A 55547-nucleotide genomic window follows, 5' to 3' on the forward strand; every position below is an offset into this window, starting at 1 on the left:
TCCCATGCAGCGCTCCGAATCCATGCGACGTTCCAAAGGCTATCGCCGGCTCATCCCGTCCATGAATGCCCTGCTGGTCTTCGAGGCTGCCGCTCGCCTTGGCAGCTTCACCCTGGCCGCCCAGGAACTCGGGGTGACCCAGGCCGCAGTCAGCAAGCAGATTCGCTTCTTGGAAGAACTGCTGGATACCCGCCTGTTCCACCGCCTGCACCGGGCCATCCAGCTCACCCCCGACGGCAGCGCGCTGTTTCTGGTCATGGGTGATTCCCTGCAGCGCATCGCGGCGACCTTCGACAAGATTCTCGACGGCCAGGCCGAGCAGGAAATCGTCCTGGCCTGTACCAGCGCCTTCTCCCATCTGCGGATCATGCCCCGCCTGCCGGCCTTGCAGGCACTGCTGCCCGATCTCCAGCTGCGCCTGGTCCCGCCGCTGCATCGCGAGGCCGATCTGGCCATCCGCTACGGCGATGGCAGCTGGGATGATGGCACGGCCACCCTGCTGTTCGACGAAGAGGTCTTTCCGGTCTGCGCCCCCGAGTGGCTGGTGAGCCATGCCGCGCCGCACTCCATCGCGGACCTCTACCAGAGTCCGCTGATCGACTCGGACGCCACGCTGGAAGGCTGGATGACCTGGAGCACCTGGTTCCGCGCCCTGGACCATACCCCACCACGGCTGCGCATCGGCCTGCGCTGTACCCACTATGCCGACACCATCCGGGCGGCGACCCAGGGCCTGGGGATCGCCCTGGGCTGGCAGCGTCTGGTCGCCCCACTGCTGGCGGACGGCCAACTGGTCCGGGTGACGGACTTCATCGTCAAGCCGCGCGATGCCTATTACCTGGTGGTGCCCCATGGTCGCCAGTCGGTGGTGGGCGAGCTGCTGCCGACCTGGCTACGCGACGAGCCAGGCGCCCATGGACCGCTCTAGAGCAAGGCTTTCATCGCATAACCCAGACTCATGCCAGCTTAACAATAAAGCGCGTTGACCCCTTCCAGGGGCGCTTCGATACTGCGGCCACCTACCCCCGGCCAACGTCTCCCCTGAGGTGCCCCATGGATAACGCCCCTGCCAGGAGCCATCGCGACCTGCTCGCCCAGCGCCAGCCGGGTCATGGTCTACCCGGCGAGCTGTATGGCCGGCAAGACGTCTTCGCCACGGACCTCGAAATCTTCTACAACCGGCACTGGATCGTGGTCGGCGTGACCGCGGACATCCCCGAGCCGGGCGATGTCTCCACCCTCGACATCGGCAAGGCCTCCATCATCCTGGTGCGCGACGACGACGAGAACATCCGGGCCTTTCGCAACGTCTGCCGGCACCGGGGCGCGCGGCTCAGGGAGGCGGGCAAGTCCACCGTGGGCATGCTGGTCTGCCCCTATCACCAGTGGACCTACGACCTCGACGGCCAACTGAAGCATGCCGCGCACATGGGCCAGGACTTCGACGCCAGCTGTCGCAGCCTCCTGCCGGTGGCGGTACGGGTAGTGGGTGCCCATATCCTGGTCTGCCTGAGCGAAGACCCACCCCAGGACATCGCTACGCTCGCGTCCGAGATGACGTCCCGCTTCGCACCCTACGCCCTGCAGCTCAGCAAGATCGCCCACGAGAGCGAGATCATCGAGAACGGCAACTGGAAGCTGGTGATCGAGAACAATCGCGAGTGTTATCACTGTGCTGCGGGCCATCCGGAATTGAACGCCTCCTTCCTGCCGGAAGACTTCGGCGTCTGCACCGACGGCATGAGTCCGGAATCGCTCCAGGCCCTGGCGGAGTATCAGGCGAAGAATGCCGCGGCCCGGCAGGACTGGGAAGACCAGGGCCATCTCTGCGCCGCCGTGGAGCACCTGGAAGAAGACAGCGTCACCCAGTTCCGCTCGCAGCGCCTGGTCATCGCCAACCACGGCGAATCCCAGACCCTGACCACCCGCGTGGCCTGTACCCGGCTGCTGGGCGACCTGCAGCGCCGCGACCTGGGCGATGTGCATTTCTGGACCCATAACTCCTGGACCCACGTGATGAGCGATCACGCCGTGGTCTCCTACCTCATCCCGCTCGGCCCGGACCAGACCCTGGTCAGGACCAAGTGGCTGGTCCATGCCGAGGCCGTGGAAGGCGTCGACTACGACCTCCAGACCCTGATCGAGGTCTGGCAGGCGACCAATCTGCAGGACGCCGGCCTCGTCGCCCTCACCCAGCGCGGCACCCAGGATCCCGCCTACGTGCCCGGCCCCTTCTCGACCTTCACCGAGACCTACGTCGAGCAATTCACCCGCTGGTACGCCGCCCGCCTCGCGGCCCACGGGGTGTGAGGAATGACCATGACCGCGCTCACCCCCTTGGCCACCGCGCAAGGCAGCCGCCTCAACGACGCCCGGACCTGGTCGGCGTTCGGCGCGGCCTGGAGCAGTGCCGAACAGAAGGCCCTCGAATGCTGCGCCATTCGGGTCGAGACCGCCGACGTCAAGACCTTCGTCTTTCGCTGTCCCGACTTCGTGGCCCTCGCCTTCGAGCCGGGTCAGTTCATCACCCTGTCGCTGACCATCGACGGCCAGCGGCTGTCGCGCTGCTACACCCTGTCCTCCACGCCGACCCGCCCCTTCAGCCTTGCCATCACCGTCAAGCGCGTACCCGGCGGGCCGGTGTCGAACTGGCTGCACGATCACCTGGAGGTTGGCAGCCGGCTGCAGGCTTCCGGCCCGGCAGGCATCTTTACCCCGGTCGGACATCCGGTGCGCAGGTTGCTCTATCTGTCCGCCGGCTCGGGGGTCACGCCGCTGATGGCCATGACGCGCGCCGCCTTCGACCTGGGTAGCGATCCGGACATCGCCTTCGTCCACAGTGCCCGTACCCCCCGGGACATCATCTTCCGCGACGAACTGGCGCACCTGCAGGCCACACAACCTGGCCTCAGGGTATTCGCCATCTGCGAGGCACCCGGCGCCGAAGCGGACTGGCAGGGCGCGCTCGGCCGTCTGGATCTACCCCTGCTGGAGCGACTGGTGCCGGACTTCCGCGAACGGGAGGTCTTTATCTGTGGCCCCCAGGGCTACATGGACGCCGTCCAGCGCACCCTGCAGGAAGGCGGCTTCGATCTTGCCCACTTTCACCAGGAGAGCTTCACGATCGGCAGTCCGGCGGCCCCCGCCGAAATCGCGCCTACCGCGGTCGGCGCGGCCCTGTTCACCGTCACCCTGGCCCGCTCGGGCAAGGTGTTCAGCATGGCGGGCGACCAGACAGTGCTCAGCGCCGCCAGGCGCGCGGGTGTCATCGTGCCCTCCTCCTGTGGGCAAGGCCTCTGTGGTACCTGCAAGACGGCCCTGCTCGAAGGCCAGGTGGAGATGCGGCATGCCGGTGGCATTCGCCAGCGCGAGATCGACCGCGGGTTGCGACTGCTGTGCTGCAGCAGGCCCACGTCCAATCTGGTGCTCGACCTCTAGCAGCTTCGGTCCCGTGAAGGCGCCCTACCGGACGCTCCTCGACGAGGCGTCTCTGCCGCCAGCCTTTGCTCAGCCGTGCGCTACGGCGCGCTGGGTCTGGGTCAGGACAGCCGTTCCTCGATTCGCGCGGACCACCGCCCAGCGTTTCGCTTCCGCGTAGAACTCCTGGGTGTCCGGACACCTCTCAACTGAAGCGTCAGCCCCGTGATCGATGGCGATCCCGCTGAAGGCCTTGAGAGATACCGAGCCCCATGAACGCCCCCCTACCCCACGCGTCTCGCCCCTATCGCGTCGGCCTGATCGCCGATACCCATGGCCTGCTTCGCCCCCAGGCGCTGGAAGCCCTGGCCGGCAGCGACTTCATCCTGCACGCCGGTGACATCGGCAAGCCCGACATCCTCGACGCCCTGCGCGAGCTGGCGCCGCTGGCGGTGGTCCGCGGCAACAACGACGACCTGCCCTGGGCCGACGACATCCCGGAGCGCGTCACCCTGACCCTGGCCGACGTCGACATCCATATGCTGCACATCCTGCCCGAGCTGGATCTGGCGGCCGCCGGTGCCAAGGTGCGGGTGGTGGTCAGCGGCCATTCGCACAAGCCGCTGATCGAAGAGCGGGCTGGCGTACTCTACATAAACCCCGGCAGCGCTGGCCCGCGGCGCTTTCGGCTGCCGATCAGCGTCGGCCGCCTGACCCTGGATGCCGGCCAGCTCCAGGCCGAGATCCTGGAACTCACCCCCTGAAGGAATCCCGATGAGCATCGATTACCACTTCTACGAACCCAGCCAGGGCCACGGCCTGCCCCATGATCCCTTCAACGCCATCATCGCGCCCCGTCCCATCGGCTGGATCTCCTCCCATAGCGAAAGCGGCGTTCTCAACCTGGCGCCCTACAGCTTCTTCAATGCCTTCAACTACAAGCCCCCGCTGATCGGCTTTTCCAGCCAGGGCTACAAGGACAGCGTGGCCAATATCGAGCGCACGGGCGAGTTCGTCTGGAACCTGGCCACCCGTGAACTGGCCGAGGAGATGAACACCAGCAGCGCCATGGTCGGACCCGAGGTGGACGAATTCGCTCTGGCCGGCCTCGAGCCTGCACCCTCCAGCGTCGTCAAGGTGCCGCGGGTCGCCCGGGCCCAGGTGGCCTTCGAGTGCAAGCTGAGCCAGGTCGTCCGCCTCAAGACCGCTTCCGGGGACGAACTGGATCAGTGGCTGGTGCTGGGTGAGGTGGTCGCCGCCCATATCGACAAGCGCCTGCTCAAGGATGGCATCTACCAGACCGCGGCTGCCCGCCCCATCGTGCGCGGCGGTGGCCCGGCCGACTATTTCGAGATCACCGAGGCCGCACTGTTCCGCATGCGTCGCCCCGACTGAGCGGTCGGCCCTGGAATGCAAAACGGCGCCCCAGGGCGCCGTTTTGCATTCCAGGCTCACTAGCCTGCGGCGCTGACGCGAAAATTCAGTCGCGGGAAATGCACCTGGAGCGCCCCCAGTTGCGCGTCGTGGCGACGGATCACCAGGGCTTCGCTGTCGGCATGCACCAGCTCGCCCACCACGGGATCCACCCCATAGTCGGTCGCCGCCACGCTCACCCGGTCACCCCAGGCGAAGCCTTCCACGGCAACGGCCTGGTCGCTCGGCAAGGCCAGCGGCTCCGCGGTCCTGGCGATCTCCAGCGCCTCGGCGGCGCCGAGTTCCTCATGGGTACCATGACCGAACCCCAGCACCCGGGCGAACCAGGCGGCGATCTCGGGACGCTCGTCGATCAGGGGCGCCAGTTGTGGTGTGCTCTTGAGAAACCAGAAGTTGTGCGCCAGGGCGATGTCGGCCAGCGAAGGCGCGCCAAACAGGAATTCGCCAGCGCTGCGCCCGAGCTGGGTTTCCAGCCGGGTCAGCAGGGTTGGCAGCTGTTGCCGGGCCTGCTCGGGTGTCAGACGACTCAGGCTGCCACCACTGAACAGCGCCTTGCGGTCATCCATGAAGGCCTGGGCCTGCTCCGGCGGCAGAGTTGCCAGGCGCGGCCCCATGATCTCCGGCTGGAACATCAGCGCCACCGCATGCTGGAACAGTACCGAATCCGCCCAGCCGGCAAAGGCGGCCACGACCGCTTCCTGACCCTCCGGAAAAAGCGCCGGTACCGCCTTCTCCGCCTCCAGCCGGCGGGCGATCAGCGCCGTGTCGCAATAGACATCGGCCCCCACCTGCAGCACCGGGGTCTTGCGATAGCCTCCGGTGAGCGCCACCAGCTCGGGCTTGGGCAGCATCCGCGGAATGATCACTGAACGCCAGGCCAGCCCCTTGAAACCCAGCAGCAGGCGCGCCTTCTCGGCGAAGGGCGATTGCCAATAGTGATGCAGAATCAGCTCGGACATGACAGCACTCCTGAATCAGCCACGGGCGAGGTGCCGGACAGGGCCAGCACCAGGGCTTCCTTGGCTCGTTTGGGTAGCTTCTTGATCTGGATTTCACGGCGCAGGGCGGTCGACTTGTCGCCGCAGGCTTCCACATAGACCAGCGCCTGGGCCGGGCTGGAAGCGAAGAAGCGGGCACCGCGGCCACTGCGGTGCTGGGCGAAACGGCGCTCGGGATCATCGCTGATGCCGCAATAGAGCGCCTGATTCTCGGCGCGCACCAGGTAGACATACCAGGTGCGCGCGGGTGGCAGGGGGTCATCGCTCACCGTCAGGCGAACCACTCCCGGGCGGTACGCCAGACGCACACGCCGACGAAGTAGATGCCGCTGGCGAACCAGAGGACCATTAGCCACAGCGGCTTGTCGGGATGCACGAACACCATCATGGCGCTGCTGAGCAGCCAGATGGAGGTCACGGCGATGTTCAAGGCCATCAGCTGACGCACGCGGAAGGGATGCAGGAACTTGACCCGGGTCAGGGTCAGGGCGGCCAGCACCAGCACCACCGCCATGCTGAACCAGGGCGCCAGGTCCAGCACGTAGAAATACAGCGCCACCACATTCCAGGCCGCGGGAAAGCCGACGAAATAGTTGTCGGCGCTCTTCATGTTCACATTGCAGAAACAGAACAGCGACGACAATAGGATGATGCCCACCGCCACCAGCTCGAAGTGCGGCGGCAAGGGAACGAAGCGATAGATGAAGATCGCCGGAATGAACACATAGGTCAGGTAGTCGACCACCAGGTCCAGCGCCGAGCCGTCGAAATGGGGCAGGACCCGCTTGACTTCGAACTTGCGCGCCAGGGTACCGTCGAGCCCGTCGACGAGCAGGGCGATGCCGAGCCACATCAGGCAACCCTTGGGTTGACCGTCGACCAGAGCGAGCAGCGCCAGGAGCGCGAGGATCACACCACTGGAGGTCACCGCATGGGCGCCCCAGGCCTTGGCTTTTGTCAGCATGAGCGGATGGGAAATGGAGTTCACGGGCGTCTCTCTATGATGACGGCTTCGACTGTCCAGCGCACCGCCTGTTCTGGCAATACGCTACGAAATCGACAATGAAGCCGGTGAACGGCAAGGCGGGCCTTGACCGCCGACCCCGGAAACCGGGCGCCAAACATCGAGGATACCGCGCCTTGCTGTCCTTTGCCCGCCTTCCCGCCGAACGCCCGTGACTGGGTTCGCAGGACGACCGGGGCGGAGCACGTCCGCCCCGGTCGCTTCCTAGTGCAGGATCTGGCCGAGGAAGAGCCGCGTGCGCTCGTTCTGCGGGTTGTCGAAGAACTGGTCCGGCGCGGCCTGTTCGACGATCTCGCCCTTGTCCATGAAGATCACCCGGTTGGCCACGGTGCGGGCAAAGCCCATCTCGTGGGTCACGCAGAGCATGGTCATGCCGTCCTGGGCCAGGCCGATCATGGTGTCCAGCACCTCCTTCACCATTTCCGGATCGAGCGCCGAGGTCGGCTCATCGAACAGCATGATGCGCGGCTGCATGCACAGCGCCCGGGCGATGGCCACGCGCTGCTGCTGGCCGCCGGACAGCTGGCCCGGAAACTTGTTGGCCTGCTCGGGAATGCGCACCCGCTGCAGGTAGTGCATGGCGATCTCTTCGGCCTGCTTCTTCGGCAGCTTGCGCACCCACATGGGCGCCAGGGTGCAGTTCTGCAACACGGTCAGGTGCGGGAAGAGGTTGAAGTGCTGGAACACCATGCCGACTTCGCTGCGAATGGTCTCGATCTGCTTGAGATCGTTGGTCAGCTCGGTACCGTCGACGATGATCTGGCCCTTCTGGTGCTCTTCCAGGCGATTGATGCAGCGGATGGTGGTGGACTTGCCCGAGCCGGACGGTCCGCACAGCACGATACGCTCGCCCTGGGTAACGGTCAGGTTGATGTCCTTGAGCACGTGGAACTGGCCGTACCACTTGTTCACGTCCTTCAGCTGGATCATGACCTTGCTGCTGTCGACCGGCTGCTTGTTGCTTACATTCATCTATTGACTCCTAACGCTTGTGGCCGGTGTTCAGCTTGCGCTCCAGACGGGCGGAGTAGCTGGACATGGCGAAACAGAAAATCCAGAAGACCAGGGCGGCGAACACATAGCCTTCGGTGGACAGACCAGGCCAGGCCGGGTCGGAGGTGGCGCGCTTGATACTGTTGAGCAGGTCGAACAGGCCGATGATGACCACCAGGCTCGAATCCTTGAACAGCGCGATGAAGGTGTTGACGATGCCCGGGATCACCAGCTTGAGCGCCTGCGGCAGGATCACCAGGCCGGTGGTCCGCCAGTAGCCCAGGCCCATGGCCGCAGCAGCTTCGTACTGCCCCTTGGGAATGGCCTGCATGCCACCTCGCACCACCTCGGCGATATAGGCCGCCTCGAAGATGATCACCATGACGATGGCGCGCAGCAGCTTGTCCAGGTTCATGCCATCGGGCAGGAACAGCGGCAGCATCACCGACGACAGGAACAGCACCGTGATCAGCGGGATCCCCCGCCAGAACTCGATCATGGTCACGCAGATGACCTTGATCGCCGGCAGCTTGGAGCGGCGCCCCAGGGCCAGCAGGATGCCCAGCGGCAAGGCGCCGACGATGCCTACCGCGGCGATCACCACGGTCAGCATCAGGCCGCCCCACTCGCTGGAGGGCACCACGCGCAGACCGAGACCGCCATACAGCAGCCAGAAGGCCACCAGCGGATAGATCACCAGCAGGGCCAGGCCGTAGCGGGCCTTGTGCTTGAAGCTGTCGAGAAACAGCGGAATCGCCCCGATCACGGCGATCACCACGGTCAGATCCACGCGCCAGCGCTGATCGCCAGGGTAGAAGCCGTACATGAACTGCCCGAAGCGCTCCTTGATGAACACCCAGCAGGCACCGCCTGGCACGCAATCGGCACGGGTGCTGCCGCTCCAGGTGGCATTGATGAAGGCCCAGTTCACCACCGGCGGCACGATCAGCCAGACGAGGTAGAGACCGAACAGGGTCAGGAGGGTATTGCCGATGCTGGAAAACAGGTTGCCCCGAATCCAGGCCAGGACACCGACGCTGGAAGGCGGCGGCGGCAGGTCCGGTTTGAAAGTATGGGTCTGGTTACTCATACGCGCTCCTTAACGCTCGATCAGCGCGATGCGCTTGTTGTACCAGTTCATCAGGATGCTGATGCTGATGCTGATGGCCAGGTAGACGCTCATGGTGATGGCCATGGTCTCGATGGCCTGACCGGTCTGGTTCAGAACGGTGCCGGCGAACAGCGCCACCATCTCCGGATAGCCGACGGCGGCACCCAGCGACGAGTTCTTCATCAGGTTCAGATACTGGTTGGTCAGCGGCGGAATGATCACCCGCAAGGCCTGGGGAATGATCACCAGCCGCAGGGTCAGCCCCGGACGCAGCCCCAGCGAACTGGCCGCCTCGGTCTGACCGTGGCTGACCGCCTGGATGCCGCCACGCACCGTCTCGCCGATGAAGGCCGCGGTGTAGACCGACAGGGCCAGCGCCAGGGACACCAGCTCGGGGATGATCACCCAGCCGCCGCGCAGGTTGAAGCCCTGCAGTTCCGGCACCTCCCAGTGCAACGGCCTGCCGAAGACCAGGGCCGCCAGCAGCGGGATCCCGATCAGCAGCGCCAGTACGGTCCACAGCACCGGGAAGCGCTGGCCCGTGGCATGCCGCCGTTTGCGCGCCCAGCGCACCACCACCACGCTGGCGACGATGGCGATCAGCAGCGCGATCAAGCCGGGCAGAAACCCGGCATCGGCGATCGGCGCGGGCATGTACAGACCGCGGTTGTTGACGAAGAAGGCTTCGCCCAGGCTCAGACTCTGGCGCGGACCTGGCAGGGGCGCGAGCACGGCGAAATAGAAGAAGAAGATCAGCAGCAGCGGGGGAATGTTGCGGAAGGTCTCGATGTAGACCGTGGCGACCTTGCGCAGCAGCCAGTTGTTCGACAGCCGGGCCACACCCACGGTGAAACCGATGATGGTCGCCAGGAAGATACCGATGACCGACACCAGCAGGGTGTTGAGCAGTCCGACCAGGAAGACCCGCCCGTAGGTGTCGCCTTCGCTGTAGGGAATCAGGTGCTGGGGAATGCCGAAGCCGGCGGTATTGTTCAGGAAGCCGAAGCCGGAGGTGATACCCCGGTTGGCGAGATTGGCCTGGGTGTTGGTGAACAGGAACCAGCCGAAGGCCACAACGGCGATCACGGCCACGATCTGGAACAACCAGGAGCGTGCCTGCGGATCGGTGAGCAGAGACCCACGGACCGGCGAGGACGGTTTGCTAACGTTTTGCATCTACTAGAAGCCTCATTAAATTCTCGCCCCACAGCGCGGGGAACGCTGCAGGGCGAGAATCTGCACATCCGGAAGGTGGTCGGCGACTAAGGCGCCGAGATCAACGGACCGGCGGGGCGTACTGCAGACCGCCTGCATTCCACAGGGCGTTGAGGCCACGCTTGATCTTCAGATCGCTGCCCATGCCGACGTTGCGCTCGAAGACTTCGCCGTAGTTGCCGACCTGCTTGACGATTTGCACCGCCCAGTCTTTCGGCAGCTTCAGATCCTTGCCGAATTCGCCATCGGCACCCAGCAGACGACGTACGTCAGGGTTCTTGGAGTCCTTGGCCTGGGCCTCGACGTTGGCGGAGGTCAGACCCAGCTCTTCGGCGTTGACCAGGGCGAACAGCGACCACTTGACCACGGTCAGCCAGTCCTCGTCACCACGACGGACGGCCGGTGCCAGGGGCTCCTTGGAGATCACCTCGGGCAGCACGACATAGTCGTCGGGCTTGGACAGCTTGTTGCGCTGGGCGTACAGCTGCGACTGGTCGGAGGTCAGGACGTCACAACGACCCGCTTCCAGCGACTTGGCGCTCTCGTCCGAGGTGCTGTAGGTGATGGGGGTGAACTTCATGCCGTTGGAACGGAAGTAGTCGGCCAGGTTGAGTTCGGTGGTGGTACCGGCCTGGATGCACACGGTGGCGCCGTCCAGTTCCTTGGCGCTCTTCACACCCAGCTTCTTGTTCACCAGGAAGCCCTGGCCGTCATAGTAGGTGACCCCGGCGAAGATCAGGCCCATGCCGCCATCGCGGGAGCTGGTCCAGGTGGTGTTGCGCGACAGCACGTCGATCTCGCCGGATTGCAGCGCGGTGAAGCGCTCCTTGGCGGTCAGGGGAGTGAAACGAACCTTGGTGGAGTCACCGAAGACCGCAGCGGCCACGGCGCGGCATACGTCGACGTCGATGCCCTTGTAGTCACCCTTGGAATCGGTGTAGGAGAAGCCCGGCAGGCCATCGCTGACGCCGCATTGCACGAAACCTTTGTTCTTCACCGCATCCAGGGTAGCGCCTGCGTGAGCCATGCCGGACAGGCCAAGAGCAGCGGCGGTGGTCAGAATTGCCAGGGTAGACTTCACCATCTTCATCGATAAGCTCCACTTTGTTTATGAATTACGTTCCAGTCGCACGGCAGCACGATGTCTCTCGCCTGATTGCCGTGGAACCCGCCCACCCGATCCCTGGGCGTCCTTCATCAAAGGAAGAAGGAGACGCACTGGAAGGCATGACGAAGCAGTGAGTCAGTGTTACCTGTTAGTGCACTACCTGGCCGCAGCCTAGATGAGGCAATTTGCGGACCAGTGAATGCGACAGATGCTCACTTGGCTCAAACCCGGCAATCGCGAGACTTCGAGCAAAAAGCCGGACAACTAAATTACGAAAATGCGACACGCATTTTGCGCACCATCTGTTACCACACCCATTTTTAGTGGCACCAAACTGGAGCAAAGCCTTGGAAAATTCGCCTCTTGTGCTGGAATCGCCCAGCGGAACCGCCGATAGCTGCGTCATTTGGTTGCATGGCCTGGGGGCAACCCAGCATGACTTCGAACCCGTTGCCGAATTGTTGCAGCGCAGCCTGAGCTCGACCCGTTTCGTCCTGCCCCAGGCACCGACCCAGGCGGTCACCATCAATGGCGGCTGGGCCATGCCCTCCTGGTACGACATCCTGGCCATGAATCCTGCCCGGGCCATCGACCGCGCCCAGCTGGAAACATCGGCCACCACGGTACGAGGCCTGATCGAGACCCAGCAGGCCCAGGGCATTCCCGCCGAACGCATCGTGCTGGCCGGTTTCTCCCAGGGTGGCGCCGTGGTGTTGCATACCGCCTACAACACCTCCTGCCCCACCCTGGGTGGGGTCATGGCGCTGTCGACCTACGCGCCCAGCTTCGAAGACGCCCAGGTCAATCGCGGTGGGGCGACCCCGGCGCTGTGCCTGCATGGCGACCAGGACGATGTGGTTCCCCTGGCCCTCGGGCGCGCCGCCTACGAGGCGCTGGTGGCCGCGGGCGTGGAAGCGCTCTGGCACAGTTATCCCATGCGCCACGAGGTGATTCCGGCGGAAATCCAGGATATCCGGGACTGGCTGCTGGCACGTCTCGGCGGAAAATAAAGCGCGAATCAGCGGACCGCTTCGTTTTTGGAAACCGGTCGACAATTTGCGGAATCTGGGGGCGAAGGGAGGCCTGGAAAGGGCAAAGCGAACGAACTTTGGGGTACCCATCCGGTCCAGTAGGGGTGCCTGAAGGTCGTGATGTGCATGGAGCAGCTATGGCCCGAGTTTTCCTTTCAGCCCCCGGGGTGATCCTTTGATGGCCGCCCCCTTGTCGGCCTGGCTGGCCGAAGTCCCGGTCGCTTCCCTGAAGGACCTGCGCCTGTTCAAGGGCGTGGAGACCCATCTGCTGGAAGCCCTGATCGCCCGCTCGGCCACCCGCAGCCTGGTCGCCGGTGAGTGCCTGCTCTCGCCCGCCATGATCAACCAGTACATGTACCTCGTGCTGGAAGGTCGCCTGCGGGTCCACCTGGGTTCGCCGGAAAATCCGCCCATCTATCTGCTCGGTCCGGGTGAGTGCTCGGGCGAAATCAGCTTCATGGACAGCGAGCGGCCCAGCGCCCATGTCATCGCCGAAGCCGATACCCTGGTGCTCTGCCTGCATCGCGACCTGGTGCTGGAGCTGATCGAACGCTCTTCCAAGGCCATGCACAACCTGCTCGGCATCCTCTGCGAGCGGATGCGTCGTGGCAATCAGCTCATCGTCGACACCGAACGCAACGCCAATGTCGACACCCTGACCGGCCTCTTCAACCGTCGGCGTCTCGAGCAGCTGTTCGAGCGCGAAAGCACCCGTTGCGCCTTCAACCGGCAGCCGCTGAGCCTGCTGATGCTGGATGTCGATCACTTCAAGCGCTACAACGATACCCATGGCCACCTGGCGGGCGACTATGCCCTGTGCCTGGTCGCCAACACCCTGCGCGACCAGCTGCGGCCCAAGGACAGCATGGCGCGCTATGGCGGTGAAGAGTTCGTCATCCTGCTGCCGGAAATCGATCGCGACGAAGCGATCGCCATCGCCGAGCGCCTGCGCCAGAGCCTGGCGGAGATCAAGGACTTCTATTCGCCCTGCGGCAGGCTGCCGGGGGTCACCGTCTCCATCGGCCTGGCGCAGATGCGCAAGGCCGACTCCCTGGATGAACTGGTCGGACGTGCGGACAAATCGCTCTACCAGGCCAAGGATGCCGGGCGCAATCGGATCAGTGGCTGACCGGATTGCGCCTGCGTTCGGCAGGTAGTTGTTGCCGGGCACGTCGGTTGCTTTACACTGCGGTCTCATTCCGCTTTCGATGATCGAGACCCTCCGTGCTCAAGGCACTCAAAAAATTTCTGGGCAAGGATCAGGAGGTCGCTCAGCCGACTCCCTCCCCTGCGCCCCAAGCTACCCCCAGCGTCGCTCCTGCAGCCCCCTCCTCTCCTGCACCCATCGCGCCCGAGCCTCAGGCCGAGCGTGTGCCACGCAAACCGCGCACCTCAGGCGAATCCCGTAGCCAGGAGCCGCGTGCCCAGGCCGAAAAACAGGAACCTCGCGCCCAGGCGGAAAAATCCGCCAAGCCGCGCCGCGAGCGCAGCCCGCGCAAGCCCAAGCCGGTCGACACCTGGAAACTGGAAGACTTCGCGGTCGAACCGCAGGAAGGCAAGACGCGCTTCCATGACTTCAAGCTGGATCCGCGGCTGATGCACGGCATCCATGACCTTGGCTTTCCCTACTGCACGCCGATCCAGGCGGAAGTACTGGGCTTCACCCTCAAGGGCAAGGACGCCATCGGCCGTGCCCAGACCGGCACCGGCAAGACCGCCGCCTTCCTGATCTCGACGATCACCCAGCTGCTGACCACGCCGCCGCCCAAGGAAAGATACATGGGCGAGCCACGGGCGCTGATCATCGCGCCGACCCGCGAACTGGTGGTGCAGATCGCCAACGACGCCCTGGACCTGGCCAAGTACACCGGGCTCAACGTCATGAGCTTTGTCGGCGGCATGGACTTCGACAAGCAGCTCAAGCAGCTTGAAGCGCGCTACTGCGACATTCTGGTCGCCACCCCGGGCCGTCTGCTGGACTTCAACCAGCGCGGCGAGGTGCACCTGGACATGGTCGAGGTCATGGTGCTGGACGAGGCCGACCGCATGCTGGACATGGGCTTCATCCCCCAGGTTCGCCAGATCATTCGCCAGACCCCGCCCAAGAGCGAACGCCAGACCCTGCTGTTCTCCGCCACCTTCACCGACGACGTGATGAATCTGGCGCGGCAGTGGACCACCGATCCGGCCATCGTCGAGATCGAGCCGGAAAACGTGGCCAGCGACACCGTCGAGCAGCACGTCTATGCCGTGTCCTCCAGCGACAAGTACCGCCTACTCTACAACCTGGTCGCCCAGAACAACTGGGAGCGGGTGATGGTGTTCGCCAACCGGCGTGACGAGGTGCGCCGCATCGAGGAGCGCCTGACCAAGGACGGCATCAGCGCCGCCCAGATGTCCGGCGATGTGCCTCAACACAAGCGCATCAAGACCCTGGAAGGCTTCCGTGCCGGCAAGATCCGCGTGCTGGTAGCCACCGACGTGGCCGGCCGCGGCATCCACGTCGACGGCATCAGCCACGTGATCAACTTCACCCTGCCGGAAGACCCGGACGACTACGTGCACCGCATCGGCCGTACCGGTCGTGCCGGCGCCACCGGCACCTCCATCAGCTTTGCCGGCGAGGACGACTCCTTCGCCCTGCCGCCCATTGAAGCCCTGCTGGGCCGCAAGATCGGTTGCGAGATGCCGCCAGCCGAGTTGCTCAAGCCGGTGCCGCGGCAGCGTTGAGGCAGACGCGTTGGAACGCCACTCTAAGCGGCCTATCAACGCGACCGCTTGCTGAACCTCTCTTATCGCGGCCATGGGCCGCTCCTACACCTGTATCGCGCCCCTGTAGGAGCGGCCCATGGCCGCGATAAGTGTTACCGGCGTGCACGCGCGGTGATTGCCAGCTGTTGGAAGTAATCCGTCGCAGGGTGGATGACGGCGTAACCTCATCCACCGCCAGCCTTGAGGCAGCAGGTGGAAAACGCTGACGCGGTTTTCCACCCTGCTCCGTTACCCCTTCGCCCAACGCTCCGCGGCATCCTGGTCGCTGGCGCGACCTTCCACCCAGCGCGGTCCCTCGGAGGTGTCTTCCTTCTTCCAGAAGGGGGCGCGGGTCTTGAGATAGTCCATCACGAAATTGCAGGCCTCGAAGGCCGCCTGGCGATGGGCGCTGGCGGTACCGACGAAGACGATGGGCTCGCCTGGCTCCAGTCGGCCGATGCGATGCAGGATATCGACCCTGAGCAGCGGCCAGCGCTGGTTCGCTTCTTCGACGATGCGCGCCAGGGCTTTTTCGGTCATGCCGGGAAAGTGCTCGAGAAACAACCCGCCGACGTCCCGGCCGTCGTTGAAGTCCCGCACGTAACCCGCGAAGCCCACCACGGCACCGATGCCGGTGTTGGCGGCATGCAGGCCATTGAGTTCCTGTCCGGGATCGAAGGCCTTGGCCTGCACACGGATCGTCATGCTCAACCTCCAGTCACGGTCGGAAAGAAGGCGACCTCGTCACCCTCGCGCAACGGCTCGGCCAGTCCGCAGAGCTCTTCGTTGCGCGCGCACATCAGACCGCGCTCGCCCAGGGTCTCGGCCCAGATCCCGCCGCGCTGGACCAGGTGTTCACGCAGGTCGCCAACGGTGGCCAGCCCAGGCTCCCAGGCCAGGCTGTCCTCGGCGAGGCCCAGCACTTCTCGATAGCGGGCGAAGAATTGCACGCGGATCATGCCGGTTGCTCCTCGGCGCGGAAGTGGCCACTCTTGCCACCGTTCTTTTCCAGCAGCCGCACCGCCTCGATGGTCATGCCGCGATCGACCGCCTTGCACATGTCGTAGAGGGTCAGGGCCGCGACACTGGCGGCGGTCAAAGCCTCCATCTCCACGCCGGTCTGACCGGATAGCTTGCAGGTGGCGGTGATCCGCACCCCATCGGGGGCTTCGGCGACTAGCTGGACCTTGACACCGGTCAGCATCAGCGGATGGCAGAGCGGGATGAGGTCGGCGGTCTTCTTGGCTGCCTGGATGCCGGCGATACGCGCCACGGCGAAGACGTCGCCCTTGGGATGGCCGCCGTTCTGGATCAGGTCGAGGGTTTCCGGACGCATGCGCACCCGGGCTTCGGCGGTGGCTTCACGGAAGGTCACCTGCTTGTCGGTGACATCGACCATGTTGGCACGGCCTTGGGAATCGAGATGGGTCAGCACGGCATGACTCCTGGAAAGGACCTGCCATTGTAGACCTGCGGCTGGGGATTTGATCCCCGCCCGTGACCAGACGGGGATCGTGGGCTGTGTCTGAAAAGTGCCTGCGCTCGGTCATGCTGCGTTAAAAATCCGTTCGGAATGCTCATTTACCACTCGTAAACTCCGCTTCCTCACGGATTCTTGCCTTGCCTGACTTTCGCTCGGCTACTTTTCAGACAAGCCCTGGCACTTACAGATGGGACTCTGCGTATTCGGCGAGGATGGACCGGGGTACGCCCTGCAGGGTGATGTGCACTCCGTGGTTGAAGCCCTTGAAGCGCTCGGACAGGTAGGTGAGGCCGGAGCTGGTGGCCGAGAGATAGGGCGTATCGATCTGCGCCAGGTTACCCAGACAGATCACCTTGGAGCCGCTGCCGGCACGGGTGATGATGGTCTTCATCTGGTGCGGGGTGAGGTTCTGGCATTCGTCGATGAGGATCAGACTCTGCTGGAAACTGCGGCCGCGGATGTAGTTCAGCGACTTGAACTGCAGCGGTACCTTGCTGAGGATGTAGTCCACGCTGCCGTGGGGGTTGTGGTCGTCCATGTGCAGGGCTTCGAGGTTGTCGGTGATGGCGCCCAGCCAGGGCTCCATCTTCTCGGCCTCGGTGCCGGGTAGGAAGCCGATGTCCTCGTCCAGACCCTGGACGCTGCGGGTGGCGATGATCCGCCGGTATCTCTTGGTGACCATGGTCTGCTCGATGGCCGCGGCCAGCGCCAGGATGGTCTTGCCCGAGCCTGCCGCACCGGTCAGGTTGACCAGATGAATGTCAGGCTCCAGCAGGGCGAACAGCGCCAGCGCCTGGTAGATGTCCCGCGGCTTCAGCCCCCAGGCCTCTTGGTGCATCAGGGGTTCCTGATGCATGTCGAGCAGGATGACCTCGCCGTCGCGCACCGCCTTGACCCAGCCGACGAAGCCCTGCTCGTCGAGCACGAAGTCATTGACGTTGAAGGGTGGCATCTCGGCCGACAGCTGTACCCGGTGCCAGACACGACCCAGCTCCTGCCGGCTTTCCACCTTGCTCACGTTATCCCAGAAGGATCCCGGCAGATTGTGATAACCCTGGGACAGCAGGGAGACGTCGTCGAGCAGCTGGTCGGTCTGGTAGTCCTCGGCGGCGATGCCGCAGCCACGCGCCTTGAGGCGCATGTTGATATCCTTGGTCACCAGCACGACCCGCTCCTGGGGATGCTGGGTGCGCAATTCGACGAGCTGGTTGATGATGCGGTTGTCGTTGATGTCGTCGGGCAGGCAGGCCATGGGGCCGGCGCGGCGGCCCATGAGAATGGACAGTCGCCCCTTGGCCTCGCCCTTGCCGCGGGGAATGGGTACGCCCCGCTCGACGTCCTCGGGCGAGGATTCGGCGAGCACGCTGTCGATCAGGCGGATCGCCTGCCGGCACTCGGCGGCAACGTTGTGCTTGCCGGTCTTGAGCTTGTCGAGTTCCTCCAGGACCGTCATGGGAATGGCAACGTGGTGCTCCTCGAAATTGAGCAGCGCGTTCGGGTCGTGGATCAGTACGTTGGTGTCGAGCACATAGAGGGTGGGCTGGGTGGGGCGGGAACGTCCGTGATCATCCATACTCGGTCACCTCGTAGAAACGCTTGACTCGCAAGCCTGTCGACGGAGCGCCAGACGACGCTCCGCTGCGAAAGGTGCCGTCGCTCCAGCAACGGGTTCACGGACCGGCCAACATGAGGGCACGGGACCCGGGAGATGCGACGGACACTTCGGTAATAACGCAAAAGACCTGAGGCACAAAAGCTTTTTTTGGCCGTACCCGATTTTTTTCGCGCGTCCCTGTTTCCTGCCGCCTGACCCGGCAACCTCGCCCCGGGAACGTGGTCAATACCTATTGATCCCATCGGCACGGCCCACTGGAGCCCGGCGGCGGAGACTTCTAGAATGGCGCCTCGCCAAGAGGAGCCAAGCCGATGCTGATGGTGATTTCACCCGCCAAGACGCTGGACTACAGCACACCGCCGAGCACGTCCCGCCATACCCTGCCGCAATACCTGGAGCATTCCCGCGAACTGATCGACGGGCTCCGCCAGCTCGCCCCGGCTGAGGTCGCCGCGCTCATGGGGGTGTCCGACAAGATCGCCACGCTCAATGTCGCCCGCTTCGGCAGCTGGACTTCGGATTTCACACCGGAGAATGCCAAGCAGGCGCTGCTGGCGTTCAAAGGCGACGTCTACACCGGCCTGGCCGCCGAGGATTTCGAGGAAGACGACTTCGACTTCGCCCAACGGCACCTGCGCATGCTGTCCGGACTCTATGGCCTGTTGCGTCCGCTGGATCTGATGCAGCCCTATCGCCTGGAGATGGGTACCAAGTTCGCCAATCCGCGCGGCAAGGACCTCTATGCCTTCTGGGGCGACCGTATCAGTGACTGGCTCAAGGCGGATCTTGCGGCCCAGGGTGACGACGTCCTGCTGAATTTGGCCTCGAACGAGTATTTCAGCGCGGTGCGCAGGGCGCGCCTGCAGGTCCGGATCGTAGATGTGGAGTTTCGCGATCTCAAGAATGGCGATTACAAGATCATCAGCTTCTACGCCAAGAAGGCACGGGGCCTGATGGCACGGCACGTGATCAAGCAACGCGTTTCCACGGTGGACGACCTGCGCGATTTCGATGACCAGGGTTATCACTACTCGACCGAGCGTTCCTCGGCAGACAAGCTGGTGTTTCTGCGCGATACACCGCCGAATTAGCCGAGCGAATCGACGGATGGCACAATTGCCCGCACGCTGGGCCATCGAACTGGCTAGAGGGTCACATTCGGTGCCCGCCATCCGTGAAAGACTGTCATCTCCCTCCAATAAAAAAGGTTTCAGCCCCGTGGCGGAGACGTTCCAGGCGCGAAAAGTTGCCGGACCTCTCAAAACCGCTGCCTTTCCGAAAAAAGGAAAATTCGCTGAGAACCACTTTCGTTTGATTCTGTCTTTGTCTGGTCCTTGCCCCGGGTCATGCTGGCCAATGGCAATCAGTCCGCACGTTCAATTTGTACCGGTCGACCTTTCGGCCGGTTGATCTTTCGAAGCATGGACGCTTCGTCCCGACCTCAGGGACAGCGGCCACAAATCAGCAGACGCTGAAGGAGTAACGCCCATGATTCCCGTCATCCTGTCCGGTGGTAGCGGCTCGCGACTCTGGCCCCTCTCGCGCAAGCTTTACCCCAAGCAGTTCCTGGCCCTGACCAGCGAACAGACCATGTTCCAGGAGACCATCAATCGCCTGGGCTGCGAGGGCAGCATCGATTGCCCCATCATCGTCTGCAACGCCGAACACCGTTACCTGGTGGAAGAGCAGCTCAAGGCCGTCGAGTGCAAGCCGCAGGCGCTGATCATGGAGCCCTTCGGTCGCAACACCGCGCCGGCCGTGGCCATCGCTGCCATGCAATTGGTCGCTGACGGCAAGGACGACCTGATGCTGGTGCTGCCCGCTGATCACGTGATCGAGGACGAAGCCGAATTCAAGGCGGCCCTGCAACAGGCCGCCGCCGCCGCCGAGCGTGGCGAGATGGTGCTGTTCGGCATTCCGGCCACCGCGCCCGAGACCGGTTACGGCTACATCAAGACCGGCTCCAACGACGGTCTGCCTCAGGGCGTGTCCCGCGTCGAGCGCTTCGTCGAGAAGCCCGATGCCGTCACCGCCACCGAATACGTGGCCTCCGGCGACTACTGCTGGAACAGCGGCATCTTCCTGTTCCGCGCCAGCCGTTTCCTGGAAGAGCTGAAGAAGCACGACACCGATATCTACGACACCTGCCTGCTGGCGCTGGAGCGCAGCAGCATCGACGGCATCAACATCAGCATCGACGCCGCCACCTTCGCCGTCTGCCCGGACAATTCCATCGACTACGCCGTGATGGAAAAGACCACCCGCGCCTGCGTGGTGCCCATGAGCGCCGGCTGGAACGATGTCGGTTCCTGGTCCGCGCTGTGGGACGTCCATGCCAAGGACAACAACGGCAACGTCATCAAGGGCGACGTCGTCCTGCATGACAGCCGCAACTGCCTGGTGCACGGCAACGGCAAGCTGGTGACCCTGGTCGGTCTGGAAAACGTGGTCGTGGTGGAAACCAAGGACGCGGTCATGATCGCCCACAAGGACAAGGTCCAGGACGTCAAGAAGCTGGTCAACGCCCTCGAGAAGCAGAACCGCAACGAGGTCAAGGCACACCAGGAAGTCTTCCGTCCCTGGGGTTCCTACGACTCCATCGACATGGGCCAGCGCTTCCAGGTCAAGCGCATCACCGTCAAGCCGGGCGCTCAGCTGTCGCTGCAGATGCACCACCACCGTGCCGAGCACTGGATCGTGGTCTCCGGTACCGCCGAGGTCACCTGTGACGACAAGGTCTTCCTGCTGACCGAGAACCAGTCCACCTACCTGCCGATGACCTCCGTGCACCGCCTGGCCAACCCCGGCAAGGTACCGCTGGAGCTGATCGAAGTGCAGTCCGGTGGCTACCTGGGCGAAGACGACATCGTCCGCTTCGAAGACATCTACGGCCGCGTCGACACCCAGGCCCTGGAAGTCGCCAAGGCCGGCAAGGCGCCCACGCGCTAAGCACTGCCAACAGGCACCAAACAGACACCGGCTCAGGCCGGTGTCTGTGTTTTCGGCAGCCGCTCGGCAAAACGGGTTAGGCTTGTCGTTTCCCTTTTCGCCATCGGATCCGCCGCATGACCGCTCCCACCCTGCTCCGCCTCGATCAACTGGACGAGGCGCTGGCCGCCTACGACGGCTTCATCCTCGACCTCTGGGGCGTGCTGATCGACGGCTACGAGACCTTTCCCGGTGCCCGCGCCTGGCTGGAGCGTCGCGCCGCCGAGGGCAAGCCGGTGTGGTTTCTCAGCAATGCCTCTCGCGATGCGGACGGCATGGTCGAAGAACTGGGCAAGTTGGGCGTGCCGCGCGAACTCTTTGCCGGCATCACCACCTCGGGTCAGTTGGCCATCGACGCCTTTCAGCAGGATCCGAAATTCCGCGCAGGCGGTATCTACCTCTCCGGTCCTGGCACCGGCCAGGCCGGCTGGCCCGCGGAGATCCGCGCGCGCTTCGTCGAGGATATCGACCAGGCGGCCATCATCCTCGGCGTCGGCAGCTTCCCCGAGGACGAGCTGGAAGCCCGCTTCGCGCCCCTGGCCGCCGCCCTGGACAAGCCCTTTCTCTGCGCCAATCCGGATCGCAACGTGGTGTCCGGGGGTCTACCCTTCTATGCGGCCGGCAAGCTGGCCGATCGCTTTGCCGCCCTGGGTGGCGAGGTCACCTGGTACGGCAAGCCCGATCCCTATGCCTTCCGCTGCGCAGCCGAGGAACTGGCCACCCGCGGTGCCCAGCGCCTGCTGTTCGTCGGGGATTCCCTGGTGACCGACGTGCCCGGCGCGGTGGCGGCGGACATCGACTGTCTGTGGCTGGCCGCCACCGGCATCCACCGCGAGGCCCTGGGCCTGGACTTCAATCAGGAGCCCACCCGCGAGGGTCTCGCCGCCCTGCTGGAGCAGCATCCCGCGTTGCCGCGTTTCGCGGCAGCCGGCCTGGCCTGACCCCTTTTTCCACACGCCGAGGTATCGATGAGCAAGAAGCACGTAGTGGTCTTCAACCGCCTGCCCGAACAGCTGGTGGAACGCCTGCGCGAACACTTCACCGTCGAGGTGATCCCCTTCAGTGCCAACCTCGATCTCTTCGCCGCTGCCGCAGCCAAGGCCCAGGGCCTGATCGGCGCCAGTCGCAAGCTGGGCGAGAAGGAGCTGGAAATGGCCACCACCCTGGAAGCCATCGCCAGCGTCTCGGTTGGCTACGACAGCTATGACGTGGACTACCTGACCGAGCGCGGCATCCTGCTCACCAACACCCCGGACGTGCTCACCGACACCACCGCCGACCTCGGTTTCACCCTGCTGGTGAGCGCCGCCCGGCGGGTGCCGGAGCTGGATGCCTTCGTCAAGGCCGGACACTGGCGCAAGGGCATCGGCGAAGAACACTTCGGCACCGACATCCATGGCCGTACGCTGGGCATCGTCGGCGCCGGTCGTATCGGAGCGGCCATCGCCAAGCGCGGCCACTTCGGCTTCGACATGCCGATTCTCTATACCGCCAACAGCGCCAAGCCCGAACTGGAAGAGCAGATGGGTGCCCAGCGCCGCGAGCTGGACGACCTGCTCGGGGAAGCCGACTTCGTCTGCCTGGTGGTACCGCTGTCGGCCGCTACCGAGGGCCTCATCGGCGCACGCGAACTGGAGCTGATGAAGTCCAGCGCCATCCTGATCAACCTGGCGCGTGGCCCGGTCATCGACGAGCCGGCGCTGATCGAGGCGCTGCGCCAGGGCCAGATCCGCGGCGCGGGTCTGGACGTCTATACCCGTGAACCGCTGGAGGCCTCGCCGCTGTTCGAACTGCCCAACGTGGTCACCCTGCCGCACATAGGTTCGGCCACCCACGAGACCCGCTATGCCATGGCCGAACGCGCGGTGGACAACCTCATCGCCGCGCTCGGCGATGAGCGCCCGACCGATCTGGTCAATCCGGCGGCCCTGGACCGCCGCTAGGCGCTGATCGCCCACCGTCGACCCAGGTGGTGTGCCGTCCGGCCGCTTAAAGGCTATACTGCCGCGCCGCTCTCGGGTCGGCCGCCCTGGCCGGTTGGGCCTTTCTCAGTGTGTCAGGCCACCCCTCCGATCGGGCTCCTTCGCGGCCCGGTCCGTGCGACCCGAATTGCGCGCCCGTCTCGCCACCGCCCGTGGCCGAGACGCAAGAAACCGCCAAGAGGAGCGCGTACATGACCGTGATCAAGCAGGATGACCTGATCCAGAGCGTTGCCGACGCCCTGCAGTTCATCTCCTATTACCACCCCGTCGACTTCATCCAGGCCATGCACGAGGCCTATCTGCGCGAAGAATCCGCCGCCGCGCGCGATTCCATCGCTCAGATCCTGATCAACTCGCGGATGTGCGCCACCGGCCATCGGCCGATCTGCCAGGACACCGGCATCGTCACCGTCTTCGCCAAGGTCGGCATGGACGTGCGTTGGGACGGCGCCACCCTGAGCCTGGACGAGATGATCAACGAGGGTGTCCGTCGCGCCTACAACCTGCCGGAAAACGTCCTGCGTGCCTCGATCCTGGCCGACCCGGCCGGTGCCCGCAAGAACACCAAGGACAACACCCCGGCGGTGATCCACTACCAGATCGTCCCCGGCAACACCGTGGAGATCGATGTCGCGGCCAAGGGCGGCGGCTCCGAGAACAAGTCGAAGATGGCCATGCTCAACCCGTCCGACTCCATCGTCGACTGGGTGCTCAAGACCGTGCCGACCATGGGCGCCGGCTGGTGCCCGCCGGGCATGCTGGGCATCGGCATCGGCGGCACCGCCGAAAAGGCCGCGGTACTGGCCAAGGAATCGCTGATGGACGAGATCGACATCCATGAGCTGAAGGCCCGCGGTCCGCAGAATCGCCTGGAAGAGCTGCGCCTGGAGATCTTCGACAAGGTCAACCAGCTGGGCATCGGTGCCCAGGGCCTGGGCGGCCTGACCACGGTGCTGGACGTCAAGATCAAGGACTACCCGACCCACGCCGCCTCCCTGCCGGTGTGCATGATCCCCAACTGCGCCGCTACCCGCCACGCCCACTTCGTGCTGGACGGCTCCGGCCCCGCCGCCCTGGAAGCGCCGCAGCTGGATGCCTATCCGGAAATCGTCTGGGAAGCCGGTCCGAGCGCCCGTCGCGTCGACCTCGACACCCTGACCCCGGAAGAGGTGCAGAGCTGGCAGCCGGGCGAGACCGTGCTGCTCAACGGCAAGATGCTCACCGGACGCGATGCGGCCCACAAGCGCATGGTCGACATGCTCAACAAGGGCGAGTCGCTGCCGGTGGACCTCAAGGGTCGCTTCATCTACTACGTCGGCCCGGTCGATCCGGTGGGCGACGAGGTGGTCGGCCCGGCCGGTCCCACCACGGCGACCCGCATGGACAAGTTCACCCGCCAGATCCTCGACCAAACCGGCCTGCTGGGCATGATCGGCAAGTCCGAGCGCGGCCCCATCGCCATCGAGGCGATCAAGGACCACAAGGCGGTGTACCTGATGGCCGTGGGCGGTGCCGCCTACCTGGTGGCCCAGGCCATCAAGGGCTCCCAGGTGCTGGCCTTCCCGGAACTGGGGATGGAAGCCATCTATGAGTTCGAGGTGAAGGACATGCCGGTGACCGTGGCCGTCGACACCCGTGGCGAGTCGGTGCACATCACCGGCCCGCAGGTGTGGCAGAAGAAGATCGCCGACAGCCTCGCCGTCGAGATCTAGATTCCGTCCCACGAAAAAGCCCAGCTCAGTGCTGGGCTTTTTTTCATTCAGCGCCTGGGTTCCAGTACTTGCCACTGCTCCAGCCAGTCATGGCGGATGAACACCTGGCCATGGGTCCGCACCCGTCGCACCTCGTCCAGATCGAGGTCGGCATAGAGCCACTGGCTGACGTCCGGACAGAGTTCTGCGCTCTGGGCGATCACGCCGTCCGCGGGCAGGCCACGATCCGGCGGGACGAAGAGCCCGGCCCGACCGACATTTTCGTCCAGCGCCGGCGACCAGGGTGCCAAACCCACCGTCGGCGACTGCAACACGGCGACCTGGTTTTCCAGCGCCCGGGCCTGGGCACCGACCCTAACCCGGTGGAAGCCGGCGACGGTATCGGTACAACTCGGTACCAGGATCAGGTCCGCACCCGCTTCGGCCAGGTGGCGGGCCAGCAGCGGGAATTCGCTGTCGTAGCAGATCAGGATGCCGAGACGCCCGAGGGCCGTATCGAATGTCCGCAGGCCTTCGCGGCCGCCGACGATGTGCCACTCCTCCCGCTCGAAGCGGGTCATCACCAGCTTGTCCTGATGGCCCAGGCAGCCCTCGGGGCCGAACAGCCAGGCCCGGTTGCGATACCGGCCGTCGTCGTCGAGGACTGGCAGCGAGCCGGGTTGCAGATAGAGCTGCAGCCGGCGCGCCAGACCTTCGCAGAGGTCGCGCCAGACCGGAATCAGGGCCTGGATGCCGGCAATGGAGCCCTGCAGGTCGCTGCGCTCTTCGGGAGGCAGCTGGCCGCTGAGCACCAGGCCGGCGTATTCAGGCAATAGCAGCAGCTGACTGCCTGCGGCCGCGGCCTCCTCGCAGAGGTCGGTCAGGTGCGCAGCGTAGGCGTCCCAGGACTCCAGCAGCTCGATGGCGTATTGACAGGCGGCGAGGCGGATCATGGCAACTCCTTTAGCCAGAAGGTCATGGGCTTGGGCGACTCGACTGTTTCGTCGAGATCCTGCCACCGGTACTGGGTGGTCAGCGTCGGCTGTTCGGTGAAGCCCTGACGCTGCCAGAGGCTGTGTGGCGGTCTGTAGTGCGGCGGTCGCCGAGGATGGTCGTCCGGGCGCTGCACGGCGCAAAAGGCACACCAGGCGAAGCGCCCCAGCTGCCGCGCCCGGGCCTCGCGTTCGGCAAAGAAGCGCCGGCCAAGTCCCCGGCCGCGGTAGGTCGGCAGTAGCAGGGACTCACCAAAGTAGTAAATCCGCTCCACTGGCCAGCCACTGGCGAGGAAGGGCTGCTGGAATTCCGCGGTCTCGTCCGCCAGCGGCAAGGCGGTGGCAGCGCCCACTACGCGGCCGGCGTCGCTGACCAGCACGCAGAGGCTGTCAGGCGACTGGGCGTAGGTCTGCAGATAGCGGGACTCGTAGGCCAGGGTGCCGTCGTAGAGATAGGGAAATTCGCGAAAGACCGCGATGCGCAGGGTGGCGAGTTCGGGAATCCGTGGGGTGATGGCAGCGCCGTGGAGGAGTTGGATGTCCATGGACTCTTCTGGTTAAGCAGGAGACGTGAATGGCTATGTCGGCCGTGTAGCGGCACCCTACCATGTACGGGCAAGGCCATTTTTTCGTTCACGACAGGAACCGCCATGACCACGACCGACCTCATCGACGCCTACTACGCCGCCTTCAATGCCGGCGATATGGACATCTTTCTGGAGTTGCTCACCGATGATGTGGTCCACGACATCAACCAGGGCGAGCGTCAGGTGGGCAAGGCCGCCTTCGCGGCCTTCATGGCACACATGAATCGCTGCTATCGCGAACGCCTGACCGATTTGGTCGTCATGGCCGAACCCAGCGGGCGCCGCGCCGCCGCGGAATTCGTCATCCATGGCGAGTACCTGGCCAGCGATGAAGGCCTGCCGCCGGCCAGCGGCCAGACCTATCGCCTGCCGGTGGGGGCCTTCTTCGAGATCCGCGACGGCAAGGTGGCGCGGGTAACCAACTACTACAATCTCAACGACTGGATCGCCCAGGTCGGCGGCTGACGTCCGTCAGTTGACGGGAGCGCCGTCCCCTCGGCAGGGGTCGCATGGAGACCACCCCTGACCCAGGAGTTTCCATGCCCACTCTTCCCAGCGATTCCGTCTGCAGCCTGGCCCCCGTCTTCGCCGTCCAGCCCGATCAGCTCGAGGCCTTCAAGCGCCTGGGCGAGGCCATGCTGCAGCGCACCCGGAACGAACCCGGCTGCCTCTACTATGGCTTCTGCTACGACGGCGCCACGGCGCGCTGCCGCGAAGGCTATCGCGATGCCAAAGCGCTGCTGGCCCACCTGGACAACGTCGGCGATCTGCTGGAGCAGGCCCAGGCCATCGCCACCCTGGAACGCTTCGAGGTGTTCGGTGCGGCCGATCAGCTGGAGCGGCTGCGCGAGCCGCTGGCGGCGCTGAATGCGCGCTTCTTCGTCATGGCCGAAGGCTTCCGCCGCTAGCCTGGGGCGGCTGCTGCGGCGCCAGGCGCGGCAGCAGCACCTTGAGAATGCGCTTGCGAGTCGGCACCACCAGCCGCTCCTGGAACAGCACGCAGAGCACCACCACTGCCAGCAGGAACAGCCAGTACCATTCGATGGAGTTGGTATAGGCCCCGGCGGCGGCGATGCAGACCTCGCGATTGCCGCTCAGACAGGCCTTGAGATCGCCGCCGATCAGCTGCTCCAGGGTCATGTAGATTCCCGACAGGGGCACATGCAGGGCGAACATCGACAGCGAAGCGCCGCCGAGTCGCGGCGACCAGTGGCGGATGCGCTCGCTGGCCGGTTCCTGGGCCAGCGCGGCCAGATAGACCAGGATCAGTTGCGACGGCAGGAACAGGCCGTTATGGAACAGGAAGTACCAGAACTTGGGCCCATGGGTGAAGAGTGCCGTACCCAGGGCGAAACTCAGGATCAGGTAGCTCGCCAGCAACAGCCGCTGCCGTTCCGACGGCGCCCAGCCCCGCGCGTGCTGGCGACGAAAGACGGCATACAGCAGGATGCCGGCAAGGAATTCCGGCAAGCGGAAAAGGGGCACCCGCTGCAGAAGACCGGTGAAGGGCATGCCATAGTTCTGGTTGGCGATCACCAGCAGCGGCGGAATCAGATAGAGCACCCAGACCAGCAGCAACAACTGCCAGGGACGCTCGCTGGTCATCAGTCGCGGGGCCAGCTTGGGAAAGGTCAGATAGAAGAAGAACAGCGCCGAGATCGACCAGAGGGGCGCGTTGAAGGTCAGGTAATAGGGATTCCACGCCTGCAGCATGAATAGCTGCAGCACGGCGTTGAAGGCGAGCTCCGCGTTGCTCATGAAGTGCTGGAACAGTTCGGGGTTGGTTCGCGCCAGGGGTTCGTTGGTGTCGAACACCACGAAGCGGATACTGGCCGTGGCGGCGCCCGGCGGAATACCCAGACTGCCGATCCAGGTCACCACCGCCATCGCCAGCAGCAGGGCGAAGATGTGGATCGGATAGAGATTGGCGAAACGCTTGATCCAGAAACTGCGCGCCGGCTCGCGCAGGCTACCGCGACCGCAATAGACATGGGCGAGCAGAAAGCCGGAGAGCACGAAGAAGGTGCTGGTGGCGAAGAAGCCCATGCTGGTGATCTCGTCCAGCAGGGGGATGGTCTTGCGCTCGGGATAGAAATGGATGGTGTGGTAGACGACCACATAGAAACCCATCAGGAACCTGAGCCACTCCAGACCGATGAAGCGGTGTTTATCTAAAGTCTGCACTAAGGCGTTACTCGTCTGGCCTCGTCCGCGGGACGATGGGTCCGCCCAACAGCGCCGGATCGGTTATGTTACCCGCACCTGCCAACCGGGGCTGCTAACCGCGACCCAGTACACCGATCACTAGGCGATCCAGCGAACCCCACAGCCATTCGCGCGCCCGTCTCCACCAGGGGCGACTGCGCCAGAATTCCAGGGTGATCTCGCGGCTCTGGGCGAAATCCTTGACGAAGCTGGCCGCCACCGCCTGACTCAGGCCGCGATCCACCGCTTCGACATTGGCCTCCAGGTTGAACCTCAGATTCCAGTGATCGAAGTTGCAGGAGCCGACACTGACCCAGTTGTCCACCAGCACCATCTTGGCGTGGATGAATCTCGGCTGGTATTCGTAGATGCGTACACCGGCGCGCAACAGACTGCGGTAGTAGCGTTGCCCGGCGAAACGCACCGGCGGATTATCGGTGTGCCGACCGGTGAGCAGCAGGCGCACGTCGACGCCGCGGCGCGCCGCGCGCCTGAGCGCCCAGCGCACGCGCCAGGTCGGCAGGAAATAGGGAGTGGCGAACCAGATGCGTTGCTGGCCGCCCACCAGGGCCCGAATCAGTGCCTGGAGGATGTCTCGGTGCTGGCGGGCGTCGGCATAGGCCACCCGGCCCTGCCCTTCCTGGGCAGCGGGTGGTGGCGGTGGACGCTCGCGCCCGCGCCGCGGACGCGGCTTCCAGGCGCGGCGGCGACCGACCGCTTCCCATTGACGCTCGAACAGGGCCAGCCAGTCTTCCACCAGCGGCCCCTGGATGCGCACCATCACCTCGTGCCAGTTGCAGTCGCTCTTGGCCGGATCCCAGAAGTCGTCGGTCGCGCCGCTACCACCGACGAAGGCTTCTGCGCCGTCGATGATGAAGATCTTGCGATGATCGCGGTGCAGGTTGTGCAGGCCGTGGCCGAAGCGCACGGGATTGAAGACGCGCAGCTCGGCGCCGGCTTCCTCCAGCTGACGGCGCAAGCCGGCATCCATCCGCAGGGTACCGAAGCCATCGAACAGGCAGCGTACCGCGACGCCGCGTCGGGCCGCCTCGGTCAGAGCCACGAGCAGTTGCTCGGAGCAGCTGCCGGTTTCCACCAGATAGAGTTCGACATCGATCTGGCGACTGGCGCCAGCGATGGATTCGAGCATGGCCGGAAAGAACCGACCGCCGTCCACCAGCAATTCGAACCTGTTGTTTTCCCGCCATGGAAAGACGGCGCCCCGCATGCTTCCTACTCCGTGCCTGTGGCCCTTGCATAAGAAGGCACGGACGGGTGTTCGTTCAGTGGCGTGCGTGGTTTGGCTGGCCAGGTGCCGGCCCGGGAAGTCCCGCCAGCTCTGGCACGCCGCCTAGTCCGCGGCCTGCGCCGATGGACGGCGGCTGCTCGCTGCTGGCGCAGGCCCTCAGGGCGCCTAGAGCGTTGGCTCGGGCCGCTTGGCGGCCCAGTCCACCTGCTGGGGGAAGCGTCCGGTCACCTCGGCGCTCAGCGGGCGGGAAACCAGGAAGCCCTGCATGATTTCGCAGCCGTGCTCGATCAGCCAGTCACGCTGCTCCAGGGTCTCCACGCCTTCGGCGATAACTTCCAGATCCAGGTTGCGGCCTAGCTCGAGGATGGTGCTGACGATGGCGGCATCGCGCGAGGAATCGAGCATGTTGGCGATGAACAGCTGATCGATCTTGAGGGTATCCAGCTCGAAGTGGCGCAGGTACGCCAGCGAGGAATAGCCGGTGCCGAAGTCGTCCACCGCGATGCGCACACCGAGGGCGCGCAGTTGCGACAGCTGCGCCCGCGTGTAGTCGATGTCGTGCATCAGCGCCGACTCGGTCACCTCGATTTCCAGCTGCCTGGGCTTCAGCCCATGGGTCTCGATGATCTGGCGCAGGCTTTCCGCCAATTGCGGCATGCCGAACTGCACGGGGCTGAGGTTGATGCTCAGCAACAGTTCGTCGCCGTAGATCTCCTGCAGGGACTGCAGCTTGGTGGCGCCTTCGCGGAAGATCCAGTCGCCGATGCGGTTGATCAGCCGGGTCTCTTCCAGCAGCGGGATGAAGACACTGGGCGAGACCTTGCCGGCCACCGTGTGCTCCCAGCGCAGCAGCGCCTCGAAGCCGCGCAGGCGACCATCGCGCAGATAGACCTGCGGCTGGTAGGCAAGCACGAAATCCTTGTTGTCGATGGCGTTGCGCACGCTTTCTTCGAGCATCAGCCGGGAACGCGCACGGCCATTCATTTCCGGCGAGAAGAAGCGATACTGCTGGCGCCCGCCACGCTTGGCCTCGTACATGGCGATGTCGGCGGATCTCAGCAGGCCGTCCACGGTATGGCCGCAATCGGGATAGCTGGCGATGCCGATGCTGGCGCCCAGGCTGACCTCCATGCCGTCGATGCGATGCACCGTGGCCAGCAGCTCCAGGAGCTTCTCGGCGACGCGGGCGGCATCCTCGGGATGTTCGAGGGAATCGAGCAGCGCGGTGAATTCGTCGCCGCCCATGCGGGCCAGGATGTCGTAGGGCCGCATGCAGCTCTTGAGCTGCTCGGCGACGATGCACAGCACCCGATCCCCGGCCTCGTGGCCGAGCGAATCATTGATGCGCTTGAAACCGTCGAGATCGATGTAGAGCACGGCCATGCGCTTGCCGTTGCGGCCGCTGCGCGCCAGCGCCGCCTCCAGGGTCTGGTTGAAGCCGCGGCGATTGAGCAGCCCGGTCAGGGCATCGGTGACGGCCTGGGATTCGAGCTGGTCCTGCAACTCGCGCATGCGCGACATGTCCAGGGCGATGATGACCATGGCCCGCTGCATGCGCGGCAGCGGTGCGCAGGACAGCGCCACCGGCAGGCTGTCGCCGCGATTGGTGCGCAGGCGGGCGTCGTGCAGGCGATAGGTCTCGCGGCGGTCGTAGTGTTCCATGAAGGGCGAGGTCTGCCAGTCGTCGAGACCGCTGCCCCCTTCGAGGAAGTCGAGGAAGTTGGCATGCACCAGGTCACTGACGCTGCAGCGCAACATGCGGGCGATGGCGGCGTTGGCGAAGGTCACCCGGCCCTGCTCGTTGACGGTGAGGATGCCCTCGGCGGCATTGTCGAGCAGCGAGTCGCTGAAGGACTTGGCCAGCTCCAGCTGCTGGGTGGCCTGCAGCAACTCGCGACGATTGCGCTCGTGATCGAGCAGCGAGCGCACCTTGTGGCGGAGGATATTGGGATCGACGGGCTTGAGCAGATAGTCGACCGCGCCGGTGGCATAGCCACGCAGCACCGATTCGTAGGAGTGGGCCTCGGCGGAAACGAAGATGATCGGGGTGAAGCGGGTACGCAGGTTGCTGCGCATGATGCGCGCCACCTCGAAGCCGTCCATGATCGGCATCTGGACGTCGAGCAGGACCAGGTCCACGGTTTCGTCCAGCAGGTGTTGCAGGGCACGCTCACCCGAGGCAGCGGTGATCACTCGCCAATTTCCGACCTCCAGCACGGCCTGCATGGCGAACAGGTTCTCCTGGCGGTCGTCCACCACCAGCAACACCGGGCCTTGCTCTGACTGCGGTAACGGGCACTCCATCAAGCCTTTTCTCCCCGCGGCTTCTGCCGCCGTGCAGCAGCCATATGCGGCTGGCTACCCCTTCCCTTCGTGTCCGTTATGCGATGTGTCGCTCCAACCCTACTAGCGTAGCAGCCGGACAGGCGCCTGCCGCCTGCCATTTGACAGGAGGAGGCCTTTGCGACGTCTATCAGAGCGCAAAATGGAAAAGCAGTTTCCGCCGCCCTTCACGAGGGCGTGGAAACTGCGGTTCACGGGCGACGAGCGGTCATTACTGGGCGGGGGTGCCGGTCGCTCCGGGCAGGGGACGCAGATTGACCTCGACGCGACGATTCTGCGCCCGGCCGTCGGCGGTGGCGTTACTGGCGATGGGCGCATCGGGACCGGCGCCGCGGGTGCTCAGCCGCGCCGCGGGTACGCCCTGGGCGGTCAGGTAGCCGGCGACGTTCTGCGCCCGGCGCTGGGACAACTCGACGTTATGGGCGCGGCTGCCGGTGCTGTCGGTATAGCCGACGATCTCGATGCTGTTCTGATCGAACTGCTTGAAGGAATTGGCCAGGTCGTTCAGCGGCTTGTAGAAGCTGTTGGCGATGTCGGCCGAATCGGTGGCGAAGGTGATGTTGCCGGGCATGATCAGCTTGATGTCATCGCCCTGGCGCTGCACCTCGACGCCGGTGTTTTCCATCTGCCGGCGCAATTCGGCTTCCTGGCGGTCGGCGTAATAGCCATAGCCCGCTGCCGCTGCGCCCACGGCCGCGGCGCCGATCAGCGCACCCTTGCCCCGATGATTGTGATCGATGGCAGCACCGGCGACGGCGCCGGCGAGAGCGCCCAGGCCACCGTACTTGGCGGTGTTGGAGGTGCCACCGCTGGCCTGACCCTGATTTTCGTAGGGATTGGGGGAAGCGCATCCAGCCAGGGTGGCCAGGGCCAGGCTGGCGAGAAGGATACGGGTGGGCAGCGCCATGTCTTTACTCCTTGAAGATCCATTGCGGCGAATGGGGCCGCACCCGGCAATTCTAGCCGCGTGATCTGAATCGCAACTGAACGAAGCGGCGCCCCTGGACACTTATCGCGATAGTGAGCCTCTAAACACACGATAGGCAGAATCGAAGATGGATAGCTTGCATATCGATTTTTCACGATCTAAGGTTCGCTACAACCCAATATGACGATGCGACCGTGATGGACGAGATCCTCAAAGCCCTGGCCAATCCTCTGCGCCGCCAGATCCTCGACTGGCTGCGCGATCCCCGGCGGTACTTTCCGCACCAGGACCATGACCTGGGTACGGGCGTCTGCGCCGGGCAGATCGAGGCCCGTGCCAGGCTGTCGCAGTCGACGGTCTCAGCGCACCTGGCGGTACTGACCCGGGCCGGCCTGGTCACCACGCGGCGCATCGGCCAATGGGTGTTCTACCAACGCGACGAGGCCGCCATCCAGGCCTTTGTGCAACGTCTCGCTCGCGAACTCTAGTCTGCAAGGAATCCTGATGCCCGCTTCTCTCATCGTGCTGGCGCTGAGCGCTTTCGCCATCGGTACCACCGAATTCGTCATCATGGGCCTGCTGCCCAACGTCGCCGCCGATCTCGGCGTGTCCATCCCCAGCGCCGGCTGGCTGGTCACCGGCTATGCCCTGGGCGTGGCCGTCGGCGCGCCCTTCATGGCCTTGGCCACGGCCCACTGGCCGCGCAAGCGCGCCCTGCTCGCCCTGATGGGCATCTTCATCGTCGGCAACCTGCTCTGCGCGGTGGCCAGCGGCTACAACATGCTCATGCTGGCGCGGGTGGTCACCGCCCTCTGCCATGGCGCCTTCTTCGGTATCGGCGCGGTCGTCGCCGCGAGCCTGGTCCCGGAGAATCGCCGCGCCTCGGCGGTGGCCCTGATGTTCACCGGCCTGACCCTGGCCAATGTGCTGGGCGTGCCCCTGGGTACCGCCCTGGGCCAGGCGGCCGGCTGGCGCTCGACCTTCTGGGCGGTGGTAATGATCGGCGTGGTCGCCCTGATCGGGCTCTGGCGGGTACTGCCGGCCGACCGCAACCAGCCGCGCGCAGACCTGCGCCGGGAGCTGCTCGCCCTGCGCGGCCTGGGCTTCTGGCTGGCGCTGTCGATGACGGTGTTCTTCGCCGCCTCCATGTTCGCCCTCTTCACCTATGTGGCGCCGCTGCTGCAGGAAGTCACCGGTGTCTCGCCGCGCGGCGTCACTGGCACCCTGCTGCTGATCGGCCTGGGCCTGACCCTGGGCAACTTCATCGGCGGCCGCCTGGCCGACTGGCGCCTGGCTACCAGCCTGGTAGGCATCTTCGTCGCCCTGGCGCTGACCTCCGCCGCGCTGCGCTGGACCGGCCACGCTTTCCTGCCGGCGGAAATCACTCTCTTCCTCTGGGCCGCGGCCGCCTTCGCCGCCGTGCCGGCCCTGCAGATCAACGTGGTCACCTTCGGCAAGGACGCGCCAAATCTGGTCTCGACCCTCAACATCGGCGCCTTCAACGTGGGCAATGCCCTCGGCGCCTGGGTCGGCGGCCTGGTGATCGACCACGGCCTGGGTCTTACCGCGGTACCCCTTGCCGCCAGCGGGCTCGCCCTGCTGGCCCTCATCGCCACCCTGCTGACCGCCAGCCAGGCCCGCAAGAGCGGCCTGGCGACCGCCAGCTAATCAAGAGAGCTAGCCATGACTCAGCTGTTCGAGCCGATCAAGATCGGCGCCCTGGAACTGCCCAACCGCGTCATCATGGCGCCCCTCACTCGCTGCCGCGCCGAACCGGGCCGGGTCCCGGGCGACCTGATGGTCGAGTACTACGTGCAACGCGCATCCGCCGGCCTGATCATCACCGAGGCCACCTCGGTGGACCCCATGGGCGTGGGTTATCCCGACACCCCCGGCATCTGGTCCGACGCGCAGGTGGCTGGCTGGCAACGGGTGACCACTGCCGTGCACAAGGCCGGTGGCCGCATCGTGCTGCAACTCTGGCATGTGGGCCGCATCTCCGATCCCCGTTACCTCGACGGCGAACTGCCAGTGGCGCCCAGCGCCATCGCTGCCCAGGGTCACGTCAGCCTGCTGCGCCCCAAGCGTGACTATGTCACCCCGCGGGCGCTGGAAACCGCCGAGATCCCCGGTATCGTCGCCGCCTATCGGCATGGCGCCGAGAACGCCAAACGTGCCGGCTTCGACGGCGTCGAGGTCCATGGGGCCAACGGCTATCTGCTCGACCAGTTCCTGCAGAGCGACACCAACCAGCGTACCGACAACTATGGCGGCTCCATCGAGAATCGCGCCCGGCTGCTGCTGGAAGTGACCGATGCCTGCATCGATGTCTGGGGCGCCGATCGCGTCGGCGTGCACCTGTCCACCCGTGGCGACATGCACACCATGGGCGACAGCGACCCCGCCGCCACCTTTGGCCATGTCGCCCGCGAGCTGGGCCAGCGCCAGGTCGCCTTCATCTGCATCCGCGAAGCGGCCGGCAGTGATAGCCTCGGCCCGGACCTCAAGGCGGCCTTTGGTGGCGTGTACATCGCCAACGAGAAATTCGACAAGGCCAAGGCCAATGCCTGGCTGGACGAAGGCAAGGCCGATGCCGTGGCTTTCGGCGTGCCCTTCATCGCCAACCCGGATCTGCCGCAACGGCTGGAACAGGACGCCGCGCTGAACGAGCCGCACCCGGACACCTTCTACAGCAAGGGCCCGGTGGGCTACATCGACTATCCGCGGCTGTAATTTTCTTCGCCGTTAGGAAAAGCCCGCCAATTGGCGGGCTTTTTTATCGGCGGGAAATAGATGACCGTAGCATCGGAGCTTTGGTTTATCGCGGCCAAGGGCCGCTCCTACAGTGGCGTCCGTGCCTGTAGGAGCGGTCTCTACGGCGCACCGGCATGGCCGCGATTGGCAATGCTCCATCACAGGAACCGCCGTATCAGCGGACCGCCATTGATGGATCAGACAGCCCAGGCCAGAACGCGCGGATCGCCGCCACTCCCTGGGCGCCGGCCTGCCAGGCGCCGGCGAGATCGTCATCGCCCAGCCCCCCCAGCAGATAGGCCGGCAGGTTGCAGTCGGCCAGCAGTTGCTGGGCCTTGACCCAGCCCAGGGTCGGGGCGCCGGGATGGCTCGCGGTGGGCATCACCGGCGACAGGGTGATGAAATCCACCCCCATCTGCTGGGCCAGGGCCAGCTCCTCGGCGTCGTGGCAGGAAGCCGCCAGCAGGCGCTGCTCCGGGAAGGGTCGGCCATTGGGCGCATAACGACGCAGTTGCTCGGCGGTCAGGTGCCAGCCGGCGGCAGGAAAATCGCCCAGCCATTCCAGCGGTCCCTTGAGCATCAGCTGGGCGCGTCCGGTGCAGAGCCCCTGGACGTCGCCCGCCAGGTCGCGGTACTGCGGATCGAAGTTGTCCGGCGTGCGCAGCTGGACCAGGCGGATGCCACTGTCCAGGGCCCGGTGCAGGCCGTTGAGCAATTCCGCAGTGGTCAATTCGCCAGGGGTGATGAGGTAGCGGTCTGGCAGACGCGCCGCCTGGACGATGGGCCGATTGGCCGCCGGGAAGTCGTAGTTGACCAGGTCACGCGGGGCCACCCAGGCCAGCGGCTGGCCTTCGGCGCCATGGGCGTCGCCGCTGAAGGCGTCCACCTGCCAGACATCCAGCAGTACCGCCTGGTCGGGATAGTCGTGGCGCACCTGCAGCAGCGGGCGAGCCGCTGTCACCTGGATACCCAGCTCTTCGGCCAGTTCGCGCGCAAGGGCCACGGCCGGAGCTTCACCGGCCTCCACCTTGCCTCCCGGAAACTCCCAGAGGCCGCCCTGGTGCTTGTGCGCGGGGCGTTGGGCGATAAGGATCTGCCCCTGGGGGTCGCGGATCACCGCCGCGACGACATGCAGACGAGTCATGCGCTCTGCTCCTCCGTTTCAGCCTCCGCCAGCCAGCGCTGGAAGGCCGGCCAGGCGTAGATGGTTTCGACATAGGCGGCCGCCTCGGCCGACAGTTCCACCCCGTAGCTGCGGAAGCGGCTGGCGACCGGGGCATAGAAGGCATCGGCGATGGTCGGCGTACCGAACAGGTAGGGGCCCTGCTGGCCATAGCGCTCGCGGCATTCGCGCCACAGGCGCTGGATGCGCTGGATGTCTTCCACCGCCTCGGCGGTGGTCGACTTCAGCCGCTGGCGGCGACGCAGATCCATGGGCAGCTCGCGGCGCAGGGCCAGGAAGCCACTGTGCATCTCGGCGCACAGGGCGCGGGCATGGGCGCGGGCCAGGGTGTCCGTCGGCCACAGCCCGGCATCGGGATAGGCCTCGGCGAGATACTCGACGATGGCCAGGGAATCCCAGATGGTGCCCTCGGCAAGTTTGAGCACCGGCACCTTGCCGGTAGGCGACTGGGCCTTGAGCAGGGCGCGGCTGTTGGGGGTATAGAGCGGGATCGACACCTCCTCGAAGGCGGCGCCGCTGAGCTCCATGGCCAGCCAGGCCCGTAACGACCAGGAGGAGAAATTCTTGTTGCCGATCACGAGTTGCAGCTGGGACATGCGGGGATTCCTCGAAACGATGCGGCCCGCGAGGACCGCCGCAGGCGCCCGCCGGAGCGGACGCCCAGGCGTCGGGTAGCCGTCAGGTACGGTACTCGGCGTTGATCTTCACATAGTCGTGGGACAGGTCGGTGGTCCAGATGGTCTCGCTATGGCTGCCGCGACCCAGCTCGATGCGGATCTCGATCTCGGCCTGGGCCATGACCCGCGCGCCCTGCTCTTCCGTATAGGTGGCCTCGCGACCGCCCTGCTGGCAGATCTGCACGCCGCCAAGGAAGACGTCGATCAGGCTGACATCCAGCTGGGGCACGCCGGCCCGGCCGACGGCGGCGAGGATGCGGCCCCAGTTGGGATCGGAGGCGAACAGCGCGGTCTTGATCAGCGGCGAATGGGCCACGGCGTAGCCGACGTCCAGGCACTCCTGGGCATTGCCGCCACCATTTACCTGCACGGTGACGAACTTGGTGGCACCCTCGCCGTCACGCACGATGGCCTGGGCCAGTTCGGCGAATACCGCGAACACCGCCTCGCGCAGTTGCTCGAAGGCGCCGCCGCTGGGCTGGGTGATTTCCGCCATGGCCGCCTGGCCGGTGGCCACCAGCATGCAGCAGTCGTTGGTGGAGGTGTCGCCATCGATGGTGATGCGGTTGAAGGAGCGGTTGGCGGCGTCGGCCAGCAGATCCTGCAGCAGGCCCCGGGCGACCTTGGCGTCGGTGGCCACGTAGCCGAGCATGGTCGCCATGTTCGGCTTGATCATGCCGGCGCCCTTGCTGATACCGGTCACGGTAACGGTGATGCCGTCCACCTGGAACTGGCGGCTGGCGCCCTTGGGCAGGGTGTCGGTGGTCATGATGCCGGTGGCGGCAGCGGCCCAGTTGTCTTCGGCCAGATCGGCCAGGGCGGCCGGCAGCGCGGCTTCGATCTTCTCCACGGGCAGCGGTTCGCCGATCACCCCGGTGGAGAACGGCAGCACCGCCTCCTCGCCGACGCTGGCCAGGGTGGCCAGGGTCTTGGTGATGCGCTCGGCCGCGGCCAGACCGGGCTGCCCGGTACCGGCGTTGGCGTTACCGGTGTTGGTCAGCAGGTAGCGCACGGGACCAGCAAAGCGCTGGCGGGCGACGATCACCGGCGCGGCGCAGAAGGCGTTCAGGGTGAAGACCCCGGCCACGCTGGAGCCTTCGGCACAGCGCATCACCACCACATCCTTGCGCCCGGGACGCTTGATGCCGGCGGAGGCGATACCGAGTTCGAAACCGGGAACCGGGTGCAGCGTGGAGAGCGGACCGAGACCGACAGCCATGGGAAAACTCCAGTGAAAGAAAAGGAAACGCCGCGAGCGGAAAACCGGTCGCGGCGTGGAAAGCAGCCTTCCCGCGCTCGCCTCGCCCAGCCTGGGCAAGGGGCGCAGACAGCCTAGCGGGTGGAGTTTACAACCTGTCGGCGCCTATGCCGACAGGTTGCCGTCGCCGCGGCTGCCCGGACCGGCCCTCAGTCGAGCTTGCCGTGGCACTGCTTGTACTTCTTGCCGGAGCCACAGGGGCACGGCTCGTTGCGACCGATCTTCTGGTCATTGCGCTGGGGCTGCAAGGGCACCACGGTGTCCTCGCCCTGCTCGTCCTCGAGCACCTCGGGGTCGACCAGCGAAGGGGCCTCGGCGTGCTGGAACTGCATGCGCTCGGCCAGGGCCTCGGCCTCGCGGCGCATGCGCTCTTCTTCCTCGGCCGGATCTTCCCGGCGTACCTGGACGTGGGACAGCACGCGAATGGTGTCGCGCTTGATGCTGTCCAGCAGTTCCTGGAACAGGTTGAAGGACTCGCGCTTGTATTCCTGCTTGGGGTTCTTCTGGGCGTAGCCGCGCAGATGGATGCCGTGACGCAGGTGATCCATGGTGGTGAGGTGGTCTTTCCAGAGGTCGTCGACCACCCGCAGCAGCATCTGCTTCTCGAAGTTGCGCAGGGCTTCGCGACCGGCCATGTCTTCCTTTTCCAGGTAGGCGGCTTCGAGCTGTTCGAGGATCTTCACCCGCAGGGTGTCCTCGTACAGCTTGTCGTCTTCGTCCAGCCATTGGCCGATGGGCAGTTGCTGACCGAAGACGCTGTAGATCTCGGCTTCCAGGCCGGGAACGTCCCACTGTTCGGGCAGCGACTGCGGCGGGATGTGCTCGTTGACCACCTGGGTCAGGGTCTCCTCGCGGAAGCCCTTGATGGTGTCGCCGACGTCTTCGTTTTCCAACAGGGTGTCGCGCATGTGATAGATCACCTTGCGCTGCTCGTTGGCCACGTCATCGTATTCCAGCAGCTGCTTGCGGATATCGAAGTTGCGACCCTCGACCTTGCGCTGCGCCTTCTCGATGGCGTTGGTGACCATGCGGTGCTCGATGGCCTCGCCACCCTGCATGCCCAGGGCCTTCATAAAGTTCTTCACCCGGTCGGAGGCGAAGATGCGCATCAGGCTGTCTTCCAGCGACAGGTAGAAGCGGCTGGAACCCGGGTCGCCCTGGCGACCCGCACGACCGCGCAGCTGGTTGTCGATCCGGCGGGATTCGTGGCGCTCGGAGGCGATCACGTGCAGGCCGCCGGCATCGATGACCTGCTTGTGGCGCGCCTGCCAGGCGGCCTTGATCGCGGCGATCTGCTCCTCGGTGGGATTCTCCAGGGCCGCGACTTCCACTTCCCAGTTGCCGCCGAGCAGGATGTCGGTACCACGACCGGCCATGTTGGTGGCGATGGTCACGGCGCCCGGACGACCGGCCTGGGCGATGATCTCGGCTTCCCGTTCGTGGTACTTGGCGTTGAGCACCTTGTGCTCGATGCCGGCCTGGGTCAGCAGCTGGTCGACGTACTCGGAGCTCTCGATGGAGGCGGTACCCACCAGCACCGGACGGCCTTCGGCCTGGCACTGCTTCACGTCCTCGATGATGGCCTGGTACTTCTCGGCCTGGGTCAGATAGACCAGGTCGTTGAAGTCCTTACGGGCGATCTCGCGGTGGGTCGGGATCACCAGCACGTCGAGGTTGTAGATCTGGCGGAATTCGAAGGCCTCGGTGTCGGCGGTGCCGGTCATGCCACCGAGCTTGTTGTAGAGGCGGAAGTAGTTCTGGAAGGTGGTCGAGGCCAGGGTCTGGCTCTCGGGCTGGATCGGCAGTCCTTCCTTGGCCTCGATGGCCTGGTGCAGGCCTTCGGAGAGACGACGACCCGGCATGGTCCGGCCGGTGTGCTCGTCGATCAGCAGCACCTGGTCCTGCTGGACGATGTACTCGACGTTGCGATGGAACAGGGTGTGGGCGCGCAGGCCGGCGAATACGTGGGTCAAGAGGCCCAGGTTGTGCGCGGAGTAGAGGCTCTCGCCCTCGGCCAGCAGACCGGTCTCGGTGAGCATCTCCTCGATGAACTGGTGACCCAGCTCGGTGATCTCCACCTGGCGGGTCTTTTCATCGATGGTGTAGTGGCCGACCTGGGTCGGATTGCCTTCCTCTTCCTCGATGTGCTGTTGCAGACGCGGGATCAGCAGGTTGATCTTCTGGTAGAGCTCGGAGCTGTCTTCGGCCTGGCCGGAGATGATCAGCGGGGTCCGGGCTTCGTCGATGAGGATGGAGTCCACCTCGTCGACCACCGCGAAGTTCAGCTCGCGCTGGTACTTCTCGGCCATGCTGAAGGCCATGTTGTCGCGCAGGTAGTCGAAGCCGAATTCGTTGTTGGTGCCGTAGGTGATGTCCGAGGCATAGGCGGCGCGTTTCTCTTCCGGCGGCTGGAACGGCAGGATGATGCCGACCGACAGGCCGAGGAATTCGTACAGCGGCCGCATCCAGTTGGCGTCGCGGCGGGCCAGGTAGTCGTTCACCGTGACCACGTGGACGCCCTTGCCGGACAGCGCGTTGAGATAGACCGGCAGGGTGCCCACCAGGGTCTTGCCCTCACCGGTACGCATCTCGGCGATCTTGCCTTCGTGCAGCGCGGCGCCGCCGATCAGCTGGACGTCGAAGTGGCGCATGCCCATGACCCGCTTGCCGGCCTCGCGGACCACGGCGAAGGCCTCGGGCATCAGCACGTCGAGGGACTCGCCCTGCGCGACGCGCTGCTTGAATTCCTCGGTCTTGGCGCGCAGTTGCTCGTCGCTCAGGGAGGCAATCTGGGATTCCAACGCATTGGTGGCCACCACGACCTTGCCTAGGCGTTTGACATCTCGTTCGTTCTTGCTTCCAAAGAATTTCTTCAACAAAGGCGCAAACATATCGACTGGAATTCTTCCGCTGGAATGAGGGGAGCGAAACGGGCGGCAAGGCCTCTGCAGAGCCTGGCCAGACGCCTGGGCGCGGGGGTTGAAACCCGCGGTGTCCCGCGATGGTAATCGGGCATTCTACTCGGAAATGCCGATGAGGAAAGAACGACGGCCCCCTGGCCGCCAGGACGCCAGAGCGATCTGTTACCATCGGCGTCTCCTCTTCGCCCATCGCGAGTCCTGCGCATGGCCTTTCGCCCCCTCTCCGCCGTCGCTCCCGCCGCCCTGCTGCGCCAGGCCAAACCGCTCAAGGCGCTGTTTCGCGAGGCCGAGCGGCTGGGCCGGCTGCAACAGTTGCTGGAAGAGCAGCTGCAACCCGCCGCCCGACCTCATTGCCGGGTGGCCAGCTGGCGCGAGGGCACGCTGTTGCTGGTGGTCAACGACGCCCACTGGGCGACGCGACTGCGCTACCAGCAGCCGCGCCTACTGCGCTTCTTGCAGAAGGCACCGGAGTTCGCCGGGCTGACGCGCCTGCAATTCAAGATGCAGCCGAACCCTGGCGTCGCCACCCGTGTCCGGCCATTGCGCCAGGTCAGTCAGGTCGGCGCCGACAGCCTGCGCGAAGTCGCGGCCGGCATCCGCGACCCCAAGCTCAAGGCGGCCCTGGAGCGACTGGCCAGTCGTACCGGCCAGGCCACCGAGTAAGCCCCTAGGTCTTGGCCACCGCCCGCTCGAAGGCGGCGCGGATGCGCTCTTCCGGCAGGTCCATGCCGATCAGCACCACGCGGCTTTCGCGCTCCTCGTCCGGCGTCCAGTCGCGCTCCCAGTCGGCGGCATAGATCTGCTGCACGCCCTGGAACAGCAGGCGGCGCTCCTCGCCCGCGATGTTGAGCAGGCCCTTGTAGCGCAGCAGGTCGCAGCCGAGGGTGTCGAGCAGCATCTCCATCACCTTGCCGATCTTGTCCTGGTCGTAGGGGCGCGACTCGCGGATGGCGATGGACTGGATGCGCTCGGTGAGACTGACGGCTTCCGACACCGGTCGCAGCGGCCGGAACAGCGTCGGTGGCGCCAGGTCCTCGTCGTGCAGGTTGAAGCCGCGGATATCCAGCAACTCGGCCAGGTCGATGCGGCCATGGTCGACATGGCGGATAGGCGCGCGGCGGTTGATGCGCTGCAGGCGATTCTCCAGCGCTTCGACGGCGGCCGGCTCGGCCAGATCGAGCTTGGTCAGCAGCAGGCGATCGGCGAACCCGATCTGCGCCTGCAGCAGCGGATCGCTCAGTTGCTCGCTGGCGTGGACGGCGTCCACCAGGGTCAGCACCCCGTCGAGCAGATAGCGCTCGCGCAGGAGCTCGTCGGTAAAGAAGGTCTGGGCCACCGGACCGGGATCGGCGAGACCCGTGCACTCCACCACCAGCCGCTCGAAATCCAGCTCGCCGCTGTCCAGCCGCTCCAGCAGCACGGTAAGGGCATAGGCCAGGTCCTTGCTGCCGGTGCAGCAGACGCAGCCGTTGGCGACCTTCATCAGCTGCACGGCGCCGGCGTCTTCGAGCAGTTCGCCGTCGACGTCGAGGGCGCTGAATTCGTTTTCGATCACGGCGATCCTGAGGCCGTGCTCGGCCTGCAGGATGTGCTTGAGCAGGGTGGTCTTGCCGGCACCGAGAAAGCCGGTCAGGACGGTGACGGGAATAGGTTCACGCATGGAAAACTCCAGACAGAAAGAGGCCGGGCATGGAGCCCGGCCTTGGAACCTGCTCACGATCTCGCGAGCTAGAGCCAAGCAAGGCCTAGGCGGCCCCACGAAAAGGCCTGAGGAAGCGGATCGGACTCGCGCTCGAGTTTACGAGTGGTAAATGAGCATTCCGACTGGGCTGGCCTTCCAAGGCCTTTTCAACGCCGTTTGGCCGACGCGCAGCAGATCATGAACAGGTTCCAATGGAGACCCTGGGTCAGCAGCAGCGTATGGCGCCGGACTTGCCGCCACCGTAGCGCGCTTCCTGGCGCTCGCGGAAGAAGGCTTCGTAGCTCATCACCGGCTGGTCCGGATGCTTGCCGCGCATGTGCTCGACATAGGTGTCGTAGTCGGGCATGCCCACCAGCATCTTGGCGGCCTGCCCGAGGTATTTGCCCATGCGACCCAGGTCATTGAACATGAGAGTGCTCCTTTAGGAACCCGCTACCGGCTGGAAGGGGGTCTCGCGATCGCTGCGCTCGGGCTTGGCCAGGGCGGCGCGACCGACCTTGATGGAAAAGAACAGGATGCTCATCACCACCACCAGGAACAGCACCGACAGGGTGGCGTTGGTGTAGGCGTTGAAGACGATGTGCTGCATCTGTTCCATGCTCTTGGCCGGGGCGATCACCTGCCCCTGGGCCATGGCGGTGCTGTACTTCTTGGCCAGGGCCAGGAAGCCGACCGCCGGATTCGAATCGAACAGCTTGATCAGGCTGGCGGTGGTGGTGCAGATCAGCAGCCAGACGGCCGGTACCAGGGTGACCCAGATATAGCGCTGGCGCTTCATCTTGATCAGGACCACCGAGCCCAGCATCAGGGCGATACCGGCGAGCATCTGGTTGGAAATGCCGAACAGCGGCCAGAGGGTGTTGATGCCGCCCAGCGGATCGACCACGCCCTGGTACAGCAGCCAGCCCCAGAGGGCGACGCAACCGGCGGTGCCGATGACGTTGGCGGTCCAGGAGTCGGTCTTCTTCAGCGCAGGCACGAAGCTGCCCAGCAGGTCCTGCAGCATGAAGCGTCCGGCGCGGGTACCGGCATCCACCGCGGTGAGGATGAACAGCGCTTCGAACAGGATGGCGAAGTGGTACCAGAAGGCCATGGTGTTCTCGCCCGGCAGCACGTTGTGCATGATCTGGGCGATCCCCACCGCCAGCGTCGGAGCGCCACCGGCACGGGCCAGGATGGTGTGCTCGCCGATCTCGGTCGCAGTGGCCTGCAGCATCTCGGGCGTTACCACGAAGCCCCAGGTGCTGATCTTGGCAGCGACCGACACCACGTCGGCACCGACCACGGCGGCCGGGCTGTTCATGGCGAAGTAGACGCCCGGCTCGATCACCGAGGCGGCGACCATGGCCATGATGGCGACGAAGGATTCCATCAGCATGGCGCCGTAGCCGATGTAGCGGGCGTGGGTTTCCTTGGCGATCAGCTTGGGCGTGGTGCCCGAGCTGATCAGGGCATGGAAGCCGGACACCGCGCCGCAGGCGATGGTGATGAACAGGAAGGGGAACAGGGTGCCCTTCCACACCGGACCGGTGCCGTCGACGAACTGGGTCAGGGCCGGCATCTTGAGCGTCGGCATGGTCACCAGGATGCCGATGGCCAGGGCGATGATGGTGCCGATCTTGAGGAAGGTGGACAGGTAGTCACGCGGCGCCAGCACCAGCCAGATCGGCAGCACCGCGGCGACGAAGCCGTAGCCGATCAGCATCCAGGTGATCTGCACGCCGGTGAAGGTGAAGGCCGGACCCCACACCGGATCGGCGGCGACCACGCCACCGGCCCAGATGGAGGCCAGCAGCAGCACCACGCCGACCAGCGAGATCTCGCCGATGCGACCGGGGCGGATGTATCTCATGTAGACGCCCATGAACATGGCGATCGGCAGGGTGGCGATCACCGTGAACATGCCCCAGGGACTCTCGGCCAGGGCCTTGACCACGATCAGCGCCAGCACCGCGAGGATGATGATCATGATCAGGAAGCAGCCGAACAGGGCGATGGTGCCGGGGATGCGCCCCATCTCCTCGCGCACCATGTCGCCCAGGGAGCGACCGTTGCGGCGGGTGGAGAGGAACAGCACCACGAAATCCTGCACCGCCCCGGCGAAGACCACCCCGGCGATCAGCCAGAGGGTGCCGGGCAGATAGCCCATCTGGGCGGCGAGCACGGGACCGACCAGCGGACCGGCGCCGGCGATGGCGGCGAAGTGGTGGCCGAAGAGGATGTGCTTGTTGGTGGGGACGTAGTCCAGGCCGTCGTTGTTGAGGACGGCGGGCGTGGCTCTTTTGGCGTCGAGCCCCATCACCTTGGTGGCGATGAACAGGCTGTAGTAGCGGTAGGCAACGAGGTAGATCGCCACGGCGGCGACCACGATCCAGAGGGCGTTGATCGCTTCGCCTCGACTCAGCGCCACGGTACCCAGCGCGAAGGCGCCCAGTACGGCAACGGCGAACCAGGCAAGATGGCTGGCCATTCGGGTCATGCTTGTTCTCCTGCCGCGCACCAGTGGCCGCGGCGATACTTGTTATTGTGAGAGCCCACAGCGGAGCCATATTACTATCGGCGGCTCGACGCGACAGCGAAATTCGCAGAACTACCCAAGGCCCGCTACGTAGTTCTACGTAGCGGGCAGTCCGGACAGGTGCCGATGCAGCTCAAATACAAGATGGTTGCCCTCGGACTGCTGCCCCTGCTGCTGGCGGTGGCCGCGGTCTGCCTGGTGGTACTGGAACAGAGCCAGCGCCTGGGCGAGCAGCAGGCCCGGCTGCTCGAACACAGCATCCTCGGCAGCAAGAAGACCGAGTTGCGCAACTATGTGGAGATGGGCGTCAGCGCCATCCAGCCGCTGTACGGCAGCGGTCGCGACGACGAGGAGACCAAGGCCAGGGTACTGGCGCTGCTGGCCAGTCTGAACTTCGGCAGCGACGGCTATTTCTTCGTCTACGACCAGCATGGCCGCAATCTCATGCATCCACGCCAGCCCGAACTGGTCGGCCGGGATCTCTGGCAACTGACCGACGGTACCGGCCTGCTGGTGATCCAGGCGCTGCTCAGGAGCGCCCGGGAAGGCGATGGCTTCCAGCGCTATGGCTGGCAGAAGCCCTCCAGCGGGCAGATGGCGGAAAAGCTCGCCTACGTGACCCAGCTGCAACGCTGGGGCTGGGTGCTGGGCACCGGCCTCTACCTGGACGACGTGGACGCCGCCCTCGCCCAGGTCCGCCACGACGTGGCCGCCGGCATCCGCACCACCCTGCTGGCCAGCGCCGGGGTGGCCCTGGTGGCGGTGCTGCTGGTGTTCGCCGGCGGCCTGACGCTCAACGTCAGCGAGCACCGCCTGGCCGATCGCAAGCTCAAGCAGCTGACCCAGAGACTCATCACCTCCCAGGAAGAGGAAAGGTCGCGGCTGTCGCGCGAGTTGCATGACGGCATCAGCCAGTTGCTGGTGTCCATCAAGTTCCAGTTCGAACTGGCCAGCCGCGAACTGGGCGCGGGCAAGTCCGGCGCCGGCGAGACCCTGCGCGAGGGCACCCAGCGCCTGGCCGCCGCCATCGGCGAGATCCGCCGCATCTCCCACGACCTGCACCCTTCCCTGCTGGACACCCTCGGCCTGCCTGCCGCGCTCGGCCAGCTGGTGGAGGAATTCCGCCAACGCAGCGGCCTGGACGTGGACTATCGGCAGACCCTGGACGACAGTCCCGCCGGCGGCGACATGGACGTCGCCCTGTTTCGCATCGTCCAGGAGGCGCTGACCAACATCGAGCGCCACGCCGCGGCCCGGCGCGTGGTCATCGACCTGCAACGCCGCGGTCGCTGGATCTGCCTGACTGTGCACGACGACGGCCGCGGTTTCGATACCGGCCAGGTGGAGCGCCTCAGCGGCGGCATCGGCCTGCGCAACATCCGCGAGCGGGTGGAGCTGTTCGGGGGTCGCTGCGCCATCCAGTCCGGACCCGGCGGCACGACCCTCGACGTGGTTCTGCTACGCTCGGACCTCCCGGCCGACGAGGAAAGCCCGACATGACGCCCATCCGCATCCTCCTGGTCGACGACCATGCCCTGGTCCGCGCCGGCGTGCGGGCGCTGCTGGGAACCATCGAGCGCTTCGTCGTGGTCGGCGAGGCCGGCAGCGGCGCGGAGGCCCTCGACCTGCTGGCGCGCCTCGATCCGGACATCCTGCTGGTGGACATCGGCCTCAAGGACATCAATGGCCTGGAGCTGACCGCCCTGATCGCCGAGCGCGCACCCCGCGCCCGGGTACTGATCCTGAGCATGTACGACAATCGCGAGTACGTAAGCACCTCGCTGCGGGTTGGCGCGGCCGGCTATGTACTCAAGGATGCACCCTCGGAGGAGATCATCGCTGCGGTGGAAGCCCTGGCGGTCGGCGGCCGCTTCTACAGCAGCGCCATCGCCGCCCGCCTGGGCGAAGGGGGCGCCAGCGAGGGCGACCTCACGCCGCGGGAACGCCAGGTGTTGCTGCTGATGGCCCAGGGTCTCAACAACAAGACCATGGCCCAGCAACTGGGGCTCAGCGTGCGCACGGTGGAGACCCATCGCCTGAGCATCCGCCGCAAGCTGGACATCCAGAAGCCGGCCGACCTGGTCCGCCATGCGCGCGAGTACGGCTGGCGCCCCGAGGGCACGTCCAGCGTCTGACCAAGGCCACTGCTCGCATCCTGGCGACCAATGAGCCCTCTCGCTGTGGCTCCGCTGGCCGCAGCCGGCTACCCTTCCAGGCGCAGTCGATACGGGACGGCCACGGTCGTCTACAGTGATCAGGAAACCTCAGGAAGCCTTTCCATGAACGACACCAACGAGCGTCGCCGCTTTACCCGCTTCACCTTCGATGCCCCTGCGCAGTTGCACCAGGGTGAGCACAAGTGGGCAGCGCCCGTCGACGACATCTCGCTCAAGGGCGTGCTGCTGGCGCGGCCCGCCGACTGGTCGGCCCAGCCAAGCGCCACCTATGAACTGCGCGTCCTGCTGAACGACGAGGCCCAGGTGACCATGGGCGTGGAGCTGGTGCGGGAAACTCCCGAGCAGCTGGCCTTCGCCTGTCGCCAGATCGACTTGGATTCCATCAGCCACCTGCGCCGCCTGGTGGAGCTGAACCTGGGCGACGAGACCCTGCTGGAGCGCGAGCTGGCGGCGCTGGGCACGCCCTGAGCGACCTGGGTGGGTTGGGTTGAGCGAAAGCGAAGCCCAACAGGGCAAGCTCAGCCCTGGCTTTTGGGCTTCGACGATGAAGCCGTCTCAACCCAACCTACACGGTAGCCTCGTAGGTTGGGTTGAGCGAAAACGAAGTCCAACGGGGTTTAGAACTCCAGGTGCAGACCCACCACCAGGCGCGCGTCGTGGGTGTCTTCGCCCTCTTCCCGCGCCATGGCGGCGGTATTGCCGTGGGTGGCGTTCCAGGACACCCCGACATAGGGCGCGACCTCCGGGGTCACCTGGTATCTCAGGCGCAAGCCTGCCTCGCTTTCGGCAAAGCCGGCGCCCTGGCCGCGGGACTCGTCGTTGCGACCGTAGAAGTTGAGCTCGGTATGGGGCTGGAGGATCAGCCGCTGGGTCAGGGCCCAGTCGTATTCGGCCTCCAGGCGCAGGGCGGTCTGGCTGTTCTCGCCGAAGAAGGCGGTGATCTCGATATCGAGATCCTCGGGATCGTGCTCCTGGATGCCAAGGGCCGCCCAGGTCTGTGGCGAGCCGGGTTTGAAATCCTGGCGGATGCCGGCCACGCTGCCCCAGCCCTTGGCCAGGCTGTGCCCCCAGAGCGCCTGCACCTCGGCTTGCTCGGTGTGGCCGTTGGTACGCTCGCCCTGGCTGCGGAAATCCAGGCGATTGGCACCACCGCCCAGCGCCCAGCCCTCCAGATCCCAATTGAAGACGCTGCCTTCGTCGGCATGCTGCCACTCCAGCTGGTCCACCTCCAGGCTGGCCGGGGCGGAGCTGCTGGGATCGGCGGCCTGGACCAGGCCACTGGTGGCAAGGGTGGCAAGGCCGGCAAGGAACAGGGAAAGCGGGAGCAGACGAGGCATGGCGGGTATCCGGGTTCGTGGAAGCGCCTGATAGACCACCCTGCCCCGCCGAGAGTTTTAAAAAATATTACAAATGCTGCCCAGGGCTATTCGAAGAGCGCATCCAGCGCCTGCTCGAGGCGGGTCACCGCGACTACCTGCAGACCGGGCGGCGGATCCTTGGGAGCATTGCCCTTGGGTACGATGGCACGCTTGAAGCCATGCTTGGCGGCTTCCTTGAGGCGCTCCTGGCCACTGGGCACCGGGCGGATCTCGCCGGACAGGCCGATCTCGCCGAACACCAGCAGGTCGTGCGGCAGGGCGCGGTCTCTCAGGCTGGAGATCACCGCCGACATCAGCGCCAGATCCACCGCCGTCTCCAGCACCTTGACCCCACCGACCACGTTGATGAAGACGTCCTGGTCGTAGGTGGGAATGCTGCCATGGCGGTGCAGCACCGCCAGCAGCATGGCCAGGCGATTCTGGTCGAGGCCCACGGTGACCCGGCGCGGATTGGCCAGGTGACTGGTGTCCACCAGGGCCTGCACCTCTACCAGCATCGGCCGCGAGCCCTCCCAGGTCGCCATGACCACGCTGCCGGCCACCGCTTCCTGGGCACGGTTGAGAAAGATCGCCGAGGGGTTGGAGACCTCTTTGAGGCCCTTGTCGGTCATGCCGAACACGCCCAGTTCGTTGACCGCGCCGAAGCGGTTCTTGACCGCTCGCAGCATGCGCAGACGGCCGTCGGACTCGCCCTCGAAATAGAGCACGGTGTCGACCATGTGCTCGAGCACCCGCGGCCCGGCCAGGGCGCCTTCCTTGGTGACATGGCCGACCAGGAAGATGGCGGTGCCGGTCTGCTTGGCGAATCTCACCAGCAGCGCCGCGCTCTCGCGTACCTGGGCGACGCCGCCGGGAGCGGACTGCAGCTGTTCGGTGAAGATGGTCTGGATGGAGTCGATCACCATGACCCGCGGCTTTTCCTGGCGGGCGGTGGCGACGATGGTCTCGATGCAGGTCTCGGTCATGACCTTGAGCTTGTCTTCCGGCAGCCCCAGGCGGCGGGCGCGCATGGCCACCTGCTGCTGGGATTCCTCGCCGGTGACATAGAGCGCCGGCATGCGCGCCGCCAGGTGGCAGAGGGTCTGCAGCAGGATGGTGGACTTGCCGATGCCGGGATCGCCGCCGATCAGCACCACGGAGCCATCCACCAGGCCGCCCCCCAACACCCGGTCGAGTTCGGTGGAGTCGGTGGTGAAGCGCGGGGTCTCCTCGACGCTGACCTCGGCCAGGGTCTTGATGGTCGCCTGCGCCCCGGCCCAGCCGGCGCGACCGGAAGGGACGGCGGAGGTCTCGACGACGGTTTCCACCAGGGTGTTCCAGGCACCGCACTCGCCGCACTGACCCGCCCACTTGGGAAAGGTGGCGCCGCATTCGGTGCAGCCGTAGAGACGCTTGGCCTTGGCCATGGCGAAGTTCTCCAGTCGAGAAAGGAAGATTCCCAGCATATCACGACTGGATGCATAGACAGTAAAAAGGCGCGATCCCGGGGGAGCGCGCCTCTCTCAAAAGCGGGCTTGAGCCTTAGTTGCCCTCGCCACCCGGCTGACGCAGCATGGTCAGGGCCTGGTTGGCCTGGGCAATGCACTTCTTCTCGTCGCCGGCCTTCTGTGCCTCCATGGCGCTCTTGCGGAAACCGGCGATCTGCTGGGCCTGGGAACTGCCCGGGCCGATCATGTTGGTCTTCATCTTGCTGGCATCGTCCAGCTTCTGCAGCTGGACCGCGCACAGATCCTTGGCGAATACGGGTGCAGCGGCGAACATCATCAGGGCGATCAGGGCGGTACGCTTCATGGGGACATCCTCGTTGGGAGGGCCAGGTAGGCCGGATAAACCTCGCTCACCCGGCGAAATTCGCCTGGGGTACCCCATTGACCGCCAGGTACCGCTGGTCGTTCAGCGCCTGGTCATCAGTGTCTGCCGCGAGGTTCTGGCGCTAGTGCTTGAGCGTCGACACCATCTCCACGTCGCCCCGTAGCCAGACCGGCAATGCCTGCTGCCAGCGCTCCTGTTCGAGCAGCTGCAGGTTGGCCAGCAGGCGGCTGTATTCGGCGAATTCGAGTTGTACGCGACGGCGCTGGGCTGCCACGGCCGCCTTGGTGATCCACAGGTGCCACTGCTGGTACATCGCCACTTCGTCGGTCATCGGTCCTCTCCTGGGAGGCCATGATGGCAACGCCGGCGGCCCTTGCCAATCGCATAAACGTGGGCTCGGCACCAAGGGCCGAGCCCGGCACGGCTAGGACGGGTATTTCAGCTGTTGAGCGATCTTGTCCTTGAGCAGGACCCGTTCGCGCCGCAGGCGACCCAGTTCCTCGTCGCCGCTGGATTCTTCCACCTCCTCCAGATCGAGGATCTGCTGGTCGAGCTTGGCGTAGTCTTCCAGCAGCTTGGCAAAGGCCGCATCGGTCTGGGGACGGCTGTCCAGCTGCTCGGCGTATTCGGGAAAGTCTTTGTGCAGGTCGTGTTTGGCAACCATCAGGGGCTCCTTGGGGGCGAGAAGTGGAAGTCGCGAGGGTTGCAGCCCTCGGCGTACAAGGGTGGACCCGGCCCCTTCGACAAAGTGCGACAGCCACGACCAGCTGCCGATTTCGCGGCGATTTGCCGCTGCCGGGGAACCTCAGGACCGCTCGCAGGGTTCCAAACCCGAGCGAAGCGAGCACAATCGTCTATCGTCTCTTCGAAACCATCCAAAGGAGTGCAGCATGAGCATCATTGCCGAGTTCAAGAAATTCGCCATGAGAGGCAACGTGGTCGACCTGGCGGTCGGCATCATCCTGGGCGCGGCTTTCGGCAAGATCGTGTCGTCCTTTGTGGCCGACATCATCACGCCGCCACTGGGCCTGTTGCTGGGGGGCGTGGATTTCTCGCAGCTGGCGATCACCCTGCGCGCGGCCATGGGCGACCAGCCGGCGGTGGTGATGTCCTATGGCAAGTTCCTGCAGACCATCTTCGACTTCGTGATCATCGCCTTCGCCATCTTCATGGCGATCAAGGTGCTCAACCGCCTGCGTCTGCATCAGGAGGCCGCCCCGTCCGGTCCGACCAAGGATCAGGTGCTGCTGACCGAGATCCGTGATCTGCTGAAGGAGCAGAACAGCCAGCCGACGGTGGCCCCTGTGGTGAAGCAGGAACCGCCGGTCAACCCGCTGTAAGCCTTTCAAAGGCGGCTGCGCGTCGGCCAACCTGCGTTGAAAATGGCCTGGGTCGCCAGCCCGGTCGGAATGCTCATTTACGACTTGTAAACTCCGCTTCCTCAGCCATTTTCGACTTGTTTGACTCTAGCTCGCAGCCTTTGAACAGGCTTACACAACGCCCGCCTCGCTAGGAGGCGGGTCGCTCCAGGCGGATCCAGCCGATCCGCCGATCCTTGACCGACTCCACCGTCAGCTGCCAGCCCTGGTATTCCAGGCGATCGCCGGCCACCGGCAGGCGCCCCAGCAGGTCCACCACCAGGCCGCCGAGGGTTTGGTAGTCCTCGTTTTCGGCGATCTGGAAGCCGGTGCGCTGCGCCAGGGGATGCAGCGTCAGGCCACCGCTGGCGCGATAGCCGTTTTCCACCTTTTCCAGCTCCGGCAGGCTGTCCTCGCTGGCATCCGGCAGTTCGCCGGCGATGGCCTCGAGAATGTCGGTCAGGGTCAGCAAACCTTCGAAGCCGCCGAACTCGTTGACCACAAAGGCCACGTGGGTCGAGGCCGCACGCAGTTGCTCCAGGGCGCTGAGCACCGAGGCCTGGGCTGGCAGATGGATGGGTGTACGTACGCGATTGCGCAGGTCGGGGGTCTGCCCCTGCAGGATGTCGGTGAACAACTCCTTCTTGTGCACGTAGCCCAGGGGTTCATCGATGTTGCCGTTGACCACCAGCGGCAGGCGCGAGTGGGCCGAGGCCAGCAGCTGCTCGCGCAGGCGTTCCGGGGCGGCGTCGGCATCGAGGATGTCGACGTCGGCGCGGGCGGTCATCACCGTACGCACCGGGCGCTCGCCCAGTTGCAGCACACCACTGATCATCAGCCGCTCGCGGCGATCGAAGATCGGGCCTTCGCCCTTCTCGCCGTCCATCAGCTCGGCGATGTCCTCGTCCACCTCGTCTTCGCGCAGGCGACCGCCCAGCAGGCGCAGCACGGCCTGGGAGGTCCGCTCGCGCATGCCGAGGCGCTCGTGCAACTGGCGCTTGCGCTTCCAGCGCACCACCTGGTTGGCCAGCTCGATGAGGATCGAGAAGCCGATGGCGGCATAGAGATAGCCCTTGGGAATGTGGAATCCCAGGCCTTCGGCGGTCAGGCTCAGACCGATCATCATCAGGAAGCCCAGGCACAGCATGATCACCGTGGGGTGGGCGTTGACGAAGGCGGTCAGCGGCTTGCTCGCCACCAGCATCAGGCCGATGGAGATGATCACGGCGATCATCATCACGCTCAGGTGCTCGACCATGCCCACGGCGGTGATGACGGCGTCCAGCGAGAACACGGCGTCGAGCACCACGATCTGCGCGACCACCGGCCAGAAGGCCGCGTAGGCGCGATTGCCCCCGGTCTTGTGGGTATGGCCCTCGATCCGTTCGTGCAACTCGGTGGTGGCCTTGAACAGCAGGAAGATACCGCCGAACAGCATGATGAGGTCACGACCGGAGAAGGCCTTGCCGAAGACCTCGAACAGCGGTTCGGTGAGGGTCACCATCCAGGAAATGCTGGCCAGCAGGCCCAGGCGCATGATCAGCGCCAGCGACAGGCCGATCACCCGCGCCCTGTCACGCTGCGCGGGCGGCAGCTTGTCGGCGAGGATGGCGATGAAGACCAGGTTGTCGATGCCCAGGACGATTTCCAGGACGATCAGGGTGAGCAGTCCCAACCAGGCGGTGGGATCGGCGATCCATTCCATCAGCAGCGGACCTCCGTCTGAAGGGGCCGAACGGCCACGGAGGGGATAAGGCGGGAGGGGGTGTCAGCCGCACCTGGCACAGGGGCCGGGGGCGGCTCGGATCTGTCACTGCTCATCGGAACTCGAAAGGTAGCCTTGGAAATTCCGATCCTAGAGCAAGGCGGGCCCAAAACTAAAGGCCCAACCTTTTCCAATTGTGAAGAAAACGTAAAGAAGCCGCTGCGCCGGGTGTGGTGTTTTAGAAGTACACGCAAAAATCGCCGTCAAAATTGTGCAGTGACTTCTGAAACGCCGCACCCTATCTACCAGTAGTTCTCCACCGCCACCTGGCCGGGTCGGCGACTCAGGGCCAGTTGCAGATCGCGGGTCTTGAGCAACTGGCGGGTGTCGTCGACCATCTCCGGATTGCCGCAGATGAGGATGCGCGAGTGCTCGGGCGAGAGTTCGACGCCAGCGGCGCGTTCCAGCTCGCCGTTCTCGATCAGGGTGGTGATGCGGCCACGCAGGGCGCCGGGATGCTCCTCGCGAGTGACCACGGGGACATAGACCAGGCGGTCGGTGAGGCCTTCGAGGTGTTCCACCTCGCCGTAACCGCGGATGACGGCCTGGTAGGCCAGGTCGCGGGCTTCGCGCACGCTGTAGACCAGCACGATGCGCTCGAAGCGCTCCCAGGTGTCGGGTTCCTGCAGCATCGACAGGAAGGGCGCCAGACCGGTGCCGGTGGCCAGCAGCCAGAGGTCGCGACCGCCGCCGAATCTCTCCAGGGTGAGATAGCCGTAGGGCTGCTTTTCCACCAGCAGTTCGTCGCCCTCGCGCAGGCGGCTCAGCTCGCTGGTGAAGGCGCCGCCCGGCACCACGATGGAAAAGAATTCGAGGAAGTCGTCGTGGGGTGCCGAGACCATGGAGTAGGCCCGCCAGACGATGTCGCCATCGGCCTTGCGCACGCCCAGCCGGGCGA

At 65.2% G+C, this 55547-nt stretch carries 53 protein-coding genes and 1 pseudogene (1 of these 54 running past the window's edge); 23 read left to right on the forward strand and 31 right to left on the reverse strand.

Features of this window, described 5'->3' with window-relative positions; all coding sequences use genetic code 11:
- The first annotated feature begins 4 nt into the window (after nt 1–4).
- The 5 genes from PVZ72_RS23355 (at nt 5) to PVZ72_RS23375 (ending at nt 4812) form a co-directional block, all read left to right on the forward strand.
- Nucleotides 5–928: a LysR substrate-binding domain-containing protein gene (locus PVZ72_RS23355; protein WP_187981203.1), complete on the forward strand. Its 924-nt coding sequence runs from the start codon at nt 5–7 to the stop codon at nt 926–928.
- Between the two features lie 125 nt (nt 929–1053).
- Complete coding sequence (locus PVZ72_RS23360) at nt 1054–2310, forward strand: aromatic ring-hydroxylating oxygenase subunit alpha (protein ID WP_273863116.1); 1257 nt, start codon at nt 1054–1056, stop codon at nt 2308–2310.
- Nucleotides 2311–2313: 3 nt separating this feature from the next.
- Nucleotides 2314–3438, forward strand: coding sequence for a 2Fe-2S iron-sulfur cluster-binding protein (locus tag PVZ72_RS23365; protein WP_443218261.1), 1125 nt, complete (start codon nt 2314–2316; stop codon nt 3436–3438).
- Between the two features lie 251 nt (nt 3439–3689).
- Nucleotides 3690–4181, forward strand: coding sequence for a metallophosphoesterase family protein (locus tag PVZ72_RS23370; protein ID WP_273863118.1), 492 nt, complete (start codon nt 3690–3692; stop codon nt 4179–4181).
- A 10-nt stretch (nt 4182–4191) separates the two neighbouring features.
- Nucleotides 4192–4812, forward strand: a complete 621-nt coding sequence (locus PVZ72_RS23375; RefSeq protein WP_273863119.1) for a flavin reductase family protein — start codon at nt 4192–4194, stop codon at nt 4810–4812.
- A gap of 59 nt (nt 4813–4871) precedes the next feature.
- Here PVZ72_RS23375 and PVZ72_RS23380 read toward each other — a convergent pair whose 3' ends face one another.
- The 7 genes from PVZ72_RS23380 to PVZ72_RS23410 all read right to left on the reverse strand — a co-directional run bounded on the left by PVZ72_RS23380 (nt 4872) and on the right by PVZ72_RS23410 (nt 11282).
- Nucleotides 4872–5810: a glutathione S-transferase family protein gene (locus PVZ72_RS23380; protein WP_273863120.1), complete on the reverse strand. Its 939-nt coding sequence runs from the start codon at nt 5808–5810 to the stop codon at nt 4872–4874.
- Entirely contained in the window at nt 5798–6118 is a 321-nt protein-coding gene (locus tag PVZ72_RS23385; protein WP_187981197.1) for a GIY-YIG nuclease family protein, read from the reverse strand. Before PVZ72_RS23385 ends, PVZ72_RS23380 begins: the two co-directional genes overlap by 13 nt.
- Nucleotides 6119–6120: 2 nt before the next feature.
- Nucleotides 6121–6813 (reverse strand): phosphatidylcholine synthase, encoded by a 693-nt coding sequence (gene pcsA / locus PVZ72_RS23390; RefSeq protein ID WP_133862217.1) that lies wholly within the window; start codon nt 6811–6813, stop codon nt 6121–6123.
- A gap of 264 nt (nt 6814–7077) precedes the next feature.
- Complete coding sequence (locus PVZ72_RS23395) at nt 7078–7845, reverse strand: amino acid ABC transporter ATP-binding protein (protein WP_039976153.1); 768 nt, start codon at nt 7843–7845, stop codon at nt 7078–7080.
- 10 nt (nt 7846–7855) lie between these two features.
- Nucleotides 7856–8956 carry an amino acid ABC transporter permease gene (locus PVZ72_RS23400; RefSeq protein WP_187981196.1) on the reverse strand — a complete coding sequence of 367 codons (1101 nt, stop codon included), beginning with the start codon at nt 8954–8956 and terminating at the stop codon, nt 7856–7858.
- A gap of 9 nt (nt 8957–8965) precedes the next feature.
- Complete coding sequence (locus PVZ72_RS23405; protein ID WP_187981195.1) at nt 8966–10153, reverse strand: amino acid ABC transporter permease; 1188 nt, start codon at nt 10151–10153, stop codon at nt 8966–8968.
- A gap of 100 nt (nt 10154–10253) precedes the next feature.
- Nucleotides 10254–11282 (reverse strand): amino acid ABC transporter substrate-binding protein, encoded by a 1029-nt coding sequence (locus tag PVZ72_RS23410; RefSeq protein WP_187981194.1) that lies wholly within the window; start codon nt 11280–11282, stop codon nt 10254–10256.
- Between the two features lie 383 nt (nt 11283–11665).
- Between PVZ72_RS23410 and PVZ72_RS23415 the strand changes: the two genes are divergently transcribed.
- The 3 genes from PVZ72_RS23415 to rhlB all read left to right on the forward strand — a co-directional run bounded on the left by PVZ72_RS23415 (nt 11666) and on the right by rhlB (nt 15061).
- Entirely contained in the window at nt 11666–12310 is a 645-nt protein-coding gene (locus tag PVZ72_RS23415; protein ID WP_187981312.1) for an alpha/beta hydrolase, read from the forward strand.
- A gap of 199 nt (nt 12311–12509) precedes the next feature.
- Nucleotides 12510–13460, forward strand: a complete 951-nt coding sequence (locus tag PVZ72_RS23420; RefSeq protein WP_187981193.1) for a GGDEF domain-containing protein — start codon at nt 12510–12512, stop codon at nt 13458–13460.
- A gap of 95 nt (nt 13461–13555) precedes the next feature.
- Entirely contained in the window at nt 13556–15061 is a 1506-nt protein-coding gene (gene rhlB, locus PVZ72_RS23425) for an ATP-dependent RNA helicase RhlB (RefSeq protein ID WP_273863121.1), read from the forward strand.
- 270 nt (nt 15062–15331) lie between these two features.
- Here rhlB and moaE read toward each other — a convergent pair whose 3' ends face one another.
- The 4 genes from moaE to PVZ72_RS23445 form a co-directional block, all read right to left on the reverse strand.
- A complete protein-coding gene (gene moaE, locus PVZ72_RS23430; protein ID WP_273863122.1) occupies nt 15332–15787 on the reverse strand; it encodes a molybdopterin synthase catalytic subunit MoaE in 456 nt (151 codons plus the stop codon).
- Nucleotides 15788–15789: 2 nt separating this feature from the next.
- Nucleotides 15790–16041: a MoaD/ThiS family protein gene (locus PVZ72_RS23435; RefSeq protein WP_158896819.1), complete on the reverse strand. Its 252-nt coding sequence runs from the start codon at nt 16039–16041 to the stop codon at nt 15790–15792.
- Nucleotides 16038–16517 carry a cyclic pyranopterin monophosphate synthase MoaC gene (gene moaC, locus PVZ72_RS23440; RefSeq protein WP_273863123.1) on the reverse strand — a complete coding sequence of 160 codons (480 nt, stop codon included), beginning with the start codon at nt 16515–16517 and terminating at the stop codon, nt 16038–16040. The genes PVZ72_RS23435 and moaC overlap by 4 nt, the downstream gene beginning before the upstream one ends.
- Before the next feature lie 229 nt (nt 16518–16746).
- Complete coding sequence (locus PVZ72_RS23445) at nt 16747–18138, reverse strand: PhoH family protein (RefSeq protein ID WP_017639124.1); 1392 nt, start codon at nt 18136–18138, stop codon at nt 16747–16749.
- A gap of 353 nt (nt 18139–18491) precedes the next feature.
- On the opposite strand from PVZ72_RS23445, the gene yaaA reads away from it, so the two are divergent.
- The 5 genes from yaaA to PVZ72_RS23470 all read left to right on the forward strand — a co-directional run bounded on the left by yaaA (nt 18492) and on the right by PVZ72_RS23470 (nt 24862).
- Nucleotides 18492–19271, forward strand: coding sequence for a peroxide stress protein YaaA (yaaA, locus tag PVZ72_RS23450; RefSeq protein WP_273863124.1), 780 nt, complete (start codon nt 18492–18494; stop codon nt 19269–19271).
- 397 nt (nt 19272–19668) lie between these two features.
- A complete protein-coding gene (locus tag PVZ72_RS23455; RefSeq protein ID WP_187981188.1) occupies nt 19669–21129 on the forward strand; it encodes a mannose-1-phosphate guanylyltransferase/mannose-6-phosphate isomerase in 1461 nt (486 codons plus the stop codon).
- A 116-nt stretch (nt 21130–21245) separates the two neighbouring features.
- On the forward strand, nt 21246–22109 hold the full coding sequence (locus PVZ72_RS23460; protein ID WP_187981187.1) for a TIGR01459 family HAD-type hydrolase: 864 nt from the start codon (nt 21246–21248) through the stop codon (nt 22107–22109).
- Nucleotides 22110–22136: 27 nt separating this feature from the next.
- Nucleotides 22137–23111: a 2-hydroxyacid dehydrogenase gene (locus PVZ72_RS23465; RefSeq protein WP_273863125.1), complete on the forward strand. Its 975-nt coding sequence runs from the start codon at nt 22137–22139 to the stop codon at nt 23109–23111.
- 230 nt (nt 23112–23341) lie between these two features.
- Nucleotides 23342–24862 (forward strand): fumarate hydratase, encoded by a 1521-nt coding sequence (locus PVZ72_RS23470; protein WP_273863126.1) that lies wholly within the window; start codon nt 23342–23344, stop codon nt 24860–24862.
- 47 nt (nt 24863–24909) lie between these two features.
- Here PVZ72_RS23470 and PVZ72_RS23475 read toward each other — a convergent pair whose 3' ends face one another.
- Both PVZ72_RS23475 and PVZ72_RS23480 read right to left on the reverse strand, forming a co-directional pair.
- Nucleotides 24910–25794: a carbon-nitrogen hydrolase family protein gene (locus PVZ72_RS23475; RefSeq protein WP_273863128.1), complete on the reverse strand. Its 885-nt coding sequence runs from the start codon at nt 25792–25794 to the stop codon at nt 24910–24912.
- Complete coding sequence (locus PVZ72_RS23480; protein WP_273863129.1) at nt 25791–26378, reverse strand: GNAT family N-acetyltransferase; 588 nt, start codon at nt 26376–26378, stop codon at nt 25791–25793. Before PVZ72_RS23480 ends, PVZ72_RS23475 begins: the two co-directional genes overlap by 4 nt.
- A 105-nt stretch (nt 26379–26483) precedes the next feature.
- On the opposite strand from PVZ72_RS23480, the gene PVZ72_RS23485 reads away from it, so the two are divergent.
- On the forward strand, nt 26484–26885 hold the full coding sequence (locus PVZ72_RS23485; protein ID WP_273863130.1) for a ketosteroid isomerase-related protein: 402 nt from the start codon (nt 26484–26486) through the stop codon (nt 26883–26885).
- Between the two features lie 74 nt (nt 26886–26959).
- Complete coding sequence (locus PVZ72_RS23490) at nt 26960–27328, forward strand: putative quinol monooxygenase (protein WP_273863131.1); 369 nt, start codon at nt 26960–26962, stop codon at nt 27326–27328.
- Here PVZ72_RS23490 and PVZ72_RS23495 read toward each other — a convergent pair.
- From PVZ72_RS23495 to PVZ72_RS23510, 4 genes and pseudogenes are all read right to left on the reverse strand, one after another.
- Nucleotides 27303–28604 carry an acyltransferase family protein gene (locus tag PVZ72_RS23495; protein ID WP_273863132.1) on the reverse strand — a complete coding sequence of 434 codons (1302 nt, stop codon included), beginning with the start codon at nt 28602–28604 and terminating at the stop codon, nt 27303–27305. The two genes, PVZ72_RS23490 and PVZ72_RS23495, sit on opposite strands and share 26 nt — an antisense overlap.
- A gap of 94 nt (nt 28605–28698) precedes the next feature.
- Nucleotides 28699–29853: a phospholipase D-like domain-containing protein gene (locus PVZ72_RS23500; RefSeq protein WP_273863133.1), complete on the reverse strand. Its 1155-nt coding sequence runs from the start codon at nt 29851–29853 to the stop codon at nt 28699–28701.
- A gap of 186 nt (nt 29854–30039) precedes the next feature.
- Nucleotides 30040–32178 carry a putative bifunctional diguanylate cyclase/phosphodiesterase gene (locus PVZ72_RS23505; protein WP_273863134.1) on the reverse strand — a complete coding sequence of 713 codons (2139 nt, stop codon included), beginning with the start codon at nt 32176–32178 and terminating at the stop codon, nt 30040–30042.
- Nucleotides 32179–32428: 250 nt separating this feature from the next.
- Nucleotides 32429–33147, reverse strand: a pseudogene (locus PVZ72_RS23510) (OmpA family protein).
- Between the two features lie 195 nt (nt 33148–33342).
- On the opposite strand from PVZ72_RS23510, the gene PVZ72_RS23515 reads away from it, so the two are divergent.
- From PVZ72_RS23515 to PVZ72_RS23525, 3 genes are read left to right on the forward strand one after another with little or no spacing between them, the layout of a single operon-like run.
- Complete coding sequence (locus tag PVZ72_RS23515; RefSeq protein WP_273863196.1) at nt 33343–33633, forward strand: ArsR/SmtB family transcription factor; 291 nt, start codon at nt 33343–33345, stop codon at nt 33631–33633.
- 16 nt (nt 33634–33649) lie between these two features.
- A complete protein-coding gene (locus PVZ72_RS23520; protein WP_273863135.1) occupies nt 33650–34813 on the forward strand; it encodes an MFS transporter in 1164 nt (387 codons plus the stop codon).
- 15 nt (nt 34814–34828) lie between these two features.
- Nucleotides 34829–35878 (forward strand): alkene reductase, encoded by a 1050-nt coding sequence (locus PVZ72_RS23525; protein ID WP_093254064.1) that lies wholly within the window; start codon nt 34829–34831, stop codon nt 35876–35878.
- 196 nt (nt 35879–36074) lie between these two features.
- Here the strand turns inward: PVZ72_RS23525 and PVZ72_RS23530 are convergent, their stop codons facing one another.
- The 4 genes from PVZ72_RS23530 to secA all read right to left on the reverse strand — a co-directional run bounded on the left by PVZ72_RS23530 (nt 36075) and on the right by secA (nt 41908).
- Nucleotides 36075–37043 (reverse strand): Nudix family hydrolase, encoded by a 969-nt coding sequence (locus PVZ72_RS23530; RefSeq protein WP_273863136.1) that lies wholly within the window; start codon nt 37041–37043, stop codon nt 36075–36077.
- Nucleotides 37040–37678 carry a glutathione S-transferase family protein gene (locus PVZ72_RS23535; RefSeq protein ID WP_133862118.1) on the reverse strand — a complete coding sequence of 213 codons (639 nt, stop codon included), beginning with the start codon at nt 37676–37678 and terminating at the stop codon, nt 37040–37042. Before PVZ72_RS23535 ends, PVZ72_RS23530 begins: the two co-directional genes overlap by 4 nt.
- Nucleotides 37679–37760: 82 nt before the next feature.
- Complete coding sequence (argJ, locus tag PVZ72_RS23540; RefSeq protein WP_273863137.1) at nt 37761–38978, reverse strand: bifunctional glutamate N-acetyltransferase/amino-acid acetyltransferase ArgJ; 1218 nt, start codon at nt 38976–38978, stop codon at nt 37761–37763.
- 188 nt (nt 38979–39166) lie between these two features.
- Complete coding sequence (gene secA / locus PVZ72_RS23545) at nt 39167–41908, reverse strand: preprotein translocase subunit SecA (RefSeq protein WP_187981174.1); 2742 nt, start codon at nt 41906–41908, stop codon at nt 39167–39169.
- 234 nt (nt 41909–42142) lie between these two features.
- On the opposite strand from secA, the gene PVZ72_RS23550 reads away from it, so the two are divergent.
- Nucleotides 42143–42601, forward strand: a complete 459-nt coding sequence (locus PVZ72_RS23550) for a DUF721 domain-containing protein (RefSeq protein ID WP_187981173.1) — start codon at nt 42143–42145, stop codon at nt 42599–42601.
- 4 nt (nt 42602–42605) lie between these two features.
- Here the strand turns inward: PVZ72_RS23550 and yjiA are convergent, their stop codons facing one another.
- The 3 genes from yjiA to PVZ72_RS23565 all read right to left on the reverse strand — a co-directional run bounded on the left by yjiA (nt 42606) and on the right by PVZ72_RS23565 (nt 46119).
- A complete protein-coding gene (gene yjiA, locus PVZ72_RS23555) occupies nt 42606–43598 on the reverse strand; it encodes a GTPase (RefSeq protein WP_187981172.1) in 993 nt (330 codons plus the stop codon).
- Nucleotides 43599–43845: 247 nt separating this feature from the next.
- The gene (locus PVZ72_RS23560) at nt 43846–44049 is read right to left on the reverse strand and encodes a YbdD/YjiX family protein (protein WP_007162682.1); all 204 of its coding nucleotides are present in this window, start codon (nt 44047–44049) and stop codon (nt 43846–43848) included.
- 12 nt (nt 44050–44061) lie between these two features.
- Entirely contained in the window at nt 44062–46119 is a 2058-nt protein-coding gene (locus tag PVZ72_RS23565; protein ID WP_273863138.1) for a carbon starvation CstA family protein, read from the reverse strand.
- Between the two features lie 165 nt (nt 46120–46284).
- On the opposite strand from PVZ72_RS23565, the gene PVZ72_RS23570 reads away from it, so the two are divergent.
- The 3 genes from PVZ72_RS23570 to PVZ72_RS23580 all read left to right on the forward strand — a co-directional run bounded on the left by PVZ72_RS23570 (nt 46285) and on the right by PVZ72_RS23580 (nt 48803).
- Nucleotides 46285–47658 (forward strand): cache domain-containing protein, encoded by a 1374-nt coding sequence (locus tag PVZ72_RS23570; RefSeq protein ID WP_273863139.1) that lies wholly within the window; start codon nt 46285–46287, stop codon nt 47656–47658.
- Nucleotides 47655–48293 carry a response regulator gene (locus tag PVZ72_RS23575; protein WP_187981170.1) on the forward strand — a complete coding sequence of 213 codons (639 nt, stop codon included), beginning with the start codon at nt 47655–47657 and terminating at the stop codon, nt 48291–48293. The genes PVZ72_RS23570 and PVZ72_RS23575 overlap by 4 nt, the downstream gene beginning before the upstream one ends.
- A 144-nt stretch (nt 48294–48437) precedes the next feature.
- Nucleotides 48438–48803 (forward strand): PilZ domain-containing protein, encoded by a 366-nt coding sequence (locus tag PVZ72_RS23580; RefSeq protein WP_273863140.1) that lies wholly within the window; start codon nt 48438–48440, stop codon nt 48801–48803.
- 149 nt (nt 48804–48952) lie between these two features.
- On the opposite strand, the gene PVZ72_RS23585 is transcribed toward PVZ72_RS23580, so the two are convergent.
- The 5 genes from PVZ72_RS23585 to PVZ72_RS23605 form a co-directional block, all read right to left on the reverse strand.
- On the reverse strand, nt 48953–49672 hold the full coding sequence (locus tag PVZ72_RS23585) for a copper resistance protein B (RefSeq protein WP_273863141.1): 720 nt from the start codon (nt 49670–49672) through the stop codon (nt 48953–48955).
- An 86-nt stretch (nt 49673–49758) separates the two neighbouring features.
- Nucleotides 49759–51120, reverse strand: coding sequence for a DNA repair protein RadA (gene radA, locus PVZ72_RS23590; RefSeq protein WP_017639095.1), 1362 nt, complete (start codon nt 51118–51120; stop codon nt 49759–49761).
- A 115-nt stretch (nt 51121–51235) separates the two neighbouring features.
- Entirely contained in the window at nt 51236–51505 is a 270-nt protein-coding gene (locus PVZ72_RS23595) for a hypothetical protein (protein ID WP_187981168.1), read from the reverse strand.
- A gap of 142 nt (nt 51506–51647) precedes the next feature.
- Nucleotides 51648–51857 (reverse strand): hypothetical protein, encoded by a 210-nt coding sequence (locus PVZ72_RS23600; RefSeq protein ID WP_273863142.1) that lies wholly within the window; start codon nt 51855–51857, stop codon nt 51648–51650.
- Nucleotides 51858–51950: 93 nt separating this feature from the next.
- Entirely contained in the window at nt 51951–52190 is a 240-nt protein-coding gene (locus PVZ72_RS23605) for a YdcH family protein (RefSeq protein ID WP_007162691.1), read from the reverse strand.
- A gap of 226 nt (nt 52191–52416) precedes the next feature.
- Here PVZ72_RS23605 and mscL point away from each other — a divergent pair, with 226 nt between their 5' ends.
- On the forward strand, nt 52417–52866 hold the full coding sequence (mscL, locus tag PVZ72_RS23610; protein ID WP_187981166.1) for a large-conductance mechanosensitive channel protein MscL: 450 nt from the start codon (nt 52417–52419) through the stop codon (nt 52864–52866).
- Between the two features lie 169 nt (nt 52867–53035).
- Here the strand turns inward: mscL and PVZ72_RS23615 are convergent, their stop codons facing one another.
- Together PVZ72_RS23615 and PVZ72_RS23620 are read right to left on the reverse strand one after the other, a co-directional pair.
- Entirely contained in the window at nt 53036–54589 is a 1554-nt protein-coding gene (locus PVZ72_RS23615; protein ID WP_187981165.1) for a TerC family protein, read from the reverse strand.
- A gap of 302 nt (nt 54590–54891) precedes the next feature.
- Nucleotides 54892–55547, reverse strand: partial view of a ferredoxin--NADP reductase gene (locus PVZ72_RS23620; RefSeq protein WP_187981164.1) — the 3' portion only. It continues 121 nt past the right edge of the window; only the last 656 of its 777 coding nucleotides appear in the window; its start codon lies beyond the right edge, outside the window; it ends in the stop codon at nt 54892–54894.

The sequence above is a fragment of the Pseudomonas sp. LA5 genome (genome assembly GCF_028640825.1).
In the GTDB taxonomy this organism is placed as follows: domain Bacteria; phylum Pseudomonadota; class Gammaproteobacteria; order Pseudomonadales; family Pseudomonadaceae; genus Chryseomonas; species Chryseomonas aestiva.

What these genes read in the sequence shown, in the direction of transcription:
- PVZ72_RS23585 (WP_273863141.1), bottom strand. Translation starts at nt 49,672, where the DNA reads ATGCCTCGTCTGCTCCCGCTTTCCCTGTTCCTTGCCGGCCTTGCCACC.
- PVZ72_RS23560 (WP_007162682.1), bottom strand. Translation starts at nt 44,049, where the DNA reads ATGTTCAATGACCTGGGTCGCATGGGCAAATACCTCGGGCAGGCCGCC.
- PVZ72_RS23480 (WP_273863129.1), bottom strand. Translation starts at nt 26,378, where the DNA reads ATGGACATCCAACTCCTCCACGGCGCTGCCATCACCCCACGGATTCCC.
- PVZ72_RS23365 (WP_443218261.1), top strand. Translation starts at nt 2,314, where the DNA reads ATGACCATGACCGCGCTCACCCCCTTGGCCACCGCGCAAGGCAGCCGC.
- PVZ72_RS23405 (WP_187981195.1), bottom strand. Translation starts at nt 10,153, where the DNA reads ATGCAAAACGTTAGCAAACCGTCCTCGCCGGTCCGTGGGTCTCTGCTC.
- PVZ72_RS23460 (WP_187981187.1), top strand. Translation starts at nt 21,246, where the DNA reads ATGACCGCTCCCACCCTGCTCCGCCTCGATCAACTGGACGAGGCGCTG.
- PVZ72_RS23485 (WP_273863130.1), top strand. Translation starts at nt 26,484, where the DNA reads ATGACCACGACCGACCTCATCGACGCCTACTACGCCGCCTTCAATGCC.
- PVZ72_RS23605 (WP_007162691.1), bottom strand. Translation starts at nt 52,190, where the DNA reads ATGGTTGCCAAACACGACCTGCACAAAGACTTTCCCGAATACGCCGAG.
- PVZ72_RS23595 (WP_187981168.1), bottom strand. Translation starts at nt 51,505, where the DNA reads ATGAAGCGTACCGCCCTGATCGCCCTGATGATGTTCGCCGCTGCACCC.
- secA (WP_187981174.1), bottom strand. Translation starts at nt 41,908, where the DNA reads ATGTTTGCGCCTTTGTTGAAGAAATTCTTTGGAAGCAAGAACGAACGA.
- argJ (WP_273863137.1), bottom strand. Translation starts at nt 38,978, where the DNA reads ATGGCTGTCGGTCTCGGTCCGCTCTCCACGCTGCACCCGGTTCCCGGT.
- PVZ72_RS23575 (WP_187981170.1), top strand. Translation starts at nt 47,655, where the DNA reads ATGACGCCCATCCGCATCCTCCTGGTCGACGACCATGCCCTGGTCCGC.
- mscL (WP_187981166.1), top strand. Translation starts at nt 52,417, where the DNA reads ATGAGCATCATTGCCGAGTTCAAGAAATTCGCCATGAGAGGCAACGTG.
- moaE (WP_273863122.1), bottom strand. Translation starts at nt 15,787, where the DNA reads ATGACGATCCGTGTGCAGGCCAAGGCCTTCGATCCCGGACAGGAACTC.
- PVZ72_RS23615 (WP_187981165.1), bottom strand. Translation starts at nt 54,589, where the DNA reads ATGGAATGGATCGCCGATCCCACCGCCTGGTTGGGACTGCTCACCCTG.
- PVZ72_RS23535 (WP_133862118.1), bottom strand. Translation starts at nt 37,678, where the DNA reads ATGTCCCAGCTGCAACTCGTGATCGGCAACAAGAATTTCTCCTCCTGG.
- PVZ72_RS23435 (WP_158896819.1), bottom strand. Translation starts at nt 16,041, where the DNA reads ATGATCCGCGTGCAATTCTTCGCCCGCTATCGAGAAGTGCTGGGCCTC.
- PVZ72_RS23515 (WP_273863196.1), top strand. Translation starts at nt 33,343, where the DNA reads ATGGACGAGATCCTCAAAGCCCTGGCCAATCCTCTGCGCCGCCAGATC.
- PVZ72_RS23465 (WP_273863125.1), top strand. Translation starts at nt 22,137, where the DNA reads ATGAGCAAGAAGCACGTAGTGGTCTTCAACCGCCTGCCCGAACAGCTG.
- PVZ72_RS23420 (WP_187981193.1), top strand. Translation starts at nt 12,510, where the DNA reads ATGGCCGCCCCCTTGTCGGCCTGGCTGGCCGAAGTCCCGGTCGCTTCC.
- PVZ72_RS23570 (WP_273863139.1), top strand. Translation starts at nt 46,285, where the DNA reads ATGCAGCTCAAATACAAGATGGTTGCCCTCGGACTGCTGCCCCTGCTG.
- PVZ72_RS23395 (WP_039976153.1), bottom strand. Translation starts at nt 7,845, where the DNA reads ATGAATGTAAGCAACAAGCAGCCGGTCGACAGCAGCAAGGTCATGATC.
- PVZ72_RS23370 (WP_273863118.1), top strand. Translation starts at nt 3,690, where the DNA reads ATGAACGCCCCCCTACCCCACGCGTCTCGCCCCTATCGCGTCGGCCTG.
- PVZ72_RS23355 (WP_187981203.1), top strand. Translation starts at nt 5, where the DNA reads ATGCAGCGCTCCGAATCCATGCGACGTTCCAAAGGCTATCGCCGGCTC.
- PVZ72_RS23360 (WP_273863116.1), top strand. Translation starts at nt 1,054, where the DNA reads ATGGATAACGCCCCTGCCAGGAGCCATCGCGACCTGCTCGCCCAGCGC.
- yaaA (WP_273863124.1), top strand. Translation starts at nt 18,492, where the DNA reads ATGCTGATGGTGATTTCACCCGCCAAGACGCTGGACTACAGCACACCG.
- PVZ72_RS23530 (WP_273863136.1), bottom strand. Translation starts at nt 37,043, where the DNA reads ATGACTCGTCTGCATGTCGTCGCGGCGGTGATCCGCGACCCCCAGGGG.
- PVZ72_RS23470 (WP_273863126.1), top strand. Translation starts at nt 23,342, where the DNA reads ATGACCGTGATCAAGCAGGATGACCTGATCCAGAGCGTTGCCGACGCC.
- PVZ72_RS23550 (WP_187981173.1), top strand. Translation starts at nt 42,143, where the DNA reads ATGGCCTTTCGCCCCCTCTCCGCCGTCGCTCCCGCCGCCCTGCTGCGC.
- PVZ72_RS23400 (WP_187981196.1), bottom strand. Translation starts at nt 8,956, where the DNA reads ATGAGTAACCAGACCCATACTTTCAAACCGGACCTGCCGCCGCCGCCT.
- PVZ72_RS23600 (WP_273863142.1), bottom strand. Translation starts at nt 51,857, where the DNA reads ATGACCGACGAAGTGGCGATGTACCAGCAGTGGCACCTGTGGATCACC.
- PVZ72_RS23525 (WP_093254064.1), top strand. Translation starts at nt 34,829, where the DNA reads ATGACTCAGCTGTTCGAGCCGATCAAGATCGGCGCCCTGGAACTGCCC.
- PVZ72_RS23520 (WP_273863135.1), top strand. Translation starts at nt 33,650, where the DNA reads ATGCCCGCTTCTCTCATCGTGCTGGCGCTGAGCGCTTTCGCCATCGGT.
- PVZ72_RS23475 (WP_273863128.1), bottom strand. Translation starts at nt 25,794, where the DNA reads ATGATCCGCCTCGCCGCCTGTCAATACGCCATCGAGCTGCTGGAGTCC.
- PVZ72_RS23375 (WP_273863119.1), top strand. Translation starts at nt 4,192, where the DNA reads ATGAGCATCGATTACCACTTCTACGAACCCAGCCAGGGCCACGGCCTG.
- PVZ72_RS23490 (WP_273863131.1), top strand. Translation starts at nt 26,960, where the DNA reads ATGCCCACTCTTCCCAGCGATTCCGTCTGCAGCCTGGCCCCCGTCTTC.
- PVZ72_RS23380 (WP_273863120.1), bottom strand. Translation starts at nt 5,810, where the DNA reads ATGTCCGAGCTGATTCTGCATCACTATTGGCAATCGCCCTTCGCCGAG.
- radA (WP_017639095.1), bottom strand. Translation starts at nt 51,120, where the DNA reads ATGGCCAAGGCCAAGCGTCTCTACGGCTGCACCGAATGCGGCGCCACC.
- PVZ72_RS23500 (WP_273863133.1), bottom strand. Translation starts at nt 29,853, where the DNA reads ATGCGGGGCGCCGTCTTTCCATGGCGGGAAAACAACAGGTTCGAATTG.
- PVZ72_RS23455 (WP_187981188.1), top strand. Translation starts at nt 19,669, where the DNA reads ATGATTCCCGTCATCCTGTCCGGTGGTAGCGGCTCGCGACTCTGGCCC.
- yjiA (WP_187981172.1), bottom strand. Translation starts at nt 43,598, where the DNA reads ATGCGTGAACCTATTCCCGTCACCGTCCTGACCGGCTTTCTCGGTGCC.
- PVZ72_RS23410 (WP_187981194.1), bottom strand. Translation starts at nt 11,282, where the DNA reads ATGAAGATGGTGAAGTCTACCCTGGCAATTCTGACCACCGCCGCTGCT.
- PVZ72_RS23445 (WP_017639124.1), bottom strand. Translation starts at nt 18,138, where the DNA reads ATGGATGATCACGGACGTTCCCGCCCCACCCAGCCCACCCTCTATGTG.
- PVZ72_RS23580 (WP_273863140.1), top strand. Translation starts at nt 48,438, where the DNA reads ATGAACGACACCAACGAGCGTCGCCGCTTTACCCGCTTCACCTTCGAT.
- pcsA (WP_133862217.1), bottom strand. Translation starts at nt 6,813, where the DNA reads ATGCTGACAAAAGCCAAGGCCTGGGGCGCCCATGCGGTGACCTCCAGT.
- PVZ72_RS23565 (WP_273863138.1), bottom strand. Translation starts at nt 46,119, where the DNA reads ATGACCCGAATGGCCAGCCATCTTGCCTGGTTCGCCGTTGCCGTACTG.
- PVZ72_RS23505 (WP_273863134.1), bottom strand. Translation starts at nt 32,178, where the DNA reads ATGGAGTGCCCGTTACCGCAGTCAGAGCAAGGCCCGGTGTTGCTGGTG.